General features: G+C 65.5%; 57 protein-coding genes (1 of these 57 running past the window's edge). 11 read left to right on the top strand and 46 right to left on the bottom strand.

Annotation, left to right across the window (positions count from 1 at the left end; genetic code table 11):
- Nucleotides 1-312: the 5' portion of a formimidoylglutamate deiminase gene (locus Q4543_RS06130; RefSeq protein ID WP_303436904.1), read on the bottom strand. The gene continues 1,005 nt to the left of window position 1, outside the view; the window shows 312 of its 1,317 coding nt (coding positions 1-312); the start codon lies at nucleotides 310-312; its stop codon lies beyond the left edge, outside the window.
- Nucleotides 313-390: 78 nt separating this feature from the next.
- Here Q4543_RS06130 and hutI point away from each other — a divergent pair, with 78 nt between their 5' ends.
- The gene (hutI, locus tag Q4543_RS06125; protein WP_303436903.1) at nucleotides 391-1,563 is read left to right on the top strand and encodes an imidazolonepropionase; all 1,173 of its coding nucleotides are present in this window, start codon (nucleotides 391-393) and stop codon (nucleotides 1,561-1,563) included.
- Nucleotides 1,564-1,709: 146 nt separating this feature from the next.
- Here hutI and Q4543_RS06120 read toward each other — a convergent pair whose 3' ends face one another.
- The 15 genes from Q4543_RS06120 to Q4543_RS06050 all read right to left on the bottom strand — a co-directional run bounded on the left by Q4543_RS06120 (nucleotide 1,710) and on the right by Q4543_RS06050 (nucleotide 16,867).
- Nucleotides 1,710-2,399, bottom strand: coding sequence for a UTRA domain-containing protein (locus tag Q4543_RS06120; RefSeq protein ID WP_303436902.1), 690 nt, complete (start codon nucleotides 2,397-2,399; stop codon nucleotides 1,710-1,712).
- Nucleotides 2,396-3,181: an amino acid ABC transporter ATP-binding protein gene (locus Q4543_RS06115; protein ID WP_303436900.1), complete on the bottom strand. Its 786-nt coding sequence runs from the start codon at nucleotides 3,179-3,181 to the stop codon at nucleotides 2,396-2,398. Before Q4543_RS06115 ends, Q4543_RS06120 begins: the two co-directional genes overlap by 4 nt.
- A gap of 1 nt (nucleotide 3,182) precedes the next feature.
- Nucleotides 3,183-3,842, bottom strand: coding sequence for an amino acid ABC transporter permease (locus Q4543_RS06110; RefSeq protein WP_216003748.1), 660 nt, complete (start codon nucleotides 3,840-3,842; stop codon nucleotides 3,183-3,185).
- Entirely contained in the window at nucleotides 3,839-4,483 is a 645-nt protein-coding gene (locus Q4543_RS06105; RefSeq protein ID WP_303436899.1) for an amino acid ABC transporter permease, read from the bottom strand. The genes Q4543_RS06110 and Q4543_RS06105 overlap by 4 nt, the downstream gene beginning before the upstream one ends.
- A gap of 115 nt (nucleotides 4,484-4,598) precedes the next feature.
- The gene (locus Q4543_RS06100; protein ID WP_303436898.1) at nucleotides 4,599-5,408 is read right to left on the bottom strand and encodes a transporter substrate-binding domain-containing protein; all 810 of its coding nucleotides are present in this window, start codon (nucleotides 5,406-5,408) and stop codon (nucleotides 4,599-4,601) included.
- 301 nt (nucleotides 5,409-5,709) lie between these two features.
- On the bottom strand, nucleotides 5,710-8,022 hold the full coding sequence (locus Q4543_RS06095; RefSeq protein ID WP_303436897.1) for a mechanosensitive ion channel domain-containing protein: 2,313 nt from the start codon (nucleotides 8,020-8,022) through the stop codon (nucleotides 5,710-5,712).
- 101 nt (nucleotides 8,023-8,123) lie between these two features.
- Nucleotides 8,124-8,588 (bottom strand): RidA family protein, encoded by a 465-nt coding sequence (locus Q4543_RS06090; protein ID WP_216003744.1) that lies wholly within the window; start codon nucleotides 8,586-8,588, stop codon nucleotides 8,124-8,126.
- Nucleotides 8,585-9,751 (bottom strand): amidase, encoded by a 1,167-nt coding sequence (locus Q4543_RS06085; protein WP_303436896.1) that lies wholly within the window; start codon nucleotides 9,749-9,751, stop codon nucleotides 8,585-8,587. The genes Q4543_RS06090 and Q4543_RS06085 overlap by 4 nt, the downstream gene beginning before the upstream one ends.
- 3 nt (nucleotides 9,752-9,754) lie before the next feature.
- Complete coding sequence (locus Q4543_RS06080; protein WP_216003742.1) at nucleotides 9,755-10,729, bottom strand: ABC transporter ATP-binding protein; 975 nt, start codon at nucleotides 10,727-10,729, stop codon at nucleotides 9,755-9,757.
- A gap of 61 nt (nucleotides 10,730-10,790) precedes the next feature.
- Nucleotides 10,791-11,837, bottom strand: a complete 1,047-nt coding sequence (locus tag Q4543_RS06075) for an ABC transporter ATP-binding protein (RefSeq protein WP_303436894.1) — start codon at nucleotides 11,835-11,837, stop codon at nucleotides 10,791-10,793.
- Entirely contained in the window at nucleotides 11,824-12,720 is an 897-nt protein-coding gene (locus Q4543_RS06070; RefSeq protein WP_216003740.1) for an ABC transporter permease, read from the bottom strand. Before Q4543_RS06070 ends, Q4543_RS06075 begins: the two co-directional genes overlap by 14 nt.
- A 3-nt stretch (nucleotides 12,721-12,723) precedes the next feature.
- Entirely contained in the window at nucleotides 12,724-13,677 is a 954-nt protein-coding gene (locus tag Q4543_RS06065) for an ABC transporter permease (protein ID WP_216003739.1), read from the bottom strand.
- Nucleotides 13,678-13,756: 79 nt separating this feature from the next.
- Nucleotides 13,757-15,358 carry an ABC transporter substrate-binding protein gene (locus tag Q4543_RS06060; RefSeq protein ID WP_303436893.1) on the bottom strand — a complete coding sequence of 534 codons (1,602 nt, stop codon included), beginning with the start codon at nucleotides 15,356-15,358 and terminating at the stop codon, nucleotides 13,757-13,759.
- A 219-nt stretch (nucleotides 15,359-15,577) separates the two neighbouring features.
- Complete coding sequence (locus tag Q4543_RS06055) at nucleotides 15,578-16,186, bottom strand: aspartate/glutamate racemase family protein (RefSeq protein ID WP_303436891.1); 609 nt, start codon at nucleotides 16,184-16,186, stop codon at nucleotides 15,578-15,580.
- 51 nt (nucleotides 16,187-16,237) lie between these two features.
- Nucleotides 16,238-16,867 carry a hypothetical protein gene (locus Q4543_RS06050; protein WP_216003737.1) on the bottom strand — a complete coding sequence of 210 codons (630 nt, stop codon included), beginning with the start codon at nucleotides 16,865-16,867 and terminating at the stop codon, nucleotides 16,238-16,240.
- Between the two features lie 137 nt (nucleotides 16,868-17,004).
- Between Q4543_RS06050 and Q4543_RS06045 the strand changes: the two genes are divergently transcribed.
- Complete coding sequence (locus Q4543_RS06045) at nucleotides 17,005-17,406, top strand: response regulator (protein WP_303436890.1); 402 nt, start codon at nucleotides 17,005-17,007, stop codon at nucleotides 17,404-17,406.
- A gap of 54 nt (nucleotides 17,407-17,460) precedes the next feature.
- Entirely contained in the window at nucleotides 17,461-18,372 is a 912-nt protein-coding gene (gene htpX / locus Q4543_RS06040; RefSeq protein WP_303436889.1) for a zinc metalloprotease HtpX, read from the top strand.
- A gap of 8 nt (nucleotides 18,373-18,380) precedes the next feature.
- On the opposite strand, the gene Q4543_RS06035 is transcribed toward htpX, so the two are convergent.
- A complete protein-coding gene (locus Q4543_RS06035) occupies nucleotides 18,381-19,190 on the bottom strand; it encodes an SDR family NAD(P)-dependent oxidoreductase (RefSeq protein WP_303436888.1) in 810 nt (269 codons plus the stop codon).
- A gap of 223 nt (nucleotides 19,191-19,413) precedes the next feature.
- Nucleotides 19,414-20,418: a zinc-binding alcohol dehydrogenase family protein gene (locus tag Q4543_RS06030; protein ID WP_303436887.1), complete on the bottom strand. Its 1,005-nt coding sequence runs from the start codon at nucleotides 20,416-20,418 to the stop codon at nucleotides 19,414-19,416.
- Between the two features lie 108 nt (nucleotides 20,419-20,526).
- Here Q4543_RS06030 and Q4543_RS06025 point away from each other — a divergent pair, with 108 nt between their 5' ends.
- Entirely contained in the window at nucleotides 20,527-21,432 is a 906-nt protein-coding gene (locus tag Q4543_RS06025; RefSeq protein ID WP_303436886.1) for a LysR family transcriptional regulator, read from the top strand.
- Between the two features lie 36 nt (nucleotides 21,433-21,468).
- Here the strand turns inward: Q4543_RS06025 and Q4543_RS06020 are convergent, their stop codons facing one another.
- From Q4543_RS06020 to Q4543_RS05985, 8 genes are all read right to left on the bottom strand, one after another.
- Complete coding sequence (locus Q4543_RS06020) at nucleotides 21,469-22,149, bottom strand: response regulator (RefSeq protein ID WP_303436884.1); 681 nt, start codon at nucleotides 22,147-22,149, stop codon at nucleotides 21,469-21,471.
- Nucleotides 22,146-23,537 carry an ATP-binding protein gene (locus tag Q4543_RS06015; RefSeq protein ID WP_303436883.1) on the bottom strand — a complete coding sequence of 464 codons (1,392 nt, stop codon included), beginning with the start codon at nucleotides 23,535-23,537 and terminating at the stop codon, nucleotides 22,146-22,148. Before Q4543_RS06015 ends, Q4543_RS06020 begins: the two co-directional genes overlap by 4 nt.
- A 238-nt stretch (nucleotides 23,538-23,775) precedes the next feature.
- The gene (locus Q4543_RS06010) at nucleotides 23,776-25,362 is read right to left on the bottom strand and encodes a gamma-glutamyltransferase family protein (RefSeq protein ID WP_303436881.1); all 1,587 of its coding nucleotides are present in this window, start codon (nucleotides 25,360-25,362) and stop codon (nucleotides 23,776-23,778) included.
- A gap of 1 nt (nucleotide 25,363) precedes the next feature.
- Nucleotides 25,364-26,377 (bottom strand): ABC transporter ATP-binding protein, encoded by a 1,014-nt coding sequence (locus tag Q4543_RS06005; protein WP_252737526.1) that lies wholly within the window; start codon nucleotides 26,375-26,377, stop codon nucleotides 25,364-25,366.
- 8 nt (nucleotides 26,378-26,385) lie between these two features.
- On the bottom strand, nucleotides 26,386-27,321 hold the full coding sequence (locus tag Q4543_RS06000; protein ID WP_303436878.1) for an ABC transporter ATP-binding protein: 936 nt from the start codon (nucleotides 27,319-27,321) through the stop codon (nucleotides 26,386-26,388).
- The gene (locus Q4543_RS05995) at nucleotides 27,318-28,175 is read right to left on the bottom strand and encodes an ABC transporter permease (RefSeq protein ID WP_303436877.1); all 858 of its coding nucleotides are present in this window, start codon (nucleotides 28,173-28,175) and stop codon (nucleotides 27,318-27,320) included. The genes Q4543_RS06000 and Q4543_RS05995 overlap by 4 nt, the downstream gene beginning before the upstream one ends.
- Nucleotides 28,172-29,122 carry an ABC transporter permease gene (locus Q4543_RS05990; RefSeq protein ID WP_216003725.1) on the bottom strand — a complete coding sequence of 317 codons (951 nt, stop codon included), beginning with the start codon at nucleotides 29,120-29,122 and terminating at the stop codon, nucleotides 28,172-28,174. The genes Q4543_RS05995 and Q4543_RS05990 overlap by 4 nt, the downstream gene beginning before the upstream one ends.
- The gene (locus Q4543_RS05985) at nucleotides 29,122-30,729 is read right to left on the bottom strand and encodes an ABC transporter substrate-binding protein (protein WP_303436876.1); all 1,608 of its coding nucleotides are present in this window, start codon (nucleotides 30,727-30,729) and stop codon (nucleotides 29,122-29,124) included. Before Q4543_RS05985 ends, Q4543_RS05990 begins: the two co-directional genes overlap by 1 nt.
- A gap of 187 nt (nucleotides 30,730-30,916) precedes the next feature.
- Here Q4543_RS05985 and Q4543_RS05980 point away from each other — a divergent pair, with 187 nt between their 5' ends.
- Complete coding sequence (locus tag Q4543_RS05980; protein WP_216003723.1) at nucleotides 30,917-31,558, top strand: GntR family transcriptional regulator; 642 nt, start codon at nucleotides 30,917-30,919, stop codon at nucleotides 31,556-31,558.
- Between the two features lie 422 nt (nucleotides 31,559-31,980).
- Entirely contained in the window at nucleotides 31,981-32,271 is a 291-nt protein-coding gene (locus Q4543_RS05975; RefSeq protein ID WP_303436875.1) for a hypothetical protein, read from the top strand.
- Nucleotides 32,272-32,594: 323 nt separating this feature from the next.
- Here the strand turns inward: Q4543_RS05975 and repC are convergent, their stop codons facing one another.
- From repC to repA, 3 genes are all read right to left on the bottom strand, one after another.
- Entirely contained in the window at nucleotides 32,595-33,716 is a 1,122-nt protein-coding gene (gene repC / locus Q4543_RS05970) for a replication initiation protein RepC (protein ID WP_303436874.1), read from the bottom strand.
- A gap of 226 nt (nucleotides 33,717-33,942) precedes the next feature.
- Nucleotides 33,943-34,887: a plasmid partitioning protein RepB gene (repB, locus tag Q4543_RS05965; RefSeq protein ID WP_303436873.1), complete on the bottom strand. Its 945-nt coding sequence runs from the start codon at nucleotides 34,885-34,887 to the stop codon at nucleotides 33,943-33,945.
- The gene (gene repA, locus Q4543_RS05960) at nucleotides 34,887-36,089 is read right to left on the bottom strand and encodes a plasmid partitioning protein RepA (RefSeq protein WP_303436872.1); all 1,203 of its coding nucleotides are present in this window, start codon (nucleotides 36,087-36,089) and stop codon (nucleotides 34,887-34,889) included. The genes repB and repA overlap by 1 nt, the downstream gene beginning before the upstream one ends.
- Before the next feature lie 426 nt (nucleotides 36,090-36,515).
- Here repA and rocF point away from each other — a divergent pair, with 426 nt between their 5' ends.
- The 3 genes from rocF (at nucleotide 36,516) to Q4543_RS05945 (ending at nucleotide 40,348) form a co-directional block, all read left to right on the top strand.
- A complete protein-coding gene (rocF, locus tag Q4543_RS05955) occupies nucleotides 36,516-37,445 on the top strand; it encodes an arginase (RefSeq protein WP_303436870.1) in 930 nt (309 codons plus the stop codon).
- 216 nt (nucleotides 37,446-37,661) lie between these two features.
- Complete coding sequence (locus tag Q4543_RS05950; protein WP_303436869.1) at nucleotides 37,662-38,984, top strand: NtaA/DmoA family FMN-dependent monooxygenase; 1,323 nt, start codon at nucleotides 37,662-37,664, stop codon at nucleotides 38,982-38,984.
- A gap of 74 nt (nucleotides 38,985-39,058) precedes the next feature.
- Complete coding sequence (locus tag Q4543_RS05945) at nucleotides 39,059-40,348, top strand: sorbosone dehydrogenase family protein (protein ID WP_303436867.1); 1,290 nt, start codon at nucleotides 39,059-39,061, stop codon at nucleotides 40,346-40,348.
- Between the two features lie 9 nt (nucleotides 40,349-40,357).
- On the opposite strand, the gene Q4543_RS05940 is transcribed toward Q4543_RS05945, so the two are convergent.
- The 6 genes from Q4543_RS05940 to Q4543_RS05915 all read right to left on the bottom strand — a co-directional run bounded on the left by Q4543_RS05940 (nucleotide 40,358) and on the right by Q4543_RS05915 (nucleotide 45,314).
- Nucleotides 40,358-41,272 carry an AEC family transporter gene (locus Q4543_RS05940; protein ID WP_303436865.1) on the bottom strand — a complete coding sequence of 305 codons (915 nt, stop codon included), beginning with the start codon at nucleotides 41,270-41,272 and terminating at the stop codon, nucleotides 40,358-40,360.
- 32 nt (nucleotides 41,273-41,304) lie between these two features.
- Nucleotides 41,305-41,502: a hypothetical protein gene (locus Q4543_RS05935; protein ID WP_303436863.1), complete on the bottom strand. Its 198-nt coding sequence runs from the start codon at nucleotides 41,500-41,502 to the stop codon at nucleotides 41,305-41,307.
- Nucleotides 41,466-42,062 (bottom strand): Isoquinoline 1-oxidoreductase subunit, encoded by a 597-nt coding sequence (locus Q4543_RS05930; RefSeq protein ID WP_216003715.1) that lies wholly within the window; start codon nucleotides 42,060-42,062, stop codon nucleotides 41,466-41,468. The genes Q4543_RS05935 and Q4543_RS05930 overlap by 37 nt, the downstream gene beginning before the upstream one ends.
- Nucleotides 42,063-42,065: 3 nt before the next feature.
- The gene (locus Q4543_RS05925) at nucleotides 42,066-44,228 is read right to left on the bottom strand and encodes a xanthine dehydrogenase family protein molybdopterin-binding subunit (protein WP_303436862.1); all 2,163 of its coding nucleotides are present in this window, start codon (nucleotides 44,226-44,228) and stop codon (nucleotides 42,066-42,068) included.
- Between the two features lie 3 nt (nucleotides 44,229-44,231).
- Nucleotides 44,232-44,690, bottom strand: a complete 459-nt coding sequence (locus Q4543_RS05920) for a (2Fe-2S)-binding protein (protein ID WP_303436861.1) — start codon at nucleotides 44,688-44,690, stop codon at nucleotides 44,232-44,234.
- A gap of 162 nt (nucleotides 44,691-44,852) precedes the next feature.
- Nucleotides 44,853-45,314, bottom strand: coding sequence for an Lrp/AsnC family transcriptional regulator (locus tag Q4543_RS05915; RefSeq protein ID WP_303436859.1), 462 nt, complete (start codon nucleotides 45,312-45,314; stop codon nucleotides 44,853-44,855).
- A 155-nt stretch (nucleotides 45,315-45,469) separates the two neighbouring features.
- On the opposite strand from Q4543_RS05915, the gene Q4543_RS05910 reads away from it, so the two are divergent.
- The gene (locus Q4543_RS05910; RefSeq protein WP_303436858.1) at nucleotides 45,470-46,489 is read left to right on the top strand and encodes a 1-aminocyclopropane-1-carboxylate deaminase; all 1,020 of its coding nucleotides are present in this window, start codon (nucleotides 45,470-45,472) and stop codon (nucleotides 46,487-46,489) included.
- 188 nt (nucleotides 46,490-46,677) lie between these two features.
- Here Q4543_RS05910 and Q4543_RS05905 read toward each other — a convergent pair whose 3' ends face one another.
- The 10 genes from Q4543_RS05905 to Q4543_RS05860 all read right to left on the bottom strand — a co-directional run bounded on the left by Q4543_RS05905 (nucleotide 46,678) and on the right by Q4543_RS05860 (nucleotide 53,182).
- A complete protein-coding gene (locus tag Q4543_RS05905; RefSeq protein WP_303436857.1) occupies nucleotides 46,678-47,082 on the bottom strand; it encodes an OsmC family protein in 405 nt (134 codons plus the stop codon).
- A gap of 91 nt (nucleotides 47,083-47,173) precedes the next feature.
- Nucleotides 47,174-47,410, bottom strand: coding sequence for a thioredoxin family protein (locus tag Q4543_RS05900; RefSeq protein WP_303436856.1), 237 nt, complete (start codon nucleotides 47,408-47,410; stop codon nucleotides 47,174-47,176).
- 12 nt (nucleotides 47,411-47,422) lie between these two features.
- Nucleotides 47,423-48,481 carry a permease gene (locus tag Q4543_RS05895; RefSeq protein ID WP_303436855.1) on the bottom strand — a complete coding sequence of 353 codons (1,059 nt, stop codon included), beginning with the start codon at nucleotides 48,479-48,481 and terminating at the stop codon, nucleotides 47,423-47,425.
- Nucleotides 48,478-48,768 carry a metalloregulator ArsR/SmtB family transcription factor gene (locus tag Q4543_RS05890; RefSeq protein ID WP_303436853.1) on the bottom strand — a complete coding sequence of 97 codons (291 nt, stop codon included), beginning with the start codon at nucleotides 48,766-48,768 and terminating at the stop codon, nucleotides 48,478-48,480. The genes Q4543_RS05895 and Q4543_RS05890 overlap by 4 nt, the downstream gene beginning before the upstream one ends.
- Before the next feature lie 82 nt (nucleotides 48,769-48,850).
- Nucleotides 48,851-50,041: an MFS transporter gene (locus Q4543_RS05885; RefSeq protein WP_303436852.1), complete on the bottom strand. Its 1,191-nt coding sequence runs from the start codon at nucleotides 50,039-50,041 to the stop codon at nucleotides 48,851-48,853.
- Between the two features lie 64 nt (nucleotides 50,042-50,105).
- The gene (locus Q4543_RS05880; RefSeq protein ID WP_303436851.1) at nucleotides 50,106-50,423 is read right to left on the bottom strand and encodes a helix-turn-helix transcriptional regulator; all 318 of its coding nucleotides are present in this window, start codon (nucleotides 50,421-50,423) and stop codon (nucleotides 50,106-50,108) included.
- A gap of 64 nt (nucleotides 50,424-50,487) precedes the next feature.
- Nucleotides 50,488-51,204, bottom strand: coding sequence for an arsenical resistance protein ArsH (gene arsH / locus Q4543_RS05875; protein ID WP_303436849.1), 717 nt, complete (start codon nucleotides 51,202-51,204; stop codon nucleotides 50,488-50,490).
- Complete coding sequence (locus Q4543_RS05870) at nucleotides 51,197-51,508, bottom strand: hypothetical protein (protein WP_303436847.1); 312 nt, start codon at nucleotides 51,506-51,508, stop codon at nucleotides 51,197-51,199. The genes arsH and Q4543_RS05870 overlap by 8 nt, the downstream gene beginning before the upstream one ends.
- Nucleotides 51,505-52,557, bottom strand: a complete 1,053-nt coding sequence (arsB, locus tag Q4543_RS05865) for an ACR3 family arsenite efflux transporter (protein WP_303436845.1) — start codon at nucleotides 52,555-52,557, stop codon at nucleotides 51,505-51,507. The genes Q4543_RS05870 and arsB overlap by 4 nt, the downstream gene beginning before the upstream one ends.
- 79 nt (nucleotides 52,558-52,636) lie before the next feature.
- Complete coding sequence (locus Q4543_RS05860) at nucleotides 52,637-53,182, bottom strand: succinylglutamate desuccinylase/aspartoacylase family protein (protein ID WP_303436843.1); 546 nt, start codon at nucleotides 53,180-53,182, stop codon at nucleotides 52,637-52,639.
- A 214-nt stretch (nucleotides 53,183-53,396) separates the two neighbouring features.
- Between Q4543_RS05860 and Q4543_RS05855 the strand changes: the two genes are divergently transcribed.
- On the top strand, nucleotides 53,397-53,729 hold the full coding sequence (locus Q4543_RS05855; RefSeq protein WP_303436841.1) for a helix-turn-helix transcriptional regulator: 333 nt from the start codon (nucleotides 53,397-53,399) through the stop codon (nucleotides 53,727-53,729).
- 84 nt (nucleotides 53,730-53,813) lie between these two features.
- On the opposite strand, the gene Q4543_RS05850 is transcribed toward Q4543_RS05855, so the two are convergent.
- The gene (locus Q4543_RS05850; RefSeq protein WP_303436839.1) at nucleotides 53,814-54,329 is read right to left on the bottom strand and encodes a DUF2478 domain-containing protein; all 516 of its coding nucleotides are present in this window, start codon (nucleotides 54,327-54,329) and stop codon (nucleotides 53,814-53,816) included.
- Nucleotides 54,330-54,932: the final 603 nt, after the last annotated feature.

Genomic DNA, 54,932 nt, shown 5'->3' with positions numbered 1-54,932 from the left:
GGCTTCGAGCATCTCGATATAGGCCATCTCGGCGATCGCCATCATGCCCTCGGGATCAAGGCCAAGCGCAAAGCGGTACATCATCTCGCGCCATGTCCAGAAGCTGTCCTGCCCCGGCCCGCGGGTTTCGGTCATGCCCGCAAAGCCGCGTTGAAAGGCATGGCTGTGCAGGTTCTGCCCGCCGGGCAGCAGCGCATCGACCCCGGTTCCGCTGCCCGGCCCGACCGCCGCGATGACCCCGTCCGCCACCGTCACGCAGATGTTTTCCGCCCAGCCATCGGGCAGCAATGCCCGCTTTGCCTCGATCTTCATGCTGCTCTCCCCTTGCGGGCTTCTCCGCCTGCCTGCAAAAAGTCTATATTTATCGAACCCTCAAGGGAAGGCAGAGCGATGCAGACGCTGTGGACAAATGCACAGGTGGTGACCGGGAAAGACGGCGTCACCGCCGAGCCGCTCGACGTGGTGACCGAAAACGGGCGCATCACTGCTGTCGGCTCCGGCCTCCGGGCGGGCCACGTCGTCGATTGCGGCGGCGCGCTGATGACGCCGGGGCTGGTGGATTGCCACACCCATATCATCCATGGCGGCGACAGGGCGCGCGAATTCGAACTGCGGCTCGAAGGCGCAAGCTATGAAAAAATCGCGCGCGAGGGCGGCGGCATCGCCTCGACCGTCGCCGCGACGCGGGCGCTGAGCGAGGATGATCTGCTAGCGCAGGCCCTGCCCCGGCTCGATGCGCTGCTGGCCGAGGGCGTCACCACCATCGAGGTGAAATCCGGCTACGGGCTTGAGATCGAAACCGAATTGCGGATGCTGCGCGCCGCCCGCCGCCTTGCGATCGAGCGCCGGGTGCGGGTGGTGACCACGTGGCTTGCTGCCCACGCCCTGCCCGCTGGCACCACCGATCGCGCCGCCTATATCGATGACATCTGCATCGAAGGGCTGAACCGCGCCCATGCAGACGGGCTGGTCGACGCGGTGGACGGGTTCTGCGAAAGCATCGCGTTCAGCACCGAAGAGCTGGAGCCGCTGTTCGAGCGCGCCGCCGATCTGGGCCTGCCGGTCAAGCTTCATGCCGAGCAGCTGTCGCGTCAGGGCGGCTGCCGGATGGCAGCGCGGCACGGGGCGCTGTCGGTGGATCATGTCGAATACGCCGCCGGGCCTGACGCCAGCGCGCTGGCCAAGGCTGGCACCGTCGCGGTGCTGCTGCCCGGCGCCTTCTACATGCTGCGCGAAACCCGCCTGCCCCCGGTGCAGGCCTTCCGCGAGGCGGGGGTGCCGATGGCGCTGGCCACCGATTGCAACCCCGGCACCTCGCCGCTGACCTCGCTGTTGCTGACCATGAACATGGGCGCGACGCTGTTTCGCATGACGGTGCCGGAATGCCTCGCCGGGGTGACCAGCGTTGGCGCGCAGGCGCTGGGGCTGGCGGATGTGGGGGTAATCGCGCCCGGCATGGCTGCCGATTTCTGCCTGTGGAACGCCAACAGCGCCGCGCAGCTGGTGGCGCGCATCGGATTCAACCCTTTGAAACACCGCGTCTTTGCCGGAGAGATCGCGTAATCCTGCCCCCGGCACCGTCGCGGTATCATAGGTGCCGCTCACACCGCCGCCGCGCCCCTTTGCCCTGCCCGGACTGACAGGCTGATCCGATAACCCATTCGCGCCACAAGCTGCGCCTGCCGCGTATTCCGGGATAACCGCCCGGCCTATCCCGGAGTCGGTGTAAAGCGCGCCCGCAGCCTGTGGCCGCCGCCGGGATAGACAAACCGCGCCTCTGTCACCAGATCGCCGTTCTTCCATGTGCGCCGGGTCATCACCAGCAGCGGCGCGCCGGGGGCGATGCCCAGCCGGGCGGCGGAGTCTGCGTCGGCGGCTTCGGCGGTGATCTCGTTTTCGGCCTCGGACCACGGCACATGCGCCAGAAGCCATGTGCCGGGGGGCTGATCGGCAAAGGGTTCGTCGCGCGCATCTGGCACCGCGTCCAGCGCGATGACCCGGTGTTCGAAACAGAAGGGCACGGAATCCTTGCGGTGCAGGCAGCTGAGATCGACCCCGCCATCTGTCACCCGCCGCGACAGGATCTCGTGGCTGTACCAGCCGCCCGCCGCCAGCACCTCGTCCTTGACGTTGTGAATCTCCAGCACGGCGTTCTGCGAGCGTTGCGGCAGCACCACCGACCCCGCCCGCCGCCGCCGCAGCACCAGCCCGGCGCCGGCAAGCTGGGTCATCACTTTGTTCACCGTCATCCGCGAGCAGCCATAATGCTTGGCCAGACCCAGTTCAGAGGGCACGCGATACCCCGGCGGCCAGTCACCCGACAGGATATGCGCCTCCAGATCCTCGCGGATCTGATCATGCAGCGATTTCGCTGGCTCCTCTCCCTTGGCAGAGGTCATTTCAACATGGCGGCGCCGCGATCGAGGTAGGTGTCGAGGAACTGCTCCAACCGCGGCTCGCGGGGGGCGGCGAACACCGCCTCGGGGGTGTCGTGAAACAGCAGCCGACCACCATCGAGAAACGCAATGCGGTTGCCGACCGAGGCGGCAAAGCCGATTTCATGCGTCACCACCACCATGGTCATGCCCTCGGCGGCCAGCTCGCGCATCACGCTGAGCACCTCGCCGGTGAGTTCCGGGTCCAGCGCCGAGGTCGGCTCGTCAAAGAACATGATCGTCGGGTCCAGTGCCAGCGCCCGGGCGATGGCGACGCGCTGTTGCTGGCCGCCCGACAGCTGCGCCGGGTAGTGGTGCGCGCGCTCTTTCAGACCGACCTTGTCGAGCTGTTTCATGGCGCGCTCTTCGGCTTCGGCCCGGCCCATGCCGCGCACCCGGCGCAGCGCCAGCGACACGTTCCCCAGCGCCGTCATATGCGGCCACAGGTTGAACTGCTGGAACACCATGCCGATCTTGGAGCGCACCCGGCGCAGCTCGGCAGGCGACTGGCGCTTGCGCCCCGGCCCATCGGTAAAGCCCAACGGCTCGCCCTCGATATGGATGTTGCCAGATGTGGCCTGTTCCAGAAACGCCATGCAGCGCAGCAGCGTCGATTTGCCCGAGCCCGACGGGCCGATCAGGCAGGACACCGTGCCCGGCGCCACCTCGAGCGAGATGTCACGCAGCACCTGCGTGTCACCGAACTGCTTGGAAACGTGGGAAACCTTGATGGCAGGATCGGACATGTCAGGCGCTCAACTTCGAAAGGTTGCGTTCGGCGAGGCGGCCCAGCCAATTGGCGAGCTCCACCAGCGCCCAGTAGACCAGCGCAAGGATCACCAGCGCCTCGACAAAGGCATATTGCTGCGATCCGATGGCCTGCACGGTCATGGTCATTTCGGGGACGGTGATCAGCGACAACAGCGCGGTTTCCTTGAGCAGGATCACCGCCATGTTGATCGAGGGCGGCATCACCAGCAGCGCCATTTCCGGCAGCAGGATCGCGGTGATGATCTGGTTGCGCGTCAGGCCGACGCATTCCGCGGCCTCGACATGGCCCGGCGGCACCGATTGATAGCCAGCGCGAAAGATCTCGGCGTAATAGGCGGCGCCGTAGATCGAAATGCCCAGCAGGCCAGCAACCCACGGATCCAGCCGCAGCCCAATATAGGGCCCGCCGAAATACAGCAGGAAGATCTGCACGAGGAAGGGCGTGCCGCGCAGCACCTCGATGGGCAGTTGCAGCAGAACATCGACGGGGCGCCCGCCAAAGCGGCGCAGGGTGGCGATGACAAAGCCCAGAACGGCGGCGGCCAGCGTGCCCGCAATCCAGATCAGGATGGTGACGCCCAGCCCCGACAGGATCTGCGGCAGCTTGGCAAGGATGACGGCGAAATCAAAGCTCATCGGCTGGGCAATCCGGGCAGGGCGTTTTCCGCGCGCCGCCCGATCCAGGCGACGACGAGGTTGATGGCGAGGTAGATCAGACCAGCAGATGCAAAGATCGGCAGCGGCTGGTAGGTCGAGGCGCTCAGGTTCTGCGCCATCTTGGTCAGCTCGATCAGTCCGACCACAGACACCAGCGACGAGGCCTTGAGGATCAGGATCGCCTCGTTCACCAGCGCCGGGAAGGTCACGCGCAGCGCGATGGGGGTGCGGATCCAGATAAAGCTCTGCACCTTGGTGAACCCGGCCATTTCGGCGGATTCGATCAGGCCGGGGGCGACGCCCTCAAAGCCGCCGCGCAGGTTCTCCGCCTGATAGGCGGCGGTGCACAGCGACAGACCGATGATGGCGGTGGCAAGGCTGGGCAGGGTGATGCCGATGACCGGCAGCAGGTTGAAGATCAGCAAAAGCTGCACCAGCAGCGGCACGCCGCGAAAGAAGCTGATGAACACCCCCGCTCCGGCATAGGCCGCCCGGTTGCCCGACATGCGCAATCCCGACAGGATGATCGCCATGACCAGCCCCAGCAGGATCGATACCGCGCTGACGAAGATCGTCATCAACGACGCCTCGAGCAGCAGTGAAAACAGTTTCCAGGTCATGCGCGGCCTTGGTCAGGCTGGGCGGCACAAAGCCGCCCGCGGTTGGTCAGCACGGACGGCGCAGGGCCACCCCCGGTTGGTCAGGCGGGGCGACGCAGGGCCGCCCCGGTTGGTCTTAGATGTTGGGCTCGGTGATGTAGTCGGGCATGTCGAAGGTGGTGCCGAACCACTTTTCCTGAAGCTCAGCCATGCGGCCATCGGCCTTCATGGCCAGCAGGATCTCGTCGATCTTGTCCATCAGCGTGGCGTATTCCGGCTCGATCCGGCCCGGGTAGCCGAAATAGGTCGGCGTGCCGAAGGCGGGCTTCACGACCTTGAACACTTCGGGGCGCTGGCTGGCGACAAAGGCGATGTTGGGCAGCGAGTTGGCGACCGCCTCGATGCGACCCGACGCGATGTCGGCGTAGCTTTCGTTGAACGAGACGTATTCGCTGATGCTGGTGGGCGGGGTGTCGAGCGTTGCGGCAAATTCCTGAAGCTGGGCCAGCTGCGCGGTGCCGGTCGCGCCGCCGATCGCCTTGCCGGCGATGTCTTCGGGGGTTTCGATGTCGCATTTGGCACAGGCAAGCAGCGCCACGGTGGCCTCGGCGATCGGCGAGGAGAAGCGGTAGCGCTTCATGCGCTCGGCGGTGATGGTGGCGGGGCCAGCGACCACGTCGAAACGGCCCGCCTCGAGGCCGGGCAGAACGCCGGTCCAGTCAAGGGTGATCCATTCGATCTCGACGCCCATGTCCTTGCCGATCTCGGTGAACACATCCATGTTCAGGCCGGTGTGGGTGCCCGCATCGATGAAATCGAAGGGGGCGAAGGCGGTCTCGGTGCCGACCTTCATCACGCCAGCGGCCATGACGTCATCAAGCGCGTCGGCATGGGCCATGACGGCCGAGGCACACAGCGCCGCGGCGGCGAAAAGATGTTTGCGCATGGTGGTGAAACTCCCTGTTCGGCCCATCTGCGGGGGCCTTGCGTTGGTCGATGTTCCTGTCCTGCCTCAGGCGGGCAGGTTCATATGCCTATACAAATGGAACAACGACAAAGGGACAGAAAAACAAACACGCTGAGCCGGGATTTTGAAGCAAGACCGGGCGAATGCCTATATTTTAAGCAGATACAAAGGGCTTCCACAACCTCTGACTGTGGCGCGATGCGACATCAAGGAGTCTCTGCGATAAAATCTGCGCGCCCGCTTATCGGGCCGCGCAGGATGCCCCGCGCGGCCCGGATCGTCACGATGCGTCCGAGCGGATGTTGACCGTCTGGGTGCTGCCATCCTTGGCCTCGCCCAGAAAGATGGTCTGATGCGGGAAGGGAATCTCGATGTTGCGCGCGTCGAACACCTCTTTGAGCACGCCATTATAGGCGCGGCCCACGCCCCACTGGCTGCCCGGAACGCATTTGATCCGGGTGCGCACCACCACCGCGCTGTCGCCAAAGGCGTTGATCCCGAACCATTCAAGATCGCCCATGATGTTGGCCGCCTGATCGGGATCGGCGCGCAGCTGCTCGAACGCGTCCAGCATCGCCTGTTTCACATCCGAGATGTTCTCGCGATAGGCCACACCCATATCGCAGACCGCATAGCCGAATTCGCGCACATAGTTGGTGACCATGTCGACCGAGCTGAACGGGATCAGGTGATAGGCCCCCGAAACATCGCGCAGACCCACCGAGCGGATCGTCAGCTTTTCAACCACACCCGAGGTCGAATTCAGGTTCACCACGTCGCCGACATTCATCGCGTTTTCAAGCTGGATGAACACGCCGGTGATAATGTCCTGCACCAGCTTTTGCGCGCCAAAGCCGATGGCGAGGCCAAGCACCCCGGCGGATGCCAGCAGCGGCGCGATGTCCAGCCCGATCTCTGACAGCACGAACATCAGCGTGATGATCACCAGCGCGATGGTCGCCGCGTTGCGCAGCAGCGACAACAGGGTCTTTTCCCGCGCCGTCGCCACCGAGCCGTATTCCGGGTTCATCCGGTAATCCACCCAGGAGGTCAGCGCCACCCAGATGCCGAAGGCCACCACCAGAACCGCCGCCACGCTGAACAGCGTGCCGGTCAGCTCGACGCCGATCCGGCTGGCCATCCATGCGTGCAGATCGATCAGGCTGATGGCATCCAGTGCAAAGGCCACAACCGCAACGAAGATCACAAAGCGCAGCACGAACAGCGCCTTGGGCACAAAGGTGTTGAGCCGCCGTTGCAGCAGCGGCATGCGGGCGTTGATGGTCTCGGGCAGTTGCACGCCGTTGATCATCACCCGCGTCATCGCTCCCGACAGCGCGATGCCCGCGATCACCACCAGCAGCACCTGACCCGAATTGAGCAGCGAGGTAAAGGCCACGTCTCCGGGCTGTACCAGCACCAGCACCAGCATCACCGCAAGATACATCAGCGCCGGCCAGTGCCAGTGTCGCGCCAGCGTCTGGAAGGCGCCGCGTTTCTGCGCCGGTTCGACCGTGCCCATGGTGTATTCATCCGGGGCGGTGTTTTCCGGCTGCGCTTCGGCCTGTTCCAGCCGCGCTTCCTGCACGATGTCTTCGGGGCGACGGCCGCCGCGTTGCAGCCAGTCGGCCACCGGCTGGCGGTTGCGCAGCACCAGCCAGATTGCAAACCCCACCACGATCAGCGCCACCAGCGCCGACACCGCGCGCCCGGCCGCGTAATTCACGCTGGCATTGACGATCGGCACCGCCAGCAGCTGCCCGTAGCCGACCAGCCCCACCATGAAATTCAGCCGCCGCGCCAGATATTTCGCGGCCCCGTTCGACACCGGCATCACCCGCAGGTTGCCCGCCGCCGGGCTGAGGATCAGCCGCACCACGACCTTGCACATCTCGACCAGCAGGAAGGCGTTGAGATAGAGCGTCTGGCGGATGCCGATCTCGCCAAATCCGCCGATGAACATGGTGGCGATCAGGTAACCCGCCGCCCAGCTGATCACCACGATGGACGCATCGATCAGCGCCGTTGTCAGGAACAGCAGCACGGTGCGCACCGCGCCTGCCGCCTCGGCGCGCGCGCCCAACCTTGCATAGATGCGCTTGCCGATCCGCCGTAGCACAAGGAAGATCGCCACCGTCACCACGATGATCAGGCCCAGCTGTTCCAGCGCCTCGATCAGCACGCCGATCTCGCCGCCCTGAAGGCCGTCGAACACCGCTGGCGCCCTTGCGATCTGATCCCACGCGGTGCTGAGCCCCGCCGCGATGTCCTGCGCCACGGTCTGGGTAATTTCGGCGATGCGGCGGCTGAGGGAGGTGCCTTCCGCTGGCTCGCTCTGCCCGGCGGCATCGGCCAGCGCGTCGACCACCTGATCATCGACCGGCTCGGCGGCGGTGGTTGCCGCCTTCAGCTCGTCGATCAGCGCGGCGCGGCTGTCGTCGTTTTCGATCACCTCAAGCAGCAGCTCGAGGCTGCTTTGCGTCGGCGTTTCGGACGCCGTGTCCTGCGCAGCAGCAAGGCTTGGAGAGAGGATGCCAAGCATCAGGCTGGCAAGGATCAGCAGGCTCGCGATCCAGGTTTTCACTGTCGTCATATCGTCCCGTCGGGTCTGGTTTCAGTCGTGCGTCAAGCGCCGTTCGCGCTCGATTTAGCCCATGCGCCAGCTGAAACCAGCCCCAACGTGATATTCCCGGCTCAGTGCAGCTCGACCACCGCCTCGACCTCGACCAGCGCACATTCAGGCAGCGACGAGACGTTGACGGCGGTGCGCGCGTGACGGCCCGCCTCGCCGTAAAGATCCATGAACAGCTGCGAGGCGCCGTTGACGATCGCCGGGCCTTGGCCGAAATCCGGGGTGGCAGCGACATAGCCGTTGAGCTTGACCACCTGCGCCACCGAGGACAGCGAACCGGTGACCGCCTTGATGTTATAGAGCAGGTTCAGCGCGCACATGCGGGCGGCAGCAAAGCCTTCGTCGAGATCAAAGCCGGGCGCGGCCGGGCCGAAATACTTCGGCACGCCTTCCCATTCACAGATATGGCCCGACACGAACAGCGTCTTGCCCGTCACCTTGCCCGGCAGATACAGCGCCCGCGACGGCGCAGAGGGCGGCAGGGCAAGGCCCAGTTCGGTCAGTTTGGCTTCGATGGGGCAAGTCATGCCGCGTCCTTTTGCAAAGTAAGTGCGAGTTTGATGAGCGAAAGATCGGAGCCGCGCGGCCCGATGAGCGACACCCCCCAAGGCGCGCCGTCCAGCGTGCCCGCCGGCCACACCACCTGCGGCAAGCCCGCCAGCCCGGCCACGCAGAGCATACGCTGCGAGACATGGCGGAAACCGTCGAACACCTCGGTCGGGGCGTCGGGGAAGAATGCGACGTCATGCACCACCGGCGCGATCAGCACGCCGCCATCCATCACCCCCGTGACATGTTCGGCAAAGGCGGCGCGCTTGAGTTCCGCCTCGGCGATGGCAGCGTCGCTCAACGCCTCGGCCCCGGCGGCGCGCCCGTCGATGCCGCGCACCAGCGGCATGCCCGATTGGCGGATGAACGGCACGATATGGCGTTTCGCATCGCCGCCCATCGAGGTCAGGAAGGTTTCATAGGCCGCATCCATGCCCTCGGGGTACAGATCCACCTCGCGCGCCTCGACGTCAAAAGCGGCGAGGGTTGCGGCGCGCTGCGCCTCGCCCAAATGGGCGAACATCTCACGCGATTTCAGCAGCTTGGGGGCATCGGGCAGCGGCGCTGTGTCGGCCAACAGAACCGACATGGCGCGCAGCAAGGTGGCGCCGTCGCGGGCGAACAGCCCGCAGGTGTCATAGCTCGGCGCCAGCGGCATCACGCCCTCCAACGAGATCAGCCCATGCGTGGGACGGATGCCCCATGTGCCGCAGAACGCCGCCGGGGCGCGCACCGATCCGCCGGTATCCGAACCCACGGTGATATCCGCCAGCCCCCCGGCGCAGGCCGCCCCCGAGCCCGAAGACGAGCCGCCCGGAATCCGCCCCGGCGCATTGGGGTTCACCGGCATGCCGAAATGCGCGTTCATGCCATACATCGACCAAGCCAGCTCGTCGGTGTGCAGCTTGCCGTTGAACGCCGCGCCCGCATCCAGCAGCGCCTGAATGGCCGGGGCGGTGGTGGTCTTGATATCCGACATCGCCAGTTTCAGCGGGCAGCCGCAGCCGGTGCGATAGCCCGCCACATCGTAGATATCCTTGACGCCAAGGGTCAGCCCGGCCAGCGGGCCGTCGGGCGCGCTGGCCACCGGCACCGCCGGATAGGGCATGTAGCAATGATAGGGGTCGTGGTCGATCAGCATGGGTTATTCCGCTGCAATGGGTTCGTTGGCGCGCAAACAGGCGACGCGGCGGCGCGGGCCCGGTTCGAACACCGGGGGCAGCGCGGCGCGGCATTCGGGCATGGCCACCGGGCAGCGCGGCGCAAAGGCGCAGCTGTCGGGCTTGCTCTCCAGCGCCGGGGGCGCGCCGGGAATGGCGTTGAGCCGCGCGCCGCGCGCGACGTCATGCAGGTTGGCCGCCAGCAGCCCCTGCGTATAGGGGTGGCGCGGGTCGCGGATGATCTCGCGGGTGGTGCCTTCTTCGGCGATCTGCCCGGCATACATCACCGCGACGCGTTCGGAGATTTCCACCGCCACGCCGATGTCATGGGTGACAAAGATGACCCCCATGCCGAACTCTTTCTGCAACTCGCGCAGCAGCAGCAGGATCTGAATCTGCACCGTGGCATCGAGCGCCGTGGTCGGCTCGTCCGCCAGCAGCAGCTTGGGCTTGCAGGCCAGCGCCAGCGCGATCATCACCCGCTGGCGCATGCCGCCCGACAATTCGTGCGGGTAGTTGTGCAGCCGCCGGTTGGCCGAGGGAATGCGCACCCGGTCAAGCATATCAAGCGCCGTCGCCATGGCGTTGGCCTTGTCGATGCCCTTGTGGCGCATCACCGATTCCGCGATCTGGTGGCCGACGGTATAAACCGGGTCCAGCGCCAGCGCCGGTTCCTGAAACACCATCGACACCTCGCCGCCGCGGTATTTCTGCAGCGCCTTGCCCTTGAGCCCCAGCACATCGGTGCCGTTGACATGCACCTGCCCGTCGATCTGCGTGCGCTTGGGCGGCAGCAGCCCCAGCAACGCCTTGAGCGTCACCGATTTGCCCGAGCCGGATTCACCAAGCAGCGCCAGCGTCTCGCCCTGCTCCATGCTCAGCGAGACATTGTTGATGGCATGCACCGTGCGCTTGCCGGAGAATTTCACCGACAGGTTGCTGATATCGAGAAGTTTCATTCGCCGTCCTCGGGTTTGGGGGCGGTCCAGAAGGTGTCGCGCTTGCAGCTCTTGGAAAAGATCATGCCGGAATCCCCTGCCCTGCCTGCGGATGCCCCGATGCGGAATCATACAGATGGCAGGCCACCTGATGCGCCTGATTGCGGGCCAGCCCGGCCAGCGCCGGCACCTTGGCCTTGCACACATCGGAGGCAAAGCGGCAGCGGGTGTGGAACCGGCAGCCCTTGGGCGGATCGATCGGGTTGGGCGGATCGCCCGCCAGCGGCGGGGTCTGGGTGCGGTTGTCCGGGTCCATCGAGGGCATCGCGGAAAACAGCGAGCGGGTGTAGGGATGCGCCTGTTCCTGCCAGATGCTGTCGACGGGGGCGATTTCCACCACCTCGCCCAGATACATCACCAGAATCCGGTCCGAGATATAGCGCACCACGTTCAGATCGTGGCTGATGAAGATATAGGTCAGCCCGAATTCGGCGCGCAGATCCGACAGCAGGTTCAGCACCTGCGCCTCGACCGATTTGTCCAGCGCCGACACCGCCTCGTCAAGCACCACAAGCCGCGGCGACATCGCCAGCGCGCGGGCGATGTTGACCCGCTGGCGCTGCCCGCCCGACAATTCATGCGGATAGCGATGGGCAAAGCGATTGGGGTCGAGCCCGACGCGATCCATCATCTTGCGCGCCAGCCCGTCGGGGTCTTCCAGCCCCTGCACCCGCGCGCCGAACGCCACCGAGGCAAGGATGGTCATGCGCGGGTTCAGCGTGGCATAGCTGTCCTGAAACACCATCTGCACGCTGCGGCGCAGATCCTTCAAAGACAGCCGCTCGCCAAGCGCGTGGCCGTCGAAGATGATCTCGCCCGCGTCCTTTTCCGTCAGGCCGATCAGCAGCTTGGCGGTGGTGGATTTGCCGCAGCCGGATTCGCCGACGATGCCCAGCGTCTCGCCCTTGGCGACGGCAAAGCTGACGCCATCGACCGCCTGCACCTGCGCCTGCGTGCGGCCAAGGATGCCGCCGCGCACCGGGAAATACTTGCGCAGATGGTTGACGGTCAGCAGCGGTTGCGCCGGGCCGCCGGTATCGATGGTGGGGGTATAATCAGTCACGGACATTCATCGCGCTCCTCAGACCGTCGGACAGCAGGTTCAGGCACAGCGAGGTGATGAAGATCATCACGCCGGGCAGCGCCGACAGCCACGGGTTGACGTAGATCGCCGATCGCAGCGTGTTGAGCATCAGCCCCCATTCCGGTTCGGGCGGGCGCACGCCGATGCCCAGAAAGGACAGACCGGCGGCAAGGATCATGCACACGCTGGTCAGCGAGGTGGCATAGACAAAGATCGGCGAGAGCACGTTGCCGATCACATGCACCCGGATCACCGTCAGCGCATTGGCCCCGGTGGCCCGCGCCGCGTCGATGTAATCAAGCGCGCGCACGCCCGAGGTCACCGCCTCGGCGACGCGGGTGATCGGCGGGATGAACACGATGGTCAACGAGACCAGCGAATTGACGATCCCCGCCCCCAGCGCGCCGCTGATCGCGATGGCCAGCAGCACCGAGGGAAAGGCAAAGAACACATCGACCGTGCGCATGATGATGGTGTTGACGAAGCCGCCGACATAGCCCGCCACCACACCAAGCGCACCGCCGATGAAAAACGCCAGCACCACCGGCGTCAGCCCGATGAACAGCGTCAGCCGCCCGCCATAGATCAGCCGGGCCAGCATGTCGCGGCCCTGCTCGTCGGTGCCAAGGATATGGCCCTCGGTGCCGATGGGCTTGAGCCTCGCGATCATCGAACCCTTGTAGGGATCGGCCAGGCCCAGCCAGGGCGCGAACACCGCCGACAGGATCAACAGCGCCACGACGCCAAGGCAGATCATCGTCAGCGGATCGCGCAGCAGCCGCGCGCCGACCCCGGACCAATAGCCCTGCGGGCTGGCGACGGGCGCCGGTTCGGCGGCGATCTCGACGGGAGTTTCGGAAAGGGCCATGGTTCAGGTCCTTTGAATGCGGGGGTCGATGGCGGCCTGCGCCACGTCGACAATCAGGTTCATCGCGACAAAGAACAGCGCCAGCACAAGGATCGTGCCTTGCAGCAGCGGCAGGTCGCGCTGGAAGATGGCGTTCGACAGCAGGAAGCCGGAACCGGGCCAGTTGAACACCGTCTCGATCAGGATCGAGCCGCCGAGCAGATAGCCCAGCTGCAAGCCCATGACGCTGAGCGCGGTGGCGGCGGCGTTGCGCGCCACATGGCGCAGCACGTCGACGCGGCTCATGCCCTTGGCATAAAGCGCCTGCACGAAATCCTGCGTCAGGATGTCTCCGGCGAGGGCGCGCACGGTGCGCGACACGATGCCGATGGGCACCACCGCCAGCGTCACGGCGGGCAGCACGAGGTGGCGCATGTGCAGCCAGTCCCATTCCCACGCCGACGAGCCGCCCGGCCCCGCGCCCATGGAGGGCAACCAGCCAAGGTTGACCGAAAAGATGATGACCAGAACGATGCCCAGCCAGTAATTGGGCACCGACACGCCCATGATCGACACCGCCGTCACCGCGCGGTCGATCCATGTGCCCTGAAAATACCCGGCGAGGAAGCCAAGGAAGATGCCGATGGGAAAGGCGATGACCGCGGCGCTTACCGCCAGCAGCAGCGAATTCTTCACCGCGCCGAACACCTCGGCGGCGACGGGCCGCCCGGTGGCGATGGATTTGCCCATGTCGCCCTGCACGAGGTTGCCGATCCAGATGGCGTATTGCACGGGCAGCGGCTTATCGAGCCCGTAGGCGGCGCGCATCGCCGCCTGTTCGTCGGCGGTGGCGTCGACCGGCATGATCGCGGTCAGCGGATCGCCCGGCGCGATCTGCACCAGCAGGAAACAGATGACCGAGACCCCGAAGGCCACCGGCAGCACCAGAATGAGGCGGCGGATGAGATAGCTGAGCATAGGATACCTTGCGTGTTGCGGCCCCGCCCGAACGACGGAGCCGCGAAAGGACGGCCCCCCGCAGGGGGCCGCGCCGGGATCATTCCTCGATCGTGATGCCCGAGAAGTTCTGATACCAGTTCTGCGCCTGCACGAAGCCCTTGACCTTGGGGGCCATGGCGCGCGGGGCGACATCATGCGTCACGAAGAGGAACAGCGCTTCGTTGACGAACTTCTCGTGAGTCTTTTGCAGAACCTTCTCCTGCTCGACCGGATCGAAGGTGGTCTTGATCTCGTCGAACAGCGCCTGCATTTCCGGGTCGGAATAATGGCCCCAGTTGGTGCCGTTGGGCGCGATCAGGTTCTCGTCGAGGTGACGGATCAGGCCGGTGAACGGGTCCTGAATGAAGTAGGTGAAGTTGATCGACTGCGCACCCTCGACAGAGGCATCCGCCGCGCCGGCACGCCACAGGTTGATCATCTGGTTCCACTCGACGACCATGAACTCGACGTCGATCCAGATTTCCGCAAGGCTCTGCTGGATGAATTCGTTCATCGGCAGCGGCAGCATCTGCCCCGAGCCCGACGGCGAGATCAGCGCCTTGACGGTCAGGTGGTTGTCGGGGCCATAGCCGGCCTCGGTCATCAGGGCCTTGGCGGCCTCGAGATCATAGGACGGGTCGAATTCGGGATTGCCGAACCAGTTCGACGACGGCGGCAGGAAGCCCTTGGCCGGGATCATCAGACCACCGAGCAGCGGCATCATGCCTTCGCGGTCGATCGCCATGTTGGCGGCCTTGCGCACGTTGATGTCATTCCAGGGCGAGCCTTCGAGGCGCGACAGATGCCATGTCCAGTTGTGCGGATAGGCGTTCGAAGAGATGACGAAACCGTTGCCTTCCATCGCGGGGATGGTGTCGGGGGCGGGGGCCTCGATCCAGTCGACCTGACCCGACAGCAGCGCGGCGGCGCGGGCGTTCGGCTCGGGCAGCGGCATCAGGATCATTTCATCCAGCTGCGGGATGCGGGTATCGTCCCAGTAGTTTTCGTTGGGAACCAGAACGGCGCGCTCGCGCGGCACGAATTCGGTCAGCTTCCACGGGCCGGTGCCCGACGGCGCCGCCGCGACCTTTTCCCAATCCTTGTCCATGGCTTCCCAGTTGGCCTCGGACGACATCAGGATCCATGCCAGCTGGTAGGGCAGCGTGGCGTCCGGTTCCTTGGTGGTGATGACCAGCGTGTAATCATCCACCGCCTCATAGGACGCGACGGCGGGGATGCGCGATTTGCCCTGCGCGGCCTGACGGCTGTCGTATTGTTCGGAGCTGTCGACCAGCAGCTTGTCGAAGTTCCACACCGCGACCTGCGCCGTGAAGGGCGAGCCGTCGTGGAAGGTCACGCCTTCCCGGATCTTGAAGGTCCAGGTCAGCTCGTCTTCGCCGACCGACCATTCCGTGGCAAGGCCGGGGATCAGGGTCGAGGCCTTGTCGGCGCTGGTCAGGTCCCATTCGATCAGCGAGTCATAGACCGTATAGCCCATGAAGCGCATGCCTTCGCCGCCCTGATCGGTCTGGCCGGTGGTCAGGGGGATATCGGCGGCGGTCATGCCGATGCGCAAAGTGCCCTGCGCCTGGGCCAGGGTGCCACAGGCCATGACGGCTGCGGTCGCGAGGATACTGATCCCTCGGGTGAATCTGGACATAGTCATCTCCGTGTCGGGCCAACCTGTTATTACGATTGGCTTTTTATCCGGCCCCGGCGTTTGCCGCGAGGCGCTGGCGGATATGTGGCCCGCCATGACTTTCCGGCACCAGACCAGAGTCGTGTCACCCCGGCGGCGACGGGGTGCGCCGTGGGCGTATGACTATTTTTTCATCGAAACTGAAACGTTTGCATACGAATTATGCAAAAACGGGAGGCTTCAGTCTTGCACCTGCGTCCACAGCGCCTCGACGGCGGCGCGGATCGGCGCGACCAGCGGAATTGGCGAATGCGCCGCCAGCCGCTCGGCCGCCTCGCCCAGCGGGCCGCCGCCGATGATCGCCGCCTGCGCCCCTGCCCGCGCCGCCGCCGCGATGCCATCGAGCAGCGCCGCGTCGAGCGCGCCCGCGTCCTGCATCAGCGCCAGCGGATCGCCCTGCGTCAGGAAACAGCCGACATAGTCCCCCATCAGCGCGTCGATCTGGGTCTTCAGTCCCGGTGTCGTGGTCACCACCGCAAAGCGGCGCCCGCCCTGCCCCGCCGCTGCCGCCGCCGCCTGCCCGATGCCAACCACCGGGCAGTCCAGCCGCGCCGCCAGCGCACCCCGGCCCGGATCGCCAAAGGCCGATACGATGACCCCGCGCGCGCCCGGCAGATCCGCCGCCGCAACCAGCGCCCCTGCCCGCTCCAGCGCCGGGGCGTCGATGATCATTCCCGGCCCCGAGGGCGCGGTCCAGCCCACCAGCTGCGGCAGCACCCGCCGCGCGATGCCCAGCATGGCCTGCGTCGTGCCCGCGTTGCTGTTGGGGTTCATCAGATACAGCGTCATGCCAGCCTCCGCGCGGCGAGTTTCGGGGCGCGGACCAAGGCCGATCCGCGTTTAATGCGACAGCGCCGCGCGCGGGAACAGGCTGCGCGCCAGCGCCCCCACCAGCGCCGTCACCTCGTCCTGCGCCTGCTCTTGGGTCTTCTTGCCCCGCAGCAGACGCCCCAGCGCCGAGCCGCGGGTTTGCGACGCATCCGCCAGCAGCATCAGCGCCATTTCGTGCAACCGGTGGCGCAGCGCCTCGCCCGCGTCGGCATCCAGCCGGGGATACAGCGGCATCGGCACCGGCACCCGCGAGATCATCTCTTTGAGCACCGCCCCATGGCGGCTGTCTTCGGCGCGGGTCAGGCAGATATCGACCAGCCCCGCCATCTCGGTCTGAAACAGCGCCCGGCCAAGGCTGCCAACCTGTTCCGAATAGCCGGTGCGCCGGGTCAGGCGCAGCTCTTCGGCGGCAGGATCGTCTTCGATTTGCAGCCCGTCAAGCTCCAGCGTCGAGCGGGCGCTATCGCCGAACAGATCGCGCACCCCCGCCGCCTCGCAGAACAGCACAAGTTGCAGCACATCCCCCGCGTCAAGCTCGCAGGCGATCCGCCTGATGCCGCGACCGGCTCCGGATATGGCCAGCGATAGACGCGCCGAGCCGTCGTCGCGCGGCTCCATGACAAAAATGCGATGACTCATATGCGCGAGGTAATCGCATCCCCGCGCGGGGGCAAGATCACGCCGCGTCGGCTGCGCCAGGTCTTGCCAAAACGTGACCGGCGGCGGAACCGGATCAACCGTCAGAGCGTTGGCGATGAAACCCACAGGATGGACTGATGAATGAGCTGCGGTATCGTGCAATGACAGGCAATCTCACCGGGGCAAGCGTGCTGATCCTTGAGGATGAAGCGATCATCAGTTTTGATCTGGAACTGACGGCGCAGGACATGGGCGCGGCCCGCACCGTCTGCGCCTTTTCGCTCCGCGAAGCGCAGGCCGCCATGCAGGCCGAACGGTTCGACGCGGCCATCCTTGACGTCAACCTGCCCGACGGCAGCTCCGAACGGCTGGCCTTGCAACTTGCTCAGGCCGGAACGCTGGTGATCTTTCATACCGGCCATGGCGAGCGCGAGACCCTGTGCAGCCAATGCCCCTCTGCCGGGTTTGTCGCCAAGCCGAGCAGCCCGCAGCAGATCGCCGACGAGCTGGGACGCATGCGCGCCGCCACGGCGGATTAGGGGCTTTCGCCGGGCCGCGCGGGTGCCCATATAGCCGGCAGGAGGGTCCGAAACATGGGCTATATCAAGACAACGATCCTGATGGCGGCGATGACCGCGCTGTTTATGGGGGTGGGTTATCTGCTGGGCGGCGCGGGCGGTGCGCTGATCGCGCTGATCGTCGCGGCGGCGATGAACCTGTTCGCGTGGTGGGGATCGGCGGGCATGGTGCTGCGGATGCACAACGCCCGTCCGGTGCCGCGCCGCGATCCGTCCGGGCTGTCGGACATGGTGGCCGATCTGTCGCAGCGCGCCGGGCTGCCGATGCCGCAGGTCTATATCATCGAACAGGCCCAGCCCAACGCCTTTGCCACCGGGCGCGGCCCGTCGGATGCCGCCGTGGCGGTGACCACCGGGCTGATGCAGCAGCTGAGCCGCGAGGAACTGGCCGGGGTGATCGCCCACGAGCTGGCGCATATCCGCAACCGCGACACGCTGATCATGACCATCACTGCGACCTTTGCCGGTGCCATCACCATGCTGGCCAATTTCGGCATGTTCTTTGGCGGGCGGCGCGAGGGCGTCGGCATCATCGGCTCGATCGCGATGATGCTGCTTGCGCCGATGGCGGCGGGCCTCGTGCAGATGGCGATCTCGCGCACCCGCGAATATGCCGCCGACAAGGCCGGGGCCGAGATCTGTGGCCATCCGCTGTGGCTGGCCTCGGCGCTGGCGCGGATTCAGGCCGGGGCGTCGCGCATCGACAACCACGCCGCCGAGGCCAATCCGGCAACGGCGCATATGTTCATCATCAACCCGCTGCACGCCCATGCCCGCGACAGCCTGTTCGCCACCCACCCGGCGACGGAAAACCGCATCGCCGAGCTGCGCAAGCTGGCCGGGGCGATGCCGGGGCGGGCCAGCGCGCGCCCTGCCCCGCCGCCGCCGCCACCGCGCGCGCAAGGCAAGGGCGGCCCTTGGGGCTAAAGCAGCGCTCAGCCCCCCAGATGCGGGGCGATCCGGGCCTCGATGGCGCAGACGATCCGGTCGACCGTCTGCGCGTTCGCGGCATCGGCGTGGGGCGGGGCGAAACGGCCCGCGTCATTGTCGAAATAACGCCCCGATGCGCCGGCGAAATCGTCTGACAGCGCTGCCCGGATCAGGATGTCGGCGCCGATGCCAATATCCTTGCCCGCCATGCCAAAGCCCTTGCGCACCATCTTGGTGGCCAGCAACGAGCCGGGGTTCACCGCCAAGGTGACCGGCCCGTCCGGGCCAAGCTCTGCGGCCAGCGCCTGGCTCCACATGGTCAGGGCCAGCTTGCTCTGGGCATAGGCCTCCATCGGCTCCAGCGCCCAGAGCCCCGCCAGCGCCGCCAGATCGACCGGCGCCTGCGCCGCCGAAGACAGGTGCACGATGCGCCCGCCCTGCGGGATCACCGCCAGCAGCAGCCGGGTCAGCAAGGCCGGGGCCAGCGTGTTCACCACAAAGCGGATATCCTGACCGTCCTTGGTGAGTGGATTGTCGGTTTTGAAGACACCGGCGTTGTTGATCAGCGCGTCGATGCGGGCATGTTTTGCGCACAGCTCTTGCCCAAGCCGGGCGACCTGCGACAGATCGGAGAGATCGGCCCGATAGGTCTCGACCTGCGCGGCGCCTAAGCTGCGCAAATCACCCACGAGCGCCGACAGCTTGTCGGCGTTGCGTCCGTGGATCAGCAGGTGATGGCCGCCCGCAGACAGGCGTCGGGCGGTCTCAAGGCCAAGCCCGTCGGTGGCGCCGGTGATGAGGATGGTCCTGGGCATGATGCTTCCTATCGTGCAAAGCCGGGCAGGATCTCGTCTGCAAGGCGTTTCATCGTGGTTTCAAGATCGGCGCCGTTGCACCGCAGGTCCAGCGCCACGTAGGGCGCGGCACCCGGCAGCGCATCGGCCGGCCACGGCCTTGCCCAACCGGCTGGCCCCTCTGCGCAGATCCTCAGACCCGTACCGCAGAGGATGCCAGCTTTCTTCGCTTCGGCTCGGGGTCTCAGAACCCGCTCAGCACCTGTTTGCCGATGACGCGCCCGCTTTCCTGACGGGCATGGGCGGCAAGCAAACTCGCGGCGCTCATCTGCCCGAGGCGTTCGGTCACGGTCGATTGCAGCGTGCCGTCATCAAGCATCTGCGACACCCGGTTGAGCAGGTCGCGCTGCAGCTCGATATCGGCGGTGTCGAACATCGAGCGGGTGAACATGAATTCCCAGCTGATGGTCAGGGCCTTGGGCTTGGCCGGGGCGATATCCAGCCCCTGTGGGTCGTCGATCAGCGCGATATGGCCGCGCGGCGCGATCAGATCGAGGATCGCCGGGTAATGCTGGTCGGTCGCGGTCAGCGCCGCCACGTATTCCGGCGCAAGGCCCAGATCCTTTACCTGCGCGGCCATGTCACCGCGGTGATCGATGACGTGATCGGCGCCCATCTTGCGCACCCAGTCCTGCGTTTCCGGGCGCGAGGCGGTGGCGATCACCGTCAGCTTGGTCAGCGTCTTGGCCAGCTGGATCAGGATCGATCCGACCCCGCCGGCGCCGCCGATCACCAGCAGCGATTTTCCCGCCCCGCCGCCTTCGCTCAGGCGGAAGCTGTCGAACAGCATTTCCCACGCGGTGATGGCGGTCAGCGGTATGCCTGCGGCCTCGGTGAAATCCAGCGAGGCGGGCTTGCGACCGACGATGCGCTCGTCCACCGCCTGAAACTGCGCATTCGATCCGGGGCGGGTCACGTCGCCGGCGTAAAACACCGCGTCGCCAACCTTGTAGCCGGTGACCTCGGCGCCGGTTTCCACCACGACACCAGCGGCGTCAAAGCCAAGGATATCCGGCCCGGCCTCGGGCGCGCGGTTTTCGCGCAGCTTCACATCCACCGGGTTGAGCGAGACGCCCCGGACCTCGACCAGCAGGTCACGCGGCCCGACCTCTGGCTTGGGGGTTTCGAACATGCGCAGCGCGTCGGGGGCATCCACCGGGCCGGCCACATCGTATCCAATCGCTTTCATCTTTGATCTCCATCGCATTGGCTTTGCTTGGCGCTAGAAATACCCATTGATGTCGGATATAAAACGGCGCATTTCCGCATTGAGTATTCGGGTATTGGATATAATGACATGGACACCGACAGCCTGCGCCTGTTCGTCATGGCCGCCGAGCGGCTGAATATCAGCGCCGCCGGGCGGGCGCTTGGGCTTGCGCCCGCGGTCGCCAGCGCCCGGCTTGCCAAGCTCGAACACGAGCTTGGCGCCGAGTTGCTGCACCGCACCACGCGCAGGGTGTCGCTGTCGCTCGAAGGGTCGGATTTCCTGCCCTATGCCCGCGAGATCCTCGCGCAGGCCGAGGCCGCCCGCATCGCGCTTGGCGGATCGAGCGCCGGGCCGCGCGGCACCCTGCGCTTTGCCGCGCCCAGCAGCTTTGCCCAGCTGCACATCATGCCGCTGCTGCCAGAACTCCACGCCGCCTATCCCGATCTGACGCTGGATCTGCGCTTGTCGGACACACGGTTCGACGCCATCGAAGGCAGCTTCGATCTTGCGCTGCGCAGCGCGCCGCTGGCCGACAGCAGCCTCAAGGGGCGCAAGCTGGCCGATGACACACGCATCCTGTGCGCCGCGCCCGCCTATCTTGATGCGCATGGAACGCCCGCGCAGCCAGCGGATCTGGCCGGGCACAGTTTCATTGCATGGAACAGCCTTGCGCCGCGCGAACTGGTCAACGCCGCCGGGGAAACCGCCCGGCTAAGCCCCGAGGCGATGCGCTGCCGCACCATCGTCGACGATGGCGATGCGCAACGCGAGGCGACGATTGCCGGGGCCGGGCTGTCGATCAATTCGCTGTGGAGCGTCGCCCATGAGCTTGGCGCAGGCCGCTTGCGGCGGGTGCTGCCCGGCTGGCGTTCGAACGATTTCTCGGTGCTGTGGCTGGTCTATCCACGTTCCAACGTGCTGACCCCGAAAACCCGGATCTTCATGGATTTCCTGATCGAGCGGCTTGGCAATCGCGACGCATGGCGGGGCTGAGCGGCGCCAGCGGGCAAGACCTGCGGGCGCCCGGACTCAGCCGTCATAGGCGTAGCCGACGCCATAGACCGACCGGATCGGCTCCCAGTCGGTGGTGGCATGGATCTTGCGGCGGATATTGCGGATATGGCTGTCGATGGTCCGGTCGAACACCTCGGTGTCGTCGGGAAACGCGAGGGTCAGCAGTTGATCGCGCGAAAACACCCGCCCCGGACGGGCGGCCAAGGCGGCCAGAAGCGAGAATTCCCGCCGCGTCAGGGCAAGATCGACCCCGTCGAGCGTCACCCGCCAAGCGTCTGGGTCGATCTGCAGCCGCGCCGCCGGTTCGGGCTTTGCCGTTCCCCCGCCCACAGGCCGCCGCCGCAGCACGGCGCGCACCCGCGCCACCAGCTCGCGCGGGGAATAGGGTTTGCAGACATAATCATCCGCCCCCAGTTCAAGCCCGAGAAGACGGTCGATTTCTTCGACCCGCGCGGTTGTGATGATGATCGGAACGTCCGAACGCTGGCGCAACTGGCGACAGATGCTCAGCCCGTCCACACGCGGTAGCATCAGATCGAGGATGACAAGGTCATGCGGCGTGCCAAGGGCGGTTTCCACCGCATGAGAGCCTTCGGTCAGCAGGTCCACCGCCATGCCGTCGCGCAGCAGGTAGTCGCGCAGCACCGAGGCAAGCGCCATCTCGTCCTCGACGATCAGAATGCGCGGCTTGATCATGATTGCGTCTCCGGCAGGGTAAAGGTCACGTTCAGCCCGCCCAGATCCGACGCGGCGGCGGCAATACTGCCGGCATGGGCCTCGATGATCGCCTTGCTGACGCTCAGGCCAAGGCCCGAGCCGCCAAGCGCGCGCGAGCGCGAGCCTTCGGCCCGGAAGAACCGCTCGAACAGCCGTGGCAGCACGTCATCCGGCGGGGCGGGCGCCGTGTCGTCGATAGACACCTGCGCGAGCCCATCGCCGCGCCGGATCGTCAGCCGCACCGTGCCGGGGGCATCGGTATAGCGCGCGGCGTTCTGCAACAGGTTATCGAACACCTGCGCGATCCGCAGCCGGTCGCAGGACACGCCCAGCCCGTCGGGGAAGGCGCAGACGATGTCGATGCCAGCGCCCCTCAGGGCCGGGCGCGCGACCTCGACCGCCTCGGCGGCGATCTGCACCAGATCATGGCGGGTCAGATCGGCGACGAATTCTGCCTCGCGCGCATAGGTCAGGATCTTGAGATCCTGCACGAGGCGCGAAAGCCGCATCTGCGCCGCGTGCATTTCGGCCAGCGTTTCCGGGTCGGCCCGGCGCACGCCATCCTGCAAGGCCTCGATCTGTGCGCGCAGCACCGAGAGCGGGGTTTGCAGCTCGTGGGTGGTGTTGGAAATCCATTCGCGTTCGGCCTGCGAGGTTCGCGCCAGCGTTTCGGCCAGCGTGTTGAAATGCCCGATCAGATCGCCCAGCTCGTCGCTGCGATCCAGATCGATCCTTTCGCTGTAATCGCCCGATGCAAGGCTCTTTGCCCCCGCTTCCAGCCGCTTGATCGGGAGCAGAACCTGCCGGGCGATCACAAACGCCGCCGCGCCGGAAATCAGCAATGCGACCAGCGCGGAAAACGCCAGCGAGGCATATTGCCCGCGCAGGAAGAAGGCATCGCTGGCGCTGTCCGAAAGCGACGCCGCGTTCAGGCGCAGATAGCCAAGCGGGCGTTCAGTGCCGCAGTCGCCATCGAAACAAATCGGGCGCTGCTCATACCGCTCGGTGCGCGGCGGCGCCCCGGCAAGCGGCGCACCGGACGGGTCGAGCAGGACCAGTCGGTCGTTGATCAACAGCGGATCGCCAGCGGCCTCTCGCGGACCTGCCCCGCCGGCCGGAGAGAAATGGCTGCGCACGAATTCATGCCACGCCCGCGGGTCATGCGCCAGATCCGGCCAGCCCGGCCTGCCCGGATCGAAGGCAAGAGCCAATTCGTCCACCAGCCGGTCGAACCGGGCCAGTTCGCCGCGCAGCAGATATTGCGAGAATCCGTCCCGCATCGACAGGGCCACCAACAGCGACATGGTCCCGATCACCAGCGCCGCGGTGACAGCTATGGCGAGGAATATCTTTGTGGTCAGTGACATAGGTGCGCGGTCCATTTCCCGGTGATGGCCTGCGATTGTGCAGGCAGAATGCATCGGGCCGCGTATAGCCGCGCCTTGGGCGCGCCGTCCAATCAAGCGATTGTTTACTTGCCCCTGCCCGCGCCTGCGGACCGATCCGCGCGCGGCGAACGCTCATTTCCAAGACAGATCGGCCCCCGGCGCGCCAAGGGCGCATCGGGGGCCGACCTGAACGCAGGGCGGGTCACGCCACCAGTGCCTAGAACCCGAGCGCCGAGCCATCCTTGCGGCTGTCGCTGCCGCCATGCAGCACGCCATCGCCGATGCGGATGGCTTGCGATCCACCAAGCGGGCTGGTCATCACCTGCAGCGTATGGCCGCGCGCCTGCAGCGCCTCGCGGACATCCTGCGGCACGCCCGGCTCGATCTGCAGCACCTCGCCGACGGCAAAGCTGCGCGGCGCATCCATCGCCGCCTGCAGGTCCAGACCAAGATCGCTGACGCCCGACACAAAGGCCGCCTGCCCGGCCGCCTGATAATGCCCGCCCATCACGCCAAAGGGCATCACCGCCTTGCCATCCTGCACCGCCATGCCGGGAATGATCGTGTGCATCGGGCGCTTGTTGGGGGCGATGGCGTTCGGGTGGGTTTCGATCAGCCGGAAGCTCGCGCCGCGCGAATGGAACAGCACGCCGGTTTTCGGATCGAGCCGGGTCGAGCCAAAACCGTGGAAGATCGAGTTGATCAGGCTTAGCGCGTTGCCATCGGCGTCGACCACCGACAGGTAGATGGTGTCTTCGTGCTCGGGCTCGTCCCACAGCGCCGGGGGCATGGCGCGGGCCATGTCGATGCGCGCCGCAAGGGTATCGACCACCGCATCGGACAGCAGCGTTTCGGCAAGGCCCGGGCATTGCTCCGGATCGGCGAGCAGCGCATCGCGGTGGTGATAGGCCAGCTTCGTCGCCTCGGCATGCAGGTGGATGCGGTCGGCCAGCGGCAGATCGGGGCCAAGGTCGAATTTCGACAGGATGCGCAAGATCAGCAGCGCCGCCACCCCCTGCCCATTGGGCGGGCATTCAAAGATATCGAGATCGTTGTAGCGGGCGGAAATCGGCGTGGTCCAGAACGCCTGATTTTCGCCGGCGTGGAAATCGGCCTCGCTGTGCAGCCCGCCAAGCGATTGCAGATGGGCCGCCATGCTGGCAGCGGTGTCGCCGGTGTAAAACCCCGCCGCGCCCTTTTCGGCAATCTCGCGCAGGCGGTCGGCAAGCAGCGGCTGGCGGATGATTTCGCCGACGCGGGGCGCACGGCCCTGCGGCAGGAACACCGCCGCCGCGGGCGCGTCCTGCCCGATCAGCGCGGCGTTCTCGGCCCAGTCGGCGGCGACGCGGGGGGTGACGGGAAAGCCGTTCTCGGCATAGCCGATGGCCCGCGCAAACAGCCGCGCCATCGGCAGGGTGCCGTGATCGCGATGCAGCAGGCACCAGGCCGAGATCGCACCGGGGATGGTCACCGCATGCGGGCTGGTCTGGGGGATCTCGTCGCTCAGCCCGGCGGCTTTCAGCGCCGCGACGGTGGCCCCGGCCGGGGCGCGCCCGGACCCGTTGAGCGCCTTCACGCCGCCCTCTTTGGGCGCATAAAGCGCAAAGCAATCGCCGCCGATGCCGGTCATCAGCGGATCGACGACGCATTGCACCGCAAGCGCGGCAAGGCCCGCGTCGACGGCGCTGCCGCCGCTGGTCAGAATCTCGACCCCTGCGGCGGTGGCCAGCGGATGCGAGGTGGCGATCATCGCGTTCGAAGACAGGGTTTCGGGGCGGCGGGCGGAAAAGAAATCGAAGGTCATGTCAGTCCTGAAAGGTTCCGGCCAATGCGCTGGCCTGCGGTGAGGCAAGCGGGTGAAGGCAGGCGACAGAGCGCCCCTCCCCCGCCCGCGCCAGATACGGATCGCTTGCGTGGCAATCGCCTTGCACCCGTGGGCAGCGCCCGGAGAACCGGCACCCCGCGGGCAGGTCGAGCGGGCTTGGGATCTCGCCGGGAAGCGGCTCGGCGATGGGTTGGAAAAAGCTCGGCGCGGCGGCGCGCAGGGCGGCGGTATAGGGATGCGCCGGGGCGGCAAGCACCGCATCGGTGGGGCCGGTTTCGACGATGCGGCCAAGATACATGATGGCGATGTTCTCGCAAAGATAGCTGGCGACGCCAAGGTCATGGGTGATGAAGACCAGCGTCAGCCCCATCTCTTGCTGAAGCCGGCGCAGCAGCGACAGTAGCTGCGCCTGTGTCGAGACATCGAGGCCCGACACCGCCTCATCCGCCACCAGCACCGAGGGTTCGGAGGCCAGCGCACGGGCGATGGCGACGCGGCGCACCTGACCGCCCGACAGCGCGGCGGGATAGCGCGCGGCGGCATCGGCGGGCAGGCCCACGCGGGTCAGCAGCTGTTCCACCCGCGCGCCGATCTGCGCCTCGGGCACCACGGCAAAGCGGCGCAGCGGTTCGGCCAGCAGCGCGCCGATGGTCATGCGCGGGTTCAGCGATCCGCGCGCATCCTGATAGACCATCGCCACATCGCGGGCGAAATCGCTGCCGCCCGCGCGGGCCTCGCGGATCGCCCGGCCACGATACAGCGCCTGCCCGTTGGTTGGCGCATCCAGCCCCAGCAGCACCCGCAGCAGCGTCGATTTGCCCGACCCGCTTTCGCCCACCAGCGCCAGCGAGGCCCCCTGCCCCACCGACAGCCGCACCCCGTCCAGCGCATGCAGCCCCACGGTCTGCCGCCCGAAGCGTTGACCGGGCTTGCGCACCTGAAACACCTTTTCCACATCGACCAGTTCAAAGACCGGGCGCTCTGCGTTTTGCATCGGCTTCCTCATTCCGGGTTCCAGCAGGCAAAGCTGTGCGCGCCGCCCTCCAGCGGGGGGGCATCGGCCCAGCAGCGATCCTGCACGCGCGGGCAGCGCGTCGCAAAGCGGCAGCCGCGCGGCATGTCGCGATGCGATGGCACGGTGCCCTCGGGAGCGATCAGATCGCGCGTGCCGATTTCCAGCATGCAGGATTTGAGCTGCCGCGTATAGGGATGGCGGGCGTTTTCCAGCACATCGCGCGCCGGGCCGGATTCGACCACCTGCCCGGCATAGAGCACCACGATCCGGTCACAGGCCTGACTGGCCAGCGCCAGATCATGCAGCACAAAGATGCAGGCCGCGCCGCGCGCCTTGGTCTGGGCAAGGATCAGCCGCACGATCTGCGCCTGAATCGTTACGTCCAGCGCCGAGGTCGGCTCGTCCGCCAACAGCAAATCGGGATCGGCGGCCAGCGCGATGGCCACCATGACGCGTTGTTGCATGCCCCCCGAAAGCTGGTGGGGATAGGCGGTCAGCCGCGCCTCGGGGTCGTTGATGCCCACCTGCGTCATCAGTTCGATGGCGCGGGCGCGCGCCGCCGTCTTGTCCAGCCCGAGGTTGCGGCGCACCGCCGAGATCAGCTGCCGCCCCACGGTATAGGACGGGTTGAGCGCCGCGCCCGCGTCCTGAAAGATCATCGACAGGCGGCGCCCGCGCAGGCGCACCATGTCGCGCTCGCGCAGGGCCAGCAGATCGCCCGCCCCGTCCAGCGTGATCTGGCCCGAGGTCTGCGCCTCGCCCAGAAGCCGCATGATCGCGGTGGCGATGGTGGATTTGCCCGCGCCGGATTCTCCGACCAGCGCGACGGTTTCGCCCTGCCCGACCTCTAGCGTCACCCGGTCGAGAATCCGCGCCGGGCCGCGATCGACGGTCAGGGTTTGAATGTTCAGAAGCGCCGTCATGCCTTGCCCTTGAGCTTGGGGTCGAATTCCTCGCGGATGCCATCGCCAACAATGGACAGGGCGATCAGCAGCAGCGCCAGCGCAAAGCCGGGCATCGCCGACATCCACGCCGCAAAGCTGACAAAGGCGCGCCCTTCGGCGATCATCAGCCCCCAGTCGGGGGTCGGGGGCGTGACCCCGATGCCAAGGAAGGACAGCGAGGACGAGACCAGAATGGCCTCGGAGATACGAATGGTGACCTGCACCGCCAGCGGGTAGACCACGTTGGGCAGGATGTGGCGCCAGATGATCACCGCGCGCGGAATGGCCATCAGGCCCGCCGCCTCGACGAACAGTTGCACGCGCACCTGCAACACGTCGGCGCGCACGGTGCGCGCGAACGGGCCGATCATCGACAGGCCGACCGCGATCACCACCTTGTCGACCCCCTGCCCCAGAATGGCGATGAACGCCACCGCGAGGATCAGCGAGGGCAGCGCAAGGATGCTGTCGATCAGTCGCATCAGCGCCCATTCGACCCAGCCCCCCGACAGCCCCGCCGCAAGCCCGACGATCAGCCCCCCGATGGCGCCGATGGCCACGGCAAAGAAGCCGATGATCAGCGCATAGCGCGCGCCAAAGATCACCCGCGACAGGATGTCCTGCCCATAGCTGTCGGTGCCCATCAGATGCGCGCCGCTTGGCGCCTGCATCATGGCGTTGAAATCCTGCGCCACCGGATCGTAGGGCGCAACAAGGGGCGCAAAGATCGCGGCGAGGACGTAGCCCACCGCCACCAGCAGCGCGAGGGTAAAGAACGGGCGGCGCAGGAAGATCGAGCGCGCGCCCCGCCGTGCGGGTTCCACCAGGGTCATTTGCGGTCTCTCAGTCGCGGATCAAGGAACGGGTAGGACAGATCGACCAGCAGGTTGACCACGATGAACAGCGTCGCGGTCATCATCACGCCGGCCTGCACCACGCCATATTCGCGCCCCAGCACTGCCGAGGTCAGCATCTGCCCGATCCCCGGCAGGTTGAACACGGTTTCGGTCAGCACCGTGCCTTGCAGCAATGTGCCCAGTTGCAGCCCCAGAATGGTGACCAGCGGCAGTGCGATGTTGCGCACGCCATGTACCCAGATCACCCGCCAGCCCGGCTCGCCGCGTGCACGCGCCGCGGCGATATAGGGCTGGGCCAGCACCTCGATCAGCGTGGCGCGGGTCAACCGGGTGATCATCGCGATGAAATAGGTCGACAGGGTCAGCGCCGGCAGGATCATGTGATAGATGCCGCCCCAGAAATCCTGCCACGGGCTGACATAGCCCATGACCGGGAACAGCCCCAGTTTGACGCCAAAGAACCAGATCAGCAGGATGCCCAGCAGAAACGACGGGAACGCCGTGCCGGTCAGCGCGAACACCGCCGCGCCCGCATCAAAGATCGTGTCTTTCTTCACCGCCGAGAGCACCCCGAGCGGCACCCCGATCAGGATCGCGAAGGCCAGCGAAAAGCTCGCCAGCGTCAATGTCACCGGCAGAGCTTCGAGGAAACCGTAGGTGAAGATGTCGGTGCGGGCGACGTAGCTGGTGCCCCAGTCGCCCTGCACAAAGTTTTTCGCCCAGTCGAGGTACTGGGTCAGGAACGGTTGATCCAGACCCAGCTGTGCCGAAAGCGCGGCATAGGCTTCCGGCGAGTATTCCGAGCCCAGCATGATCTGGATCGGATCGCCCGGCGCCAGCTTCAGCAACCCGAAGCTGGCAAACGAGACGATGAACAAAACGACGAGCGTCTGCCCGACCTTGCCGAAAGCCTGTCGTATCATCAGCCGAGGCTCACCGTGTGCAGGTTCACAAGGTCGGCGGGGATGTAGTTGAACCCTTTCACCTCGTTCGAGAACACCTTGTAGATCGGCATATGCGCCATCATCGCGCAGGGCGCTTCATCCATCAGAAGGTCTTCGGCGCGGTGATACAGCGCGGCGCGGGCGGCCACGTCCAGCTCGGTGCTGGCCTGCTTGCACAGGTCATCGAAGTCGGTGTTGACCCAGCGGCAGAAGTTCCACGCCCCGTCCGATTTCCATTCCGGATACAGCGTTTCCTCGGGGTCGAGGTCGGCCACCCATTCGAAATCGTACAGATCGAAATCGCCGCCGTTGCGGCGCTGCACCCAGGAGGCGGGTTCGACCAGTTCGAGATTGGCCTTGATGCCGATCTCGGCCAGCATCGGCGCAACGGTCTGCGCGATGCGGGTGCCCACGGGGCCACGTTCGGCCATCATATAGGTGACTTCGATTTCACCCTGATTGGCGGCCTTGGCGCGGAATTCCTTGGCCTTGTCCAGATCGAACCACTGGCCGCGGCCCGAGGTCGCGATGTTGGGGTCGAAATAACCGGTCATCGGCGGGGAGATCGGGGTATAGGCCTGCTGGGCACGCCCGAAATAGGCCTGCTTGACCAGCGTGTCGCGGTTCAGCGCCCAAGCCACGGCGCGGCGCAGGTTGACGTCATCAAACGGCGCGCGCTGGCAGTTCATGCCGACATAGGTGTAGTTGCCCTCGATCTCGCCATAAAGCGTGGCGTTCGGGAAGGCATCGACCTGATCGACCAGCTGCATCGGGCAATCGGTCATGCCGTGGATCTGGCCTGACATCAGCGCCGCCAGCGCCGTCGAGGCTTCGCGCATCAGCACGAAGGTGACCTTTTCCAGCTTCGGCAGCCCGGCTTCGAAATACTCGGTGTTGGCCTCCAGCTCGATGGCGTCATTGTCGCGCCACGAGACGAACTTGAACGGCCCGGTGCCGACCGGGTTGCGCCCGTAGTCGGCGCCGTATTTCTGCACGGCAGCGGGCGAGACGATGGTGCCCGCGCGGCCCGTTGACCCATTGAGCGCCACCGGCAGGAAGGCATAGGGTTCCGAAAAGGTCAGCTTGATGGTCAGCGGATCGACCACCTCGATGCTGTCGAGCAGCGCCAGCTTCCACGCGTGCGGCGAGGCAGGCTCACCCTCTTTCACGCGCAGCAGCGAGAATTTCACCGCCTCGGCGTCGCAGGGCGTGCCGTCGTGGAACTTCACTCCGTCGCGCAGCTTGAAGACATGGGTCACCTCGTCTTCGAGATCCCAGCTTTCGGCCAGATCCGGCTCGAACGTCACCTGGCTGCCGTCATAGCTGATCTTGAGCAGCCCATTGTGGATGTTGTTGATGATCTGGATCGCCGACAGGAAGCCGGTGAAATGCGGATCGAGCGTGTCGATCACCTTGACCGAGGCGATCTTCAGATGGCCCGATTGCTGCGCCTTGGCAACGTTGGGAAAGGCACCGCCGGCAGTTGCGGCAAGAATGCCCGCGCCAAGGCCCTTGAGAACGGCGCGGCGCCCGAGCCGGGCAGACATCCGTTCTGCGAGAATTTTCTTGTGGTCGATCTTGGTCATAGTCCGTTGTCACTCCTGTTGGCCTGTTCACTTCTTTCGAAGAGTCGCTTCCGGCGGCGTTCCGCTCTGTCCGTTCCTGTAAAGCGGGCGATCTGGGTTTCTGCCCCTATCGCCTCACTGAAAAACAAGTTGACCCGATATGTATACAGTAACAAGGTAAAAGGGTACATTTAGGGATGATATCGGCATGAGCGAAAGAACTGCCCAAAATATATACGATCTGCTGATTGACGGGATCGCATCGGGCACCTTTGCCCCCGGTGAGCAGCTGGCGGAGGTCACGCTGGCCGAACGGTTCCATGTTTCGCGCACGCCCATTCGCGAGGCCCTACACCGGCTGGAACAGGCGAATTTTGCCGAGCGCGGTCCAAGGCGCGCCTTTTTCGTGCGCAAGATGCAGGCGAGCGATCTGCAGGATCTGTTCGAGGCAGTGGGTGAAATCGAATCCGCCATCGCGGCGCTTGCGGCGCGGCGGATGACGGAAATTCAGCGCAGGCAGCTTCAGGCGATCCTTGAGGAAGGCCGCGCCTGCGGCGATGACGCCCAGACCTACGCCGAGATCAACCGGCGCTTTCACGCGCAGATCAATCAGGGTGCCCATAACGCCACGCTCTCCGCCAGCCACGCGGAACTGACGCTGCGCACACAGGTCTGGCGGTCGCGCAACTTTGCGCTTGATGGCCGGCGGCTGGACAGCTCCCGGCGCGAACATGCCGCCATCGCCGAAGCGATCCTGCAAGGCGATGGCGAAACCACCCGCCTGAAGATGCGCGAACATGTGGCGTCTTCCTTCATCACCCTGACCGACCTTCTGAAGACCGACGGCTGAGGCCGCGCAAGGCCCGGCGGCCTCAAAGCCCTGCCCTCAGTGCGGGCGCGCGATGCCGGCCATCCTCGCGGCAGCGCTGCCAATGGGCGGCAACGTCAGATCGACAGATTTTCCAATCCCGCCCCCCCCGGCGCGATGTGTCAGAATTTGCAACGATCATCGCGGAACATTGCACAAGCAGCCAATAGCTGTTCTGACCGGCACAGCCGCACGGCATTGCTGATAAACGTCACCATGCGCGGAGGCGAGCAATTGCCCCGGGGCGAGCGAGGGGTTGCCCCTTTATCGGATGCCGCTGTGCAGCCCCGCCCGTCAGATTGGCACACATGCGACGGGACACGCGATGATCGCCGCCCCGGCAGGCCGCGTAGCGCAGCGCGTTGCGCCAAATTGTCCGGGGACAACATCGACCGTCTGGTGATATGGCCGATGACCACCCTGCCCGTCAGGTCATGCGCGATGGCCTGCTGCGCCATAGTAAGGAAGTGACGCCAGCTTGGGCCGAACCCCAGACGCCCGTCGTGATCTGCGTCGATCTTCTGCACCATGGCAACGATGCGGGCGGCGTGAGCTTCTGCAGTTCGGCCGGTTTAAGAACCACCGCTAGACAAGTCGACCCCGTCCGCGCGCGCAGCAGCGCCAGCGACGCCGGGATCGCTGAGCGGGGCTTCCCGCGAAATGGTTCAGATTTGAAACTGAGCGTTCCGGCGTGAGCTTCTTGCAGTCGTCTGATTGTCTTGAACTCAAGCTCGATGCGGGGATCAATCTCGTGCTTGATACGGATCAGCTTTGCCCGACGGCTTTGGCGGAAGGGCGGAAGGGCGGAAGGGCGGAAGGGCGGAAGGGCGGTATCACTAAGATGTGCCCGACCTTCAGCCCAAGATCGACCCGTGCCGGGTCGCAGGTTGGGTGCACCTGACGGATGACAAGATCACGCGTATCTTACGCGAGCAAGACCTCGCCCTACCGAGTCGCCTTCGATATAGCAGCTTTTTACTTTGATGCCCGTGACGGCCTACCTGCACTGGGAAGGATCTCAACAGGTCTGCAGAGAGATGCCAGCCCCGGAACTTTGTCCGCGGACAACGCTAAAGGCTTGGTCCTGCGTTTGTGCCGCTGATGTTGTCCGCGGAGGACTGACGTTGCGCACATGGCGCAGCAATGCCGAGGGGTCGAACCTGTCTTCGGGTTTCCCAAGCAATAGCCGATAGAAGTAAGCGCCAGCCGATCGGACCTTGTCGCCAAGTTGCAAAATCGACAGCGTCGCAATTGCAGCGCAACCAGCCCCAGCCGTCCGTTCGGCTTTGGCATAGATTGTTGGGTCAATGCCAAGCATCGGTGCAAGCAACCTCCCGTGGCGTACAAGATCACGGTCGGTGGTGATCGGCGCTTGGGCGTATAGCGTCGCTTCAGGGCACGCGTCGAGCACGTCAGGAACATCGATCGGATCGGTCTTATCAATAAGTTCTTTATTTGAGCTCTGATGGTGGCGGACATTTTGGCTGTCGCTGGCGGACATCTGCGGCGCTGCCACATCGGTTTCGAGGATATGTTCACAGGGTTGTCCAAGCCGCGCCAGAAGCATTTCGCAGTCGGATTCGCTCAGCTTGCGGCGCAGGGCGCGCAGCATCTCGCTGGCCAGCGCATCATCCGGATCGGCGGCAAGGCGGCGCGCCGAAAGCGCGCGCAGGCGGGTCTTCAGCAGCGCTAGACGTTCGCCAAGCGCATCTGCCTGCGCTGCCAGTTCCGCAAGTTCCGCGAAGCGCGCGTAAAGCGGTGACAGATCGAAGCCAAAGCGCAGGCAAAGCCCTTCGCTGCGACTGCGTTTGACAAAGCGTTTGCGGTTGGCGCTGTCGCGTCGAACCATCAGCCCGGCCTCGATCAGCAGCGCCACGTGACGGCGGATCGTCCGGTCTGTGACACCGTTGCGCCGCGCCACCAGCGTTTCATTGGAGGCGAACACCGTGTGATGGTGCCGCTTCGGCGGAAGGCAAGACAGCAGCGCGTCCAGCGTCGCAAGGGCAGGGGGCTTGAGGCCGATTAGCGATGCGGCACGCCGTAGCACCGACATGACGACATGCCGCTCTGGAAGGTTGTCCGTGGACAACAGCTCTTGTTGCCGCTGCCGATGTGGCGCGGAGATTTCGGTAAATGCCATCGCTTAATCACGGCATCCAAAAATTCGGATGACCCCCAACGTACTTTTTCAACGAAAAGACGCAAAAAGACACCCGACCGAATCGGCCGGTGTTGACTGTGGCGGAGAAGCTGTTAGATCTGAGGGTGCAAAGCACAGATCGGGCTCTCCAAGGGAAACTTTGGGGGGCTCTTTCTTTTCCGGGCTGCGTCGTGCTCCTTTTTCTGGGTTTCTAGGGAATGTCCGGTCAGTCGCGCTGCGACGACCAGATGTCATACAGCCGCGACAGCTCGTCTTCGGCATTGGCTTCCAGCCAATCGGCAAAGCCCGGCGCATCGCTGCGCGACAGCTTCAGCGTCAGGGCACGGGCGGTGCTGCGAAGCTCGGCGATTCTGGTGCCATCGCTGTGGATGACGGGGGTTGCGCCCGAGGCGCGCGGCGGTTTCTGTTGGCGCCCTGCCACGGCAGCTGCGAGCATCTCAAAACGCGCATCCGAAGATGCGACCGTGTCGAAGGGCATCGGCGCCGTCAGGGCAACAAGGTCGATGTCGCCATCGCGCACCGCATCCGCTATGTCTTCCCAGCGCCGCCGGCCAATTCCATGCGCCGGGCCAACCCGCTGGATGACCGCCGCCGGAATATGCCGCGCCACCTTGTTCATGCGCGACAGCATCGGTTTGTCGACGGCCAGCGCATCCATCACGATCTCCGGCGCATAGCCCGCATCGGACAGCTCGCGGATGAACAGCGCCTTTTCGATGAAGGACGGGTCAAGCCGCTGGCTGTTCTCATGGCCTTGCGCAAGAATGGCTTCTTCGTCGGAGAGCGAGCGGACCAGCGCCTTGGCCTTGAGTCCCAGCCCCCGCAACGCCCGCAGACGCCGCCGCCCATAGACCACGCGGAAACGTCCGGGCTGATCGGGCAGCGGGCGCACCATGATCGGCACCTGCTGGCCATGGGCGCGGATCGACGCGGCCAGCGCATCGACCTCGGCCTCGCCAAATGCAAGCCGGTCGCTGGGGCCACCATCGTCGATCAAATCGGGGTCGAGTTCACGCACGGCGTTGCTCGACAGATCCTTGAGCGTCGAGCGCACGCCGCTCATGGTGCCGGTCTCGGGAAAGCGCGGCTTTGCCGGGGCGGGCTGATCGCTCGGCGGGGGAGGGGGCTGAAACAGGTTGCGTCGTGCCATCAGTCGGTACCCCGTCCCCATGCGGCCTGAATCGTGGCCTCGAATTCATCGGCGACCCCGTTTACGCTTTCGAGAATGCGCTCAAGCGTCTTGCGGACAACCTGCCCGGGGTCGATTTCATAGATCGTCTGTTGCGTCATGCCCGCGTCCGAAATCGCGGTGGATTTCAGCATCGGCGCGTTGAGCACCTGGTCGAGTAGGATCGAGCGCAGGAACCCGGCCATCTGCGATTGCGGCACATCGGTCGGCTCGTAGCGTGCAACGAGAAACTTTAGAAAATCCCAATCGATCGTCCCGGCCGCGTCTTCGAGCGCGCGAATCGTCTCGCCCGCCATTTCGAGGAACTGCGCCATCGAGGCGACGTCGAGCATCGAGGGCACCACGGTGATCAGCAGCCCGGTCGAGGCCAGCAGCGCCGACATGGTGGTAAAGCCCAGCTGCGGCGGGCAGTCGATGATCACGAGGTCGTAGTCGTCTTCGATCTCGTCCAGCGCGACGGCGAGCCGCTGGGTAAACGGCGGCTCGATACGATGTTGCAGCGCATAGGCGGTTTCGGTTTCGTATTCCGACAGCATCAGCCCGGCGGGGGCCAGATCAAGCTTGTGGAAATAGGTTCTGCGGATAATCTCGCTCAGGGGCAGGGGGTCTTCGTAGCGCAGCGCGTCATAGATCGTGCCGCCCTCGGCGAATTCGATTTCGGGCCGGTACCCAAACATGGTGGTCAGGCTGGCCTGCGGGTCCATATCTAGTGCCAGAACGCGATAGCCGCGCAGGGCGTAGCGCTGCGCAAGATGGATCGCGCTGGTGGTTTTCGACGAGCCGCCCTTGAAATTCACGATGCTGATGATCTGCATCTTGTCGCCATCACGGCGGCCCGGCAGGTAGGTGTCGCCGTTGCGACCGGTGCGGGCCATGATATGACGGATCTGGTCGATCTCTTCGGCGGTATAAGAGCGACGGCCGCGGCTGTCGGTCTCGACCTCGGGGAAATCGCCATCCTGATGCCGGGTGCGCAGGTTCGACATGCTGATGCCGGTCAGCTCGGACACTTCGGCGGCGCTGAACCGGCGCAGGGTCTTGCGGCTTTCGGGTCGGAAGCTGTTGCGCATGTGATCGTTGAGCGCCAGAGACAGGCGCTCGGCGTTCGCGGAAATCGAATGGGCGACGGAATTTCCGCCGATATTCGTCTCGGTCGAGGTCATGCTGCTCTTGCCTCTTGTGGCCTCTTGTCGGACCGTCTTCATATCGACGCGTAACGGCGCGTCTGGCGCGTTTTTGCGTCGATAAAGTTAATTGCACGCAAGAGTTGGATCCACAACAATTTTCTTGATCCCAAGCGGACGCAGGATCGAACGAAAGCTTAGGCAATGGCTTTGCGCCGTCGGGTAGCCGGTTGTATTCCATGGAAAAACCGCGATTCTGCCCGATTTTGACGCCCCGGCGCCCAGTTTGGCCCGCAGGCAATCGCCCGGTCAGCTTGGGCCGCAACAGCCCGATCCGCCCTGTGGATGATTCCCGACGGGCGGCGCGGGAAAGCGGCGATCGGCACCTTTACCCATGCGGCCCCGCCGTGCATCCATGTCTCAGGGCCGACGGCCCCGGCGAAGCAAAGAATAAGGAATCCTCCAATGTCCCAGACCTGTGCCCTTCTTGGCGCGCCGATCGAGACCGGCGCATCGCAACGTGGCTGCCTGATGGGGCCGGCCAGCCTGCGCACCGCCGGGCTCGCCGAGGATCTGGCCGCGCTTGGATGGCAGGTCAGCGATCTGGGGGATGTCAGCATCGCCCCGCAAGAGCCGCAGGCCCATGCCAATCCGGCGCTGCACCATCTGGCGGAAACCTCCGCCTGGATCGAGGTCTTGACGCAGGCGGCCTATGACGCGGGGCAGGCGGGCGATCTGCCGATCTTCATGGGCGGCGATCATTCGTTGTCGGCGGGAACCGTTCCGGCGATGGCGCGGCGCGCGCAGGATCAGGGGCGCCCGCTGTTCGTGCTCTGGCTTGACGCGCATCCCGATCTGCACACGCTCGAGACCTCGCAAAGCGGCAATCTGCACGGCACGCCGGTGGCCTATTTCACCGGCCAGCCGGGCTGCGAGGGCTATCCGCCGCTGCAGGCCGCCGTCGATCCGCGCAACGTCTGCATGATGGGCATTCGCTCGGTCGATGGCGCCGAGCGCGCGCGCATCACCGACATTGGGCTCGAGGTGCATGACATGCGCGCCATCGACGAGACCGGCGTGCTGGTGCCGCTGCGCGCCTTTCTGGCGCGGGTGCAGGCCGCAGGCGCGATGCTGCACGTCTCGTTCGACGTGGATTTCCTCGACCCCGCGATTGCGCCCGCCGTCGGCACCACGGTGCCCGGCGGCGCCACCTTTCGCGAGGCGCATCTGATCATGGAGACGCTTTGCGACAGCGGCCTTGTCACCTCGCTGGATCTGGTCGAGCTGAACCCGTTCCTTGACGAGCGCGGCAAGACCGCCAAGCTGCTCTGCGATCTGACCGCAAGCCTGTTTGGCCGCCGCGTGCTGGACCGGATGACGCGCAGTTCCTTCTGAACAACCGCGCCGGGGCGGGCGCTGGTCGGCCCCGGATTTGCGAGCTGCACAGGAAATCGGCGCAGTTTGTCAGATCTGCGAATTTTCGCATCGGTGATATTTGCGGGATCAAGGTTTTTTGCGCCCGGTCTGGCTGGTCCGCCCATTCGCGATCACCCAACTGTGGATGATTGCGCGGGCTCAGCCCCCGGATCGCCTTGCCGCAAAGGATTGACTATGCCGAACCCGTTTCACCTGTCGTATTTCCTGCAGGGATCCAGCGTCCATGCCTGGGGCGCGCCCTTCATCGGCACCATCGGGCAGGACTGGCAGAGCGCCAGCTTTTTCAAGGAGCTGGCGCAGGGGCTGGAACGGGCCTGTTTCGATTACCTGCTGATCGAGGATTCGATCTATGTGGGCGAGAACTGGCAGGGCTCGCGCGATCTGTTCCTGAAAACCGGGCTGTGCATCCCGCGTCAGGAACCCTCGGTGGTGGCGACGTTGCTGGCGGCGGACACCTCGCGGCTGGGGATCGTGCCGACGCTGTCGACCTTTGCCTATCACCCTTACCTGACGGCGCGCATCACCGGCACGCTCGACCAGATTTCCGGCGGGCGGGCCGGGTGGAACATGGTCACCGGCTCTTCGGATTTCGCGGCGCAGAATTTTGGCATGCCGGCGATGCCCGAACATGATCAGCGCTATGTCATGGCCGAGGAATACGCGCAGATCGTTAAGGGGCTTTGGGGCAGCTGGGCGCCGGGCGCGCAGGTCGGCGGGCTGGTGCCGGGCGAGGATCAGGGCCAGCTGTTCGATCCGGCCAAGGTCAATACCATCGATTTTCAGGGCGAATACTATGCCTCGCGCGGGCCGCTCAATTCCGGCCCGACAGTGCAGGAGCGCCCGGTCATCGCGCAGGCGGGCGGCTCGAAGATGGGCATCGAGTTTGCGGCGCGCCATGCCGATACCATCGTCGCCGCGCCCCACGGGGCCGAGAACATGCGCGCCTATCGCGATCAGGTCCGCGCGCAGATGGTGCAGAACGGGCGCGACCCGGACAGCTGCAAGGTGCTGTTCCTGATCTCGCCCATCGTCGAGGAAACCGAGGAGATGGCCCGCTGGAAGGCCGACCAGCGCCGGATCGAGGCGGAACAGAACATGGATATGCGCCTTGCCCGGCTGGGCTGGACCATCAACATCGACTTTTCGGAATTCGATCTCGACCAGCCGGTGGGCGAGCTGACAACCAACGGCCACCAGAGCAGTCTGAAGCAATTCCTTGAACGGGCAGGGGCGCGGACGCTGCGCGAAGCGGTGCTCGATACCGCCAGCAAAGGCTATGGCGTCGATCTGGTCGGCACGCCCGACAGCGTCGCCGCGCAGATGGAAGAGGTGATGCAGACCGCTGGCGGCGATGGCTTCCTGATCACGCTGGGCGATCTGTCGCGCCGCTCGCTGGCGGGGATCACCGATGGGCTGGTGCCGGCGTTGCAGCGCCGCGGGCTGGTGCGCAAAAACTACGAACACGCCACGCTGCGCGACAATCTTCTGGCCTTCTAGGCGGGCAGAAGATTGCCCTGTTGCGGGCAAACCAGACCCGTTACGGTCGCGCCAGATCACACCGGAGGCCAGACATGGAACTTATTGCGAAAGCGACCGCATTGGTGGGCGGCGCCGTGGCGCTTGCCCGCCGCATTGGCGCACCCGCCCATCAGGCCGTGGGCACGGCCCCGCAAATCCCCGAGGCCCGCAAACAGGGCATCATGACGCTGAAGATGCCCACCGCCAAAGGCTGGGAAGACGGCCATGTTCCGACCTGCGCGCCGGGGCTGAAGGTCAATGCCTTTGCCAGTGGGCTGGACCATCCGCGCTGGATCGAGGTCCTGCCCAACGGCGATGTGCTGGTGGCGGAATCCAAGGGAGAGGCCCGCCCGCCGCGCAAGCTGATGGATCACGCGGCGCAGGCGACCATGCGCCGCGTCAAGGCCATCGGGGTCAGCGCCAACCGCGTCAGCCTGTGGCGCGACGCCGATGGCGATGGCGTGGCCGAGCAGCGCGAGGTCTTTGTCGAGAACCAGAGCCAGCCCTTTGGCATGGCGCTGGTGGGGGATAAATTCTACCTTGGCAACACCGACGGCATCGTGGTCTTCGACCATGTTGCGGGGGCGACCTCGTTGCAGGGCAGCGGGCGCAAGCTGGTGGATTTCAAACCGGGTGGGCACTGGACGCGCAGCCTGCTGGCCTCGCCCGATGGCAGCCGGATCTATGCCGGGGTCGGATCGCTGTCGAATATCGGCGATCACGGGATGGAGGCCGAAGAGGGCCGCGCCGCGATCTGGGAGCTGGACGTGGCAAGCGGCGAGGCGCGGATCTTTGCCTCGGGGCTGCGCAACGCCGTCGGCATGGCGTGGGAGCCGACCACCGGCGCGCTCTGGACGGTGGTCAACGAACGCGACGGGCTGGGCGACGAAACGCCGCCCGACTACCTGACCTCGGTGCAGGAGGGCGGCTTTTACGGCTGGCCCTATTGCTACTGGGGCCAGACGGTCGATGACCGGGTGCCGCAGGACGCCGCGCTGGTGGCGCGCGCCATCACCCCCGATTATGCGCTTGGCGGGCACACCGCGTCGCTCGGGCTGTGCTGGATGCCGGCGGGCACCTTGCCGGGGTTTGGCGATGGCATGGTGATTGGCCAGCACGGGTCGTGGAACCGCTCGAAGCTGAGCGGCTACAAGCTGATCTTTGTGCCCTTCGAAAACGGCGCCCCCAGCGGGCCAGCGCGCGACATCCTGTCCGGCTTCCTGTCGGAAGACGAAAAGACCGCCTATGGCCGCCCCGTCGGCGTCACCATCGGGCCGGACAAGGCCTCGCTGCTGATGGCCGACGATGTTGGCGATGTCATCTGGCGGGTGAGCGGGGCCTAGCGCCCCGGCTTATCCCGCCAAGGCCCTGACCAGCCAAAGCACCAGCGGCAGGCTGGCCAGCGCCGCAAGGGTCTGGGCGGTGACGATCCCGGCCATCAGCGGCCCATCGCCGCGCAACTGCCGGGTCAGCACGTAAGCGGTTGGCGCGGTGGGCACGGCAGAAAACACGATCAACACCAAAAGCTCGGTCCGGGGCAGGGCAAAGGCATGGCCAACGACTGCCGCCAGCCCCGGCATCAGCAACAGCCGCGCGGCCCCCGCCCCGGCGAGCGCCGACAGATTGCGCCGCAGAGCTGGCAGGTTCAGCGCCGCGCCAACGCAGAGCAACCCCAGCGGCAGGCTGCCCTGACCCAGCAGTTTCAGCAGGCTTTGCGTGCCAAATGGCAGCCCGATGCCGCTCAGCGCCAGCGCAAAGCCGACAAGGCAGGCAAGGATCAGCGGGTTGCGCAGCATCGTCGCCGCAAGGCGCAGCGGGTGGCGCGCGGCGCTGCCCTCGCTCAGCGCAAGGATCGACAGCACGTTGACCAGCGGCACCGCCAGCGCAAGATAGATCGCCGCCCGCTCAAGCGCGTCCGGCCCGCCCAGCAGCGCCAGCAGCGACAGCGCCAGATAGGTGTTGAACCGCACGATGCCCTGAAGCGCCGGGCCAAAGCGCGCGGCGGGCAGCGGGCGCAGCAGGCGCAGCCCCCACAGCAGCGCGGCGGCGGCGCAGATCGTGGCGATCGCCGCCCCCCCAAGGCGCAGCAGCGCCGGATCGTTTACCGGGGCATTGGCAAGGCTCGACACCAGCAGCGCCGGGAACAGCACGAAATAGTTGAGCCGTTCGGCGGCGGGCCAGAACGTCTCTGCCGGAAAGCCGCGCGCGGCCAGCGCGAAGCCAAGGCAGATCAACGCGAAAAGCGGCCAGATCGTGAGGAATAACATGCGGCTGACTGTCCTTTGCAGCGATGCGTCGCTCAGCCATAGCGCGCAAAGCCCGCCGGAACCAGCCGCCGATCCGGGCAAATCAGGATCAGCGCGCGCGGCCCGCCTTCAAGCGCCAGACGCGCCTGACCGCCCTGAGGCATAGCGCGAAGATCAGCCTTGCCCGGCTTGGGCAAGGGGGTATGCTGCGGGGTCAGCCCGCCGGGCAGGCGGCGCCGGTGTCGATCCATGCCTGCGTCAGCTGTCCGAATATCTCTTGCGTGCCGGGCACCGGCTCGCGCCCGTCGCCCGGATGCCAGCCCCAGCCGACCAGCCCGTCTTCGGCGTTGTGCTCGTGCAGATCCGCAAGGGTCTTGCCGCCGTTGCGTTCGGGGTCTTTGAGCTGGGCGCAGATCTCGGCCGCGCTCTTGCCGATCCAGCCCATGCTGAGCGGGGCCAGCTGCCACGGCGAATGGCCGGGGATCGAGCCGCTGCCGGTTGCAAAGGCGACGTTCTCGGAGCCGTGGCAGGTGGTGCAGCGCATCCCCGGCGCGCCGAAATCCGCCACGCCGCGCACCACGGGGGGCTGGTGCATCTGCATCTGCATGCCTTGCCGGGGCGAATTGTCGACCGGGTGGCAATTCATGCAGCGCGGGTGTTCGATCACCACCAGCATTTCCTCGAACAGCGCGACCGAGCGGTCGGCCTCGGACTCGATGCCGGCGAATTCATCGGGGGTGCGCAGCCCGTCCACCGTGTCGGCAAGCGCGGGCGCACCGCAAAGCAGCGCCGCGATCAGGATCTTCTTCATGGCTCAGACTCCGGCTTTGGCGAAGGGCAGGGTGGTGACATTGGTGCCGCTCAGGGCGCGCCATGCATTGGCGATGGCCGGGCCGATGGGCGGCAGGCCCGGCTCTCCCACGCCGGTGGGATCGGCGTCCGAGGCGATGATCTCGACCATCACTTCGGGCATCTCGTGAATGCGCAACATGCGGTACGTGTCGAAATTCGACTGCATCACCGTGCCGCCCGGTGCCAGCGTGATCTCGTCGAACAGCACGCTGCCGATGCCAAAGCCGATGCCGCCTTCCATCTGCGCGCGGATCACGTTGGGATTGACCGCAACGCCGCAATCGACGGCGCACCAGACGCGGGTGACGTGCGGCATGCCGCCGCGATCCTCGACCTCGGCGATCTGGGCGACATAGGTCTCAAAGCTTTCATGCAGCGCGACGCCGTAGCCCTTGCCATCCCTGACCTTGGTGCCGTCCCAGCCCGCCATCTGCGCCACCTTTTCCAGCACCGCGCGATCGCGCCCCGCTTCGGGTTTCATCAGCTCAAGCCGCCCCTGCACCGGGTCCTTGCCCTGCGCCTCCAGCACCATGTCCAGAAACACCTCGGTGGCGTAGCCGGTGTGCGAATGCCCGACGGAGCGCCACCACAGCACCGACACCGGGCTGTCCACCTGCGCCCAGCCGATGCGCGCATGGCGCATATCATAGGGCATCTTGGTTGCGCCCTCATAGGCGGTCGGGTCCATGCCGTCCTGCATCATCTGCGCCATCGGGCCGCCCGCCATGATCGACTGGTTGGCGATCACGTCTTCCCATCCCAGCAGCGTGCCGTCTTCGGCCAGCCCGGCGCGCATCCGGTGTACGGTGAGGGGGCGGTAATAGCCGCCCGCCAGATCGTCTTCGCGGGTCCAGACCAGCTTGTATGCGCCGGGACCGGCGGCCTTGGCGACCTCGGCCAGTTCGGCGGCGAAATGCGCGGTGTCCTGCGCGCGCCGGCCAAAGCTGCCGCCCGCCAGCATCACGTTCACCGCCACGGCCGAGGCATCAAGGCCCAGCACGCCCGCCACGGCGGGCAGGTCGAGCGCCGGGAATTGCGAGCCCATCCAGACCTCGGCCCCGTCCTCGCGCAGTTCGATCACCCCGTCGAGCGGCTCCATCGGGGCGTGGGCAAGATAGGGAAAGCGGAACTCCGCCTCGATGATCTGCGCCGCGCCGTCGATACCGGCCGCGCCATTGCCGATCAGTTCGGCATCCTTGCCCCCCTCGGCGGCGATTTCCGAAAAGGCGGCGTAGATCTCATCGCTCGATCGGGTCTCGGCGGCGCTGTCGTCCCAGTCGATGCGCAGCCCGTTGCGCCCTTTGATCGCCGCATAGGTCGAGGCGGCATAGACCGCAACTCCCTGCGGGATCTGCTGCACCGCGCTGACGCCGGGCACCTTCAGCGCCTCTGCCGCATCGAAGGATGCGACGGTTCCGCCGAATTTTGGCGGGTGGGCGACGGTGACGGTCTGCATGCCGTCGCGGTACAGATCCATGGTAAAGGTCGCGGTGCCATTAGTCTTGGCCGCGGTGTCAAGCTTGGGCAGATCGGTGCCGATCAGCACGAACTGATCGGCGGTCTTGACAGGCGGGTCCTCGGGCGGGGTCATTTGCGCGGCGGCATTGGCCAGCGCGCCGAAACTGGCGGTCTTGTCGCCGTGGCTGACAACGCCCTTCGAGACGGTGATTTCCGCCGCATCGACGCCCCAGTCGGCGGCAGCGGCAGCCACCAGCATCGCCCGCGCCGCCGCCCCGGCCTTGCGCATCTGCATGTAGCTGTTGGCCATGGCGGTCGACCCGCCGGTGCCCTGCAAGCCGAAGGCAAGGTTCTTGTAGAGCGCGTTGTTGGCGGGGGCGGCCTCGGCGCGCATCTGCGACCAGTCGGCATCCATTTCTTCGGCGACCAGCGTCGACAGGCCGGTATAGGGCCCCTGACCGAATTCGATATGCTTGATCATCACCGTGACGGTGTCATCGGGCGCCACCCGCACAAAGGCATTGGGCGCAAAGCTGGCCTCGCCGCCGGCCCCGCTGGACAGCGCGGCGGCGGCGCCCGACTGGGCGCGCGCGGCAATGGGCAGCGACAGGCCGATCACCAGCCCGGCGGAAGAGGCCAGAAACCCCCTGCGGTTCATCTTGGTCATGGCTCAACCCTCCAGCGTGTCGGCGGCGTCGTGGATCGCCTTGCGAATGCGCACATAAGTAGCGCAGCGGCAGATGTTGCCGGCCATCGCATTGTCGATATCTTCATCGCTGGGTTTTGGGATTTCGAGCAGCAGCGCGGTGGCGCTCATCACCTGCCCGGACTGGCACCAGCCGCATTGCGGCACGTCGAGATTTTCCCACGCCGCCTGAATGGCCTGCGCCTCGGGGCCGTCGATGCCTTCGATGGTGGTGACAGAGCTGCCGTCGATGGTGCCGATGGGGGTGACGCAGCTGCGCCGGGTCATGCCGTCGAGCATCACGGTACAGGCCCCGCATTGCGCCACGCCGCAGCCGAATTTGGTGCCGGTCATCTTCAGCTCGTCCCGCAGCACCCAGAGCAGGGGGGTGTCATCGGGGACGTCGACCGTCACCTCTTTGCCGTTGAGTTCGAACCTGGCCATGCGGTCCTCCGTTGGATCTGCGTCTTTGCTGGGCTTGCAGGGGCAGGTAGGACGTTTTGTCGCAGTGTCTATAGATCGCAGAAGGGCGGCTGGCCGCATGGCGCGCGGCCCGCAAGCGCAGGGTGGTTTTCGGGCGCGGTGGCCTAGATTTGTATCGGCGTGTCAGAACGGCAAGGGGGCGTTGTCCTTGACCTCTTTCATCACGAAAAACGTTCTGGTCTGGCGCACGCCCGGCAAGGCGATCAGCTGCTTGCCGTGCAGTTTGTTGAAATCAGACATGTCCCGAACGCGGATCTTCAGCAGGTAGTCGAAATCGCCCGCCACGAGGTTGCAATCAAGCACCTCTTTCATCCCGATCACCGCCTGTTCGAAGGCCGCAAAGCTTTCCGGCGTCGAGCGATCGAGAACCACGCCAACCATGACGACCGATCCAAGGTTGACCGGCTCTGGCGCGATCTGGGCGTGGACGCCGGTGATGAACCCGTCTTCGAACAGCCGCTGGGTCCGGCGATGACAGGTGGCCGGGCTGACATTCACCCGCACCGCCAGCTCGGCATTGCTCAGACGACCGTCGGTTTGCAGGGCCCGCAGGATATTGATGTCGATTCGGTCCAGATCGCCCATGAAAGAATCTTCCGTTTTTTATGCTGTCTCTGCGGGTGTAGGTGATTACGTGGTCTTTAATTAATACAGATGCGCAAAAAATCTGGCAAGTTCGGAAGCACCTTTCCATAGGTTTTCGCTACCGTCAGGGCAGACACCCATTTTGGAGACGCCCGATGTCGATGCTTGAACCATTCGCACGCTACCCGCTGACCTACGGCAAGACGCCGATCGAACACCTGCCGCGCCTGACCGAGGCGCTTGGCGGCAAGGTCGAGATCTACGCCAAGCGCGAAGACTGCAATTCCGGGCTGGCGATGGGCGGCAACAAGCTGCGCAAGCTGGAATATATCGTGTCCGATGCCATCGCCGAGGGGGCCGACACGCTGGTTTCCATCGGTGGGGTGCAATCCAACCACACCCGCATGGTGGCGGCGACGGCGGCCAAGCTGGGGATGAAATGCGTGGTGATTCAGGAAAGCTGGGTGCCGCATCATGATGCGATCTATGACCGGGTCGGCAATATCCAGATGACCCGGCTGATGGGCGCAGACAGCCGCCTCGTCGATGACGGGTTCGATATCGGCATCCGCAAAAGCTGGGAGGACGCGATCCAGTCGGTCCGCGAGGCCGGTGGCAAGCCCTATGCGATTCCGGCAGGGGCGTCGGTGCACAAGTTCGGCGCGCTTGGCTATGTCGGGTTCGCCGAAGAGGTCGCCGAGCAGGAACAGGAGCTTGGCTTCCAGTTCGACTACATCGTGGTCTGCGTGGTCACCGGCTCGACGCAAGGCGGGATGATCGTTGGCTTTGCGGCGCAGGATCGCGCCGATCGGGTCATCGGCATCGACGCCTCTGGCACCCCTGATCAGACCCGGGCGCAGGTGCGCGGCATCGTCGACAGGACCGCCGAGCTGGTCGGGCTGGCGCGCGCGCTGCGCGAGGATGAAATCGTCATCAACCCCGACTATGCCTATCCTGCCTATGGCGTGCCCTCAAGCGAGACCAACGAGGCCATCCGGCTTGCGGCGCGCACCGAGGCGATGATCACCGACCCGGTCTATGAAGGCAAATCCATGCAGGGCTTGATCGATCTGACGAGGAAAGGGGTCTTTCCCGAAGGGTCCAGAGTTCTTTATGCCCATCTTGGCGGTGCGCCCGCGCTGAACGGCTACAGCTATCATTACAAGGACGGCTGAATCAGCGCCGCCGCCCACGATCCGCCGGGCGGTCCAGCCAATTCCCTTACAGGCCTCGGAAGAGCATCCCACAGGGGATGAGCCGCGCCGATACCCGGTGTGCGCAGGGGGATCGCATCAGCGGCGGGGCCAGCCACGACATCTGTCGGCTTACAGACGCGGGCGCTGGTGATGGCGCCTCGCTTGCGTCACGCCTTGCGCCGGATCGTGCCGACAAGCTCGGTTGCCTCGGCCAGCGTGTTGGAGATCGTGCCGTATTTGCGCAGGTTGCGGTGCAGCAGGGCAAGGCGCTGGTCGGTCTCGTCGGTCTCCACGACGATGTCATAGGCGATGCGCAGCATCTTTGGCGGGCTGTCCTGTCGGGTGCCGTGCAGGCTGATCTCGATGCCGCGCATGTCGAATGCCAGCATCGGGGTCACCCGCTCGGCCCCCTTCAGAAGACAGGCCGCAAGGCTGGCCAGCAGCATCTCGGCCGGGTTGAAGGCGTCGGCTCTGCCCGCCATGTCAGTGTCGAGCACGATCCGCGCCTGCTTGGCCTCGGCCTCAGAGCCGTGGCTGTCGAGCCGCCGTGCGGTGACGTGATACTCAAGCATCGGTCCCATTCCATCTGTTGCAAGCCGACCCTGCCGGTGCGCCGCGCAGCGGCAACCGCCGGAGGGGCGCACCGGCAGGGCAGGGCGCGGTTTATGCGCTCAGCCAGGTTTCGAGCTTTGCCGCATCCGGCAATCCGCCCGCGTGGACCAGCTTGCCATCGACCGAAACCCCCGGCGTGGACATCACGCCCGCCATGGCGATGGATTTCGCATCAGAGATCTTTTCCACTGTGACCTTCACGCCCAGCCGGGCGGCCGCGTCCCTGATCATGGCTTCGGTGGCCTCGCAGCGTTTGCAGCCCGGGCCGTAGATTTTGACGGTTTTCATCGCAGTGACCTTTCAGAGCAGGATGTTGAACAGATAGCCGGTGGCCAGAATGCCAGCCGCCACGACGGCAATGAAAATCTCGATGAGGCGAAGTTTCAGCACCTGTTTGAGGATGATCATCTCGGGCAGGCTCAGGGCGATCACCGACATCATGAAGGCCAGCGTCGTGCCAAGGGCCGCGCCCTTGTCCAGAAGCGCCTCGACGATGGGAATGACACCGGCCGCGTTGGTGTACATCGGCACCCCCACGACGACGGCAGCGGGCACCGACCACCAGGCGTCGCCGCCCATGATCCGCAGCATCACCGCTTCGGGCACATAGCCATGGACCGCCGCGCCGATGCCGATGCCCGCCAGCACCCAGATCCAGACCTTGCCGACGATCTCGCGCACCTGCTCCAGACCGATCTTCAGCCGGTCCACCAGCGTCAGCCGCTCTTCGGGAAAATCGCCCACGGGGCCGGCGTTCAACTCGCGCACCCAGTCTTGCAGATACCGTTCCAACCCAAGCCGCCCAAGAACGAACCCCGCGAGGGTGGCGATGGTAAAGCCGAACACCAGATAGATCGTCGCGATCTGCCAGCCGACCAGACCATACAGCAGCCCAAGGCCCACCGGACCGACCATCGGCCCGGCGATCAGAAACGAAAACGTCACGCCCAGCGGAATCCCCGCCGAGACGAAGCCGATGAACAAGGGCACCGAAGAACACGAACAGAACGGCGTCAGAACGCCCAGAAACGAGGCCAGCGGATAGCCCCAGACCACGTTCTTGCCAGCGAGAATGGCGCGGGTCTTTTCCGGGCTGAACCAGCTGCGCAGCACGCCGGTGACAAAGACGATGCCGGTCAGCAGCAGCAGCACCTTGGGCACGTCATAGGCAAAAAAGGCAATCGCCTCGCCGCTGTGGCTGTCGCGCGCCACAGGAAACAAGGATGTGATCCATTCGGCGATTGGGCTGAGCTGGCCGTAGAGCAGATACAGGGCAGCGCCAATCGCAGGCACGCCCACGTACCAGAGCCAGTCGGGCGCTTTGTGATGAGACATCAGGGCATGTGTTTCGGCGCTCATGCGGCGTTCCTTTCAAGACTGTCCTGCGCGATCAGAATCGCGTCGACAAGGTTTGCAAGTTCCGGGCTGAGAGCCGGGTTCAACCGGTAGCGGACCCATTGCGCATCGCGCCGGTCCACCACCAGACCGGCCTGTTTCAGAACCTGCATATGACGCGACATCCGACTTTGGGTGGCGCCAAGGGCATCCATCAATTCGCAGACACAATGCTCTTGCCCGTCCCGGAGCCGCCGTATGGCGGCGAGGCGTGTCGGTTCGGCGAGGGCAGAGAGGGTCGGCACAATCATGGGCGCTCCTTTATATGCGAATCTGCGCATATAAAGGGGTCGCGGGCCTTGATCCTGATCAACCAGCGAGGGTGCGTGCGTCTTATCTCTGCCGCAGCGCGCCCCACATCATCGCCAGCAATGCGATATTCGCCAGCGCCAGCGCAGCGGTGAGCATCAGCGTTTCCTGCGGGCTCGACCAGCCGATCATCCATGCCCCCAGCATCGGGGCCACGGCCTGCGCGACAAGCGATGGGCGCGCCAGACGCCCCATGAGGGCCGGATAGCGCTCGGCCCCGAAAACGCTCAGCGGAAAAGACCCCCGCGCGATGGAAAACAGCCCGTTGCCGCCGCCGAAAATCACCAGCGCCGCGCCAGCGAGCTGATGATCCAGCGCCAGCAGACACAGGCCGACGGCAATGGCAATCGTTGCCGCTGCCAAGGTCCAGATCGGGTGATGGCGCCCACGCCCGGCCATCTCCAGCACCCGTGCGCCGACCTGCGCCGGCCCGATCAACGTGCCAAGGGCAACCGCTGTCGCAAGGCTCACGCCCTCGGCCTGAAGGAAGGTGAACAGCCATGTCGCGATGTTGACGACCACCAACCCATTGAGGATCAGCATTGCGGCCATCAGGGCAAAGATCCGGCGCTCTTTGCGGCTCAGATCTGGCAGCCGGGCGCTGTGCCTGTGGTCGCGGCGGGCTCTGGCGGGGGCTGCGGGAATGGCCAGCAGGATCAGCGGCAGGGTGCCGCAAAGATGGATCGCCGCGTAGGCCACCGCCACGCCCCGCCAGCCCCAAGTGTCAAGCAACAGGGTCGACAGCGGCCAGCACAGCGTGCTGGCAAACCCGCCCCAGAGGGTCAGCTGCGTGATCGCGCCCCGGACCTCGAGGCCATAAAGCCGCCCCAGCGCGGCAAAGGCCGGATCGTAAAGCCCCGCCGCCATGCCGAACCCCAGCACCAGCCAGCCGGCCCAGAACATCCAGATCTGCGTTGCCGCCGCAACGATCAACAGGCCGATGGCAATCAACAGGCAGCCAAAGGCCAGAACCGGCCGCCCGCCATAAGCGGCGATGGCGCGCCCGGTGGCGGGCGAGGCAAGGCCCGCCGTCAGCAACCCGGCCGACAGCGCGCCGGTGATCGCCTCAAGGCTCCAGCCGGTGTCCTGCGCGATCGGTGCCGCCAGCACGGCCATCAGGTAATAGGTGCTGCCCCAGGTAAAGATCATCACCACGCCGAGCGCAGAGATCACCGGCCATCGCGGCGCCGGGGCAAGGGTGATCGTCTCTGTCATCGGATCAGGCCGGATGCCAGGGGCGCAACAGCCGTACCGGCGCAAAAAGACCGGCGCGGCGCGCTCATGCGGCGTCCTGCCCCGGGCGCAGCGCGACGCCGGTGCAGCATTCTTCGGACAGGAACGCCTGCACGCGCAGCATCGCCGGATAATCGACCTTGTTGAACACCTCGCGCCCCTGCTTGTGCTGCAGGACCAGCCCGGCGCTGACCAGCGTCGACAGGTGATGGGCCAGCGTCGAGGGCGCAAGATCCAGATGCTGGCCGATATCGCCAACCCGCAATCCCTGATCGCCGGCCTTTACCAGCAGACGAAAGATCGACAGGCGGGCATCGTGGCCAAGGGCGGCAAAGGCGCGGGCATGGGGGCTGCTGAGGGTCATGCCCCCTAAATAACCAGAAATCCGGTTATTTAGAAGGATTCTTTGCCGCGCCCTTGGCAAATCCCTATATCCCGGCGGCTTTGGCGTTGACGCGCGCGATCAGCGCCTCGCCGGTTTCCTTGCGCTCGCTATAGCGGTCCACGAGGTAATCGGACCGTTCCCGGGTCAGAACGGTGAATTTCATCAACTCTTCCATCACATCGACCATCCGGTCGTAATAGGGCGAGGGCATCATCCGGTCATCCTCGCCGAATTCAAGGAACGCCTTGGGCGTCGAGGACTGGTTGGGGATGGTGATCAGCCGCATCCAGCGCCCGAGGATGCGCATCTGGTTGACGGTGTTGAAGCTTTGCGAGCCGCCGCTGACCTGCATCAGCGCCAGCGTCTTGCCCTGCGTCGGGCGCACCGCCCCCAGCGACAGCGGGATCCAGTCGATCTGCGCCTTCATGATGCCGGTCATCGCGCCGTGGCGTTCCGGAGAACACCAGACCATGCCATCGCACCATGTGACCAGATCGCGCAATTCCTGCACCTTGGGATGGCTGGCATCGGCATCATCCGGCAGCGGCAGGCCCGAGGGGTTGAAGAAGCGGGTCTGCGCGCCGAAGCGGGTCAGCACCCGGGCGGCCTCTTCGCTCAGCAGGCGGCTGAACGAGCGCTCGCGCAGCGAGCCGTACAGCAGCAGGATCTTCGGCGGGTTTGCCGCCGGATCGCAGGCCCCAAGCCGGTCGGCCTCGATGGGGCGGAAATGGGCCTCGTCCAGATTTGGCGTGTCACTCATTTCGGGTTCCTTTTTCGGTCAGGATCATAGTGCTGTCGTGCATCTGGGCCGGGTGTTGTCCGGCCGGGTCGGCAGCGCGGCGCGTCTTCATGCAGCCGCTCAGCGCTGGCAGCAGCCCATCCGGCACGGGTTCATTGCCGACCATCCCATGCGCGAGGCGCTCCGCCAGCGCCTGTATGACCGGCGGGGGCGGGCGGAAATCCATGTCGGCGACGCTGGCGGCAAACAGCCCCGCGCCGTCCTGCCCCGGCACCTTCGGATGCACCTGCCGCCGGTCGATGGCTGCGCCGAAATCAAAGGTCATGCGGATGTCTCGGGGAAGCGGGCGCGGGTGCGGTTGGCGAAGGCGACGAGCGAGAGCATCACCGGCACCTCGACCAGCACCCCGACCACCGTTGCCAGCGCCGCGCCGGAATTCAGGCCGAACAGGCTGATGGCGACGGCGACGGCCAGTTCGAAGAAATTCGAGGTGCCGATCATCGCGCAGGGCGCCGCGATGCGGTGCGGCACACGCATGACATAGGCCGCGCCATAAGCCAGCGCGAAGATGCCGTAAGACTGGATGACGATCGGCACCGCGATCAACGCAATCAAAAAGGGGTGTTGCAGGATCGTCTCTCCCTGCAGGCCGAACAGGATCGCCACGGTCAGGATCAGGCCGACCACCGACCACGGCTTGACGCGGGCGGTGTATGCCTCGATCCGCTCGGCGCTGCGCAGCACGCGGCGGGTGGCCAGCCCGGCCAGCAGAGGCAGAACCACATAAAGCACGGTGGCCAGCGCCAGCGTTTCCCACGGCACGACGATATCGGTGACGCCCAGAAGAAACGCCACGATCGGCGCGAAGGCGACAACCATGATCAGATCGTTCACCGACACCTGCACCAGCGTGTAGGTCGCATCGCCCCGGGTCAGTTGCGACCAGACGAACACCATCGCGGTACAGGGCGCGGCCCCGAGCAGGATCAGCCCGGCGATGTATTGCGCGGCATCTTCGGGCGCGATGAAGGGGGCAAACACATGATCAAAGAACAGCACCGCAAGAAAGGCCATGGTGAATGGCTTGATCAGCCAGTTCACCGCCAGCGTGACGATCAGCCCCTTGGGTTGCCGGGCCACGCCCTTCACCGCGCCGAAATCGACGCTGACCATCATCGGATAGACCATGGCCCAGATCAGCACCGCGACGACAAGGTTGATCGAAGCAATCTCGGCGCTGGCGATGGCAGACACCAGCCCCGGCGCGACGGTGCCGATCCCGATGCCGGCGATCATCGCAAGGGCGACCCATAGCGTCAGGTAGCGCTCGAACGCGCCCATGGCGTCTGAGCCGGAATTAGGTGTATCGGTCATGGTCAAATGTCCTGTTTCTGAGGCGTGACGGGGTCGCCGAGCAACTCGGCAAAGCGGGCAGGGGCGATGTTGCCGCCGGTTATGACGGTCGCCAGAATGCGGCCCTTATCGGCATCTTGACGCGGGGAATGGCGGCCATCCCGACCACCGCGCCCAGCAGCGTGGCGGGATAGAACAGCGACCTGCCACCCGGGTGCAGAACGATCATGTAATCGGCCATCGGCAGCAGGGTGTTTTCGAGGCAATTGGCGGTCATGTACGTGGGCGTGCCCGAGGCGTCGCCGGGAAACAGCCGGTTCAGATTGCCATCGTCCAGCAGCGAGACCCGCAGCCCGGCCTGCGTGGCGGGCAGGTTTGTCATCGCCAGCAGGAGGATGTGGCCGCGGATCGGCTCTGGCGACATGTCGCGAGCCAGGCGGGACAGGGCGATCTGCGCTGCATATCCATCGTCATAAACCCCGCTGAGCATCACCACGATCAGTCCGTCGCCGCTGCGGATCGTCGCCACTGGCACCGAGCTCCAGCCATAGGCCGAACGGTGCCCGCAATGCGGCACACGCCGATATCCCGCCTGTTTGCCCCGTGCGCTCAGGTCGATTTCGGAGGTGATCTGCGTGCCCGACATGTCGGCCTCCTGATGCGGGTTTGATGCCGCCGCGAAGGGCGGTCTTCGATCCGGCGCAGCGGGGGTGTCGCCTGATCGCCAGCCGTGCCTGCCCCCTCGCACGTCGTCCTTGCGGTTGGTGTGTCGTCGTCATTTCGGCAATCACCGAATTCAGTCCGGGCTAAGTCACGTTTCGGAGCTTGTCAAGTTTCGTTAATTCGGGCATTGACGAAATATGGATCAGGACACCGCCATCGATGCTTTTGCAGCCCTTGCCCAACCCTCGCGGATCGCGGTGTTCCGGCTGTTGATACGGGTCGGCCCGGACGGGCTGCCAGCGCTGGAGATCTCGCGGCAGTTGAACATCGTGCCTTCGACCCTGTCGGGCCATCTGGGGATTCTGAAGCGCTCGGGCCTGCTGACCGCGACCCGGCACCAGCGCGAAATCCACTACGCGGCCAACCTGTCCGCGGTCAGCGCGTTGATCACCTTTTTGCTGGCGGATTGCTGCGAAGGGCGGATCGAGAACTGCTCGGAGGTTCTGTGCCTGCTGGACCCGCGCGCATAGGGTTTCGCCGGGCAATCACGCCCGTTGCCCGAGGCCAGATGCAGACAGCGGTTGACGTGGTGGGTCCGTCGCCAGACCACGCCGTCAGGCGCGGGCCGCGCTGGGTATTAGCGCTTCGGCCCAGCTCAGCAATGACGCAAGATCCGGTGTCAGCGCGGTGCCAAGGCCGTCGGCATAGGCCTCGAACTCGGCGAGATGGCCGGCGCTCACTGCGACAAGAACCGGAATGCCGCAAGACAGCGCCTCGCTGATCAGCGGGCGAAAGCCGCGCCCTTCGACTTCCTGCTTGCCGAACTTGTTGACGATGAACAGGTCGGCCCCGCGATCCAGCGCCGCCCGTGCAAGGCCCGCCGCGCGTTCCAGCCCGTCGGGATCCAGCCGGCAGCCCTGCGACTGGCTGCCAAGATCCTGACTGATGCGCACCACATCCGCGCCCGGCAGGATGTGCAGATCCATGGCGCATTTGTGCTCTGCCCCGCGGTCGAGGTTCACCTGCACCGCGCCTGCCAGCCGCACGCCTTGTGCGCCAAGCGCCTGCGCCGCCGCGGCGATCAGCCGGTCCGCCTGTCCCGCGCCGTCGGCTGTCACATATCCCAGCATCGATGCCTCCCGTTGCCTTGTGCCTGCCATGGTGGCTTGGTCGCGCCGACGCCGCAAACAGATTTCCTCGGTTCGGGGCCGCCAATATGCCCGCTGCGCTTCGGATGTAAGTTTTAGGCGCAGGACTTCGATAACGGGTCCCCATCCGTCAAGCGGTTTTGGTCAAGAGATCCAATCGCGCTTGCGGGTTGCTTTGGTGCTGTCACTTCGATTGCCTCGTCGCGGCTCGTGTTCAAGTTCCCTCGGGAACGTGCTTCAGTCCGTGGTCAGCCTGCGGGCTGCCGACAAGATGCTGGTTTGATGCGGTTCCGGTGTGTCCATCTCATAGGCGCGCTCAGCCAAGCTGACGACGGTCCTGACCACGACATCACGGGAACCGCGTCCCTTCGGGACCTCGAGAGCCTGCAGCGAGGCAGGCGGTACAGGTCGTGTCAGAGGGTAGCTTCCATCCTGAAGCTCGAGCCATCGACCCACATGCGGTGCAGCACGACAGCCATGCGTCGGGCCAGAGCCACCATCGCGCGCTGGTAGTGCCCCGAGAGGTGGTGTAAGAGCGCCGACCTTCGGAGAGGTCCAAGGCTGATCAGGTCGCCACGGCGGACA

Source organism: Salipiger sp. 1_MG-2023 (genome assembly GCF_030547555.1).
Lineage (GTDB): Bacteria > Pseudomonadota > Alphaproteobacteria > Rhodobacterales > Rhodobacteraceae > Salipiger.
This window is presented reverse-complemented; position numbering and strand designations above follow the sequence as displayed.

Coding starts and splice junctions, on each gene's coding strand:
- hutI (WP_303436903.1), top strand. CDS start 391: ATGCAGACGCTGTGGACAAATGCACAGGTGGTGACCGGGAAAGACGGC.
- Q4543_RS06120 (WP_303436902.1), bottom strand. CDS start 2,399: ATGACCTCTGCCAAGGGAGAGGAGCCAGCGAAATCGCTGCATGATCAG.
- Q4543_RS06115 (WP_303436900.1), bottom strand. CDS start 3,181: ATGTCCGATCCTGCCATCAAGGTTTCCCACGTTTCCAAGCAGTTCGGT.
- Q4543_RS06110 (WP_216003748.1), bottom strand. CDS start 3,842: ATGAGCTTTGATTTCGCCGTCATCCTTGCCAAGCTGCCGCAGATCCTG.
- Q4543_RS06105 (WP_303436899.1), bottom strand. CDS start 4,483: ATGACCTGGAAACTGTTTTCACTGCTGCTCGAGGCGTCGTTGATGACG.
- Q4543_RS06100 (WP_303436898.1), bottom strand. CDS start 5,408: ATGCGCAAACATCTTTTCGCCGCCGCGGCGCTGTGTGCCTCGGCCGTC.
- Q4543_RS06095 (WP_303436897.1), bottom strand. CDS start 8,022: ATGACGACAGTGAAAACCTGGATCGCGAGCCTGCTGATCCTTGCCAGC.
- Q4543_RS06090 (WP_216003744.1), bottom strand. CDS start 8,588: ATGACTTGCCCCATCGAAGCCAAACTGACCGAACTGGGCCTTGCCCTG.
- Q4543_RS06085 (WP_303436896.1), bottom strand. CDS start 9,751: ATGCTGATCGACCACGACCCCTATCATTGCTACATGCCCTATCCGGCG.
- Q4543_RS06080 (WP_216003742.1), bottom strand. CDS start 10,729: ATGAAACTTCTCGATATCAGCAACCTGTCGGTGAAATTCTCCGGCAAG.
- Q4543_RS06075 (WP_303436894.1), bottom strand. CDS start 11,837: ATGTCCGTGACTGATTATACCCCCACCATCGATACCGGCGGCCCGGCG.
- Q4543_RS06070 (WP_216003740.1), bottom strand. CDS start 12,720: ATGGCCCTTTCCGAAACTCCCGTCGAGATCGCCGCCGAACCGGCGCCC.
- Q4543_RS06065 (WP_216003739.1), bottom strand. CDS start 13,677: ATGCTCAGCTATCTCATCCGCCGCCTCATTCTGGTGCTGCCGGTGGCC.
- Q4543_RS06060 (WP_303436893.1), bottom strand. CDS start 15,358: ATGTCCAGATTCACCCGAGGGATCAGTATCCTCGCGACCGCAGCCGTC.
- Q4543_RS06055 (WP_303436891.1), bottom strand. CDS start 16,186: ATGACGCTGTATCTGATGAACCCCAACAGCAACGCGGGCACGACGCAG.
- Q4543_RS06050 (WP_216003737.1), bottom strand. CDS start 16,867: ATGAGTCATCGCATTTTTGTCATGGAGCCGCGCGACGACGGCTCGGCG.
- Q4543_RS06045 (WP_303436890.1), top strand. CDS start 17,005: ATGAATGAGCTGCGGTATCGTGCAATGACAGGCAATCTCACCGGGGCA.
- htpX (WP_303436889.1), top strand. CDS start 17,461: ATGGGCTATATCAAGACAACGATCCTGATGGCGGCGATGACCGCGCTG.
- Q4543_RS06035 (WP_303436888.1), bottom strand. CDS start 19,190: ATGCCCAGGACCATCCTCATCACCGGCGCCACCGACGGGCTTGGCCTT.
- Q4543_RS06030 (WP_303436887.1), bottom strand. CDS start 20,418: ATGAAAGCGATTGGATACGATGTGGCCGGCCCGGTGGATGCCCCCGAC.
- Q4543_RS06025 (WP_303436886.1), top strand. CDS start 20,527: ATGGACACCGACAGCCTGCGCCTGTTCGTCATGGCCGCCGAGCGGCTG.
- Q4543_RS06020 (WP_303436884.1), bottom strand. CDS start 22,149: ATGATCAAGCCGCGCATTCTGATCGTCGAGGACGAGATGGCGCTTGCC.
- Q4543_RS06015 (WP_303436883.1), bottom strand. CDS start 23,537: ATGTCACTGACCACAAAGATATTCCTCGCCATAGCTGTCACCGCGGCG.
- Q4543_RS06010 (WP_303436881.1), bottom strand. CDS start 25,362: ATGACCTTCGATTTCTTTTCCGCCCGCCGCCCCGAAACCCTGTCTTCG.
- Q4543_RS06005 (WP_252737526.1), bottom strand. CDS start 26,377: ATGCAAAACGCAGAGCGCCCGGTCTTTGAACTGGTCGATGTGGAAAAG.
- Q4543_RS06000 (WP_303436878.1), bottom strand. CDS start 27,321: ATGACGGCGCTTCTGAACATTCAAACCCTGACCGTCGATCGCGGCCCG.
- Q4543_RS05995 (WP_303436877.1), bottom strand. CDS start 28,175: ATGACCCTGGTGGAACCCGCACGGCGGGGCGCGCGCTCGATCTTCCTG.
- Q4543_RS05990 (WP_216003725.1), bottom strand. CDS start 29,122: ATGATACGACAGGCTTTCGGCAAGGTCGGGCAGACGCTCGTCGTTTTG.
- Q4543_RS05985 (WP_303436876.1), bottom strand. CDS start 30,729: ATGACCAAGATCGACCACAAGAAAATTCTCGCAGAACGGATGTCTGCC.
- Q4543_RS05980 (WP_216003723.1), top strand. CDS start 30,917: ATGAGCGAAAGAACTGCCCAAAATATATACGATCTGCTGATTGACGGG.
- Q4543_RS05975 (WP_303436875.1), top strand. CDS start 31,981: ATGGCCGATGACCACCCTGCCCGTCAGGTCATGCGCGATGGCCTGCTG.
- repC (WP_303436874.1), bottom strand. CDS start 33,716: ATGGCATTTACCGAAATCTCCGCGCCACATCGGCAGCGGCAACAAGAG.
- repB (WP_303436873.1), bottom strand. CDS start 34,887: ATGGCACGACGCAACCTGTTTCAGCCCCCTCCCCCGCCGAGCGATCAG.
- repA (WP_303436872.1), bottom strand. CDS start 36,089: ATGACCTCGACCGAGACGAATATCGGCGGAAATTCCGTCGCCCATTCG.
- rocF (WP_303436870.1), top strand. CDS start 36,516: ATGTCCCAGACCTGTGCCCTTCTTGGCGCGCCGATCGAGACCGGCGCA.
- Q4543_RS05950 (WP_303436869.1), top strand. CDS start 37,662: ATGCCGAACCCGTTTCACCTGTCGTATTTCCTGCAGGGATCCAGCGTC.
- Q4543_RS05945 (WP_303436867.1), top strand. CDS start 39,059: ATGGAACTTATTGCGAAAGCGACCGCATTGGTGGGCGGCGCCGTGGCG.
- Q4543_RS05940 (WP_303436865.1), bottom strand. CDS start 41,272: ATGTTATTCCTCACGATCTGGCCGCTTTTCGCGTTGATCTGCCTTGGC.
- Q4543_RS05935 (WP_303436863.1), bottom strand. CDS start 41,502: ATGGATCGACACCGGCGCCGCCTGCCCGGCGGGCTGACCCCGCAGCAT.
- Q4543_RS05930 (WP_216003715.1), bottom strand. CDS start 42,062: ATGAAGAAGATCCTGATCGCGGCGCTGCTTTGCGGTGCGCCCGCGCTT.
- Q4543_RS05925 (WP_303436862.1), bottom strand. CDS start 44,228: ATGACCAAGATGAACCGCAGGGGGTTTCTGGCCTCTTCCGCCGGGCTG.
- Q4543_RS05920 (WP_303436861.1), bottom strand. CDS start 44,690: ATGGCCAGGTTCGAACTCAACGGCAAAGAGGTGACGGTCGACGTCCCC.
- Q4543_RS05915 (WP_303436859.1), bottom strand. CDS start 45,314: ATGGGCGATCTGGACCGAATCGACATCAATATCCTGCGGGCCCTGCAA.
- Q4543_RS05910 (WP_303436858.1), top strand. CDS start 45,470: ATGTCGATGCTTGAACCATTCGCACGCTACCCGCTGACCTACGGCAAG.
- Q4543_RS05905 (WP_303436857.1), bottom strand. CDS start 47,082: ATGCTTGAGTATCACGTCACCGCACGGCGGCTCGACAGCCACGGCTCT.
- Q4543_RS05900 (WP_303436856.1), bottom strand. CDS start 47,410: ATGAAAACCGTCAAAATCTACGGCCCGGGCTGCAAACGCTGCGAGGCC.
- Q4543_RS05895 (WP_303436855.1), bottom strand. CDS start 48,481: ATGAGCGCCGAAACACATGCCCTGATGTCTCATCACAAAGCGCCCGAC.
- Q4543_RS05890 (WP_303436853.1), bottom strand. CDS start 48,768: ATGATTGTGCCGACCCTCTCTGCCCTCGCCGAACCGACACGCCTCGCC.
- Q4543_RS05885 (WP_303436852.1), bottom strand. CDS start 50,041: ATGACAGAGACGATCACCCTTGCCCCGGCGCCGCGATGGCCGGTGATC.
- Q4543_RS05880 (WP_303436851.1), bottom strand. CDS start 50,423: ATGACCCTCAGCAGCCCCCATGCCCGCGCCTTTGCCGCCCTTGGCCAC.
- arsH (WP_303436849.1), bottom strand. CDS start 51,204: ATGAGTGACACGCCAAATCTGGACGAGGCCCATTTCCGCCCCATCGAG.
- Q4543_RS05870 (WP_303436847.1), bottom strand. CDS start 51,508: ATGACCTTTGATTTCGGCGCAGCCATCGACCGGCGGCAGGTGCATCCG.
- arsB (WP_303436845.1), bottom strand. CDS start 52,557: ATGACCGATACACCTAATTCCGGCTCAGACGCCATGGGCGCGTTCGAG.
- Q4543_RS05860 (WP_303436843.1), bottom strand. CDS start 53,182: ATGTCGGGCACGCAGATCACCTCCGAAATCGACCTGAGCGCACGGGGC.
- Q4543_RS05855 (WP_303436841.1), top strand. CDS start 53,397: ATGGATCAGGACACCGCCATCGATGCTTTTGCAGCCCTTGCCCAACCC.
- Q4543_RS05850 (WP_303436839.1), bottom strand. CDS start 54,329: ATGCTGGGATATGTGACAGCCGACGGCGCGGGACAGGCGGACCGGCTG.